The 57,671-nt window shown below is 48.3% G+C and carries 57 protein-coding genes (2 of these 57 cut by a window edge); 20 read left to right on the top strand and 37 right to left on the bottom strand.

Going from position 1 to position 57,671, the window contains the following annotated elements; translation table 11 throughout:
* From GEV47_RS00520 to GEV47_RS00510, 3 genes are all read left to right on the top strand, one after another.
* Positions 1–79: the end of a putative toxin-antitoxin system toxin component, PIN family gene (locus GEV47_RS00520; RefSeq protein ID WP_153232777.1), read on the top strand. Its footprint begins 371 nt before the window's first position; the window shows 79 of its 450 coding nt (coding positions 372–450); its start codon lies off the left edge, out of view; the stop codon is at positions 77–79.
* A 105-nt stretch (positions 80–184) separates the two neighbouring features.
* Positions 185–1,339, top strand: coding sequence for a pyridoxal phosphate-dependent aminotransferase (locus GEV47_RS00515; protein ID WP_153232776.1), 1,155 nt, complete (start codon positions 185–187; stop codon positions 1,337–1,339).
* Between the two features lie 35 nt (positions 1,340–1,374).
* Entirely contained in the window at positions 1,375–2,067 is a 693-nt protein-coding gene (locus tag GEV47_RS00510; RefSeq protein ID WP_153232775.1) for a glutathione binding-like protein, read from the top strand.
* A 182-nt stretch (positions 2,068–2,249) separates the two neighbouring features.
* Here GEV47_RS00510 and greB read toward each other — a convergent pair whose 3' ends face one another.
* A complete protein-coding gene (gene greB / locus GEV47_RS00505; protein ID WP_153232774.1) occupies positions 2,250–2,807 on the bottom strand; it encodes a transcription elongation factor GreB in 558 nt (185 codons plus the stop codon).
* Positions 2,808–2,931: 124 nt separating this feature from the next.
* Between greB and GEV47_RS00500 the strand changes: the two genes are divergently transcribed.
* Positions 2,932–3,840, top strand: coding sequence for a methylglyoxal synthase (locus GEV47_RS00500; RefSeq protein WP_153232773.1), 909 nt, complete (start codon positions 2,932–2,934; stop codon positions 3,838–3,840).
* 30 nt (positions 3,841–3,870) lie between these two features.
* Here GEV47_RS00500 and GEV47_RS00495 read toward each other — a convergent pair whose 3' ends face one another.
* The 9 genes from GEV47_RS00495 to ygfZ all read right to left on the bottom strand — a co-directional run bounded on the left by GEV47_RS00495 (position 3,871) and on the right by ygfZ (position 10,994).
* On the bottom strand, positions 3,871–4,776 hold the full coding sequence (locus tag GEV47_RS00495; RefSeq protein WP_153232772.1) for a 23S rRNA (adenine(2030)-N(6))-methyltransferase RlmJ: 906 nt from the start codon (positions 4,774–4,776) through the stop codon (positions 3,871–3,873).
* Positions 4,777–4,885: 109 nt separating this feature from the next.
* Entirely contained in the window at positions 4,886–5,425 is a 540-nt protein-coding gene (locus tag GEV47_RS00490) for a hypothetical protein (protein ID WP_194270540.1), read from the bottom strand.
* A gap of 81 nt (positions 5,426–5,506) precedes the next feature.
* The gene (locus GEV47_RS00485; RefSeq protein WP_153232771.1) at positions 5,507–5,764 is read right to left on the bottom strand and encodes a GlsB/YeaQ/YmgE family stress response membrane protein; all 258 of its coding nucleotides are present in this window, start codon (positions 5,762–5,764) and stop codon (positions 5,507–5,509) included.
* Between the two features lie 182 nt (positions 5,765–5,946).
* Positions 5,947–7,692 (bottom strand): ClcB-like voltage-gated chloride channel protein, encoded by a 1,746-nt coding sequence (locus tag GEV47_RS00480; RefSeq protein ID WP_153232770.1) that lies wholly within the window; start codon positions 7,690–7,692, stop codon positions 5,947–5,949.
* 7 nt (positions 7,693–7,699) lie between these two features.
* Entirely contained in the window at positions 7,700–8,260 is a 561-nt protein-coding gene (locus tag GEV47_RS00475; protein WP_153232769.1) for a GNAT family N-acetyltransferase, read from the bottom strand.
* 46 nt (positions 8,261–8,306) lie between these two features.
* On the bottom strand, positions 8,307–8,867 hold the full coding sequence (locus GEV47_RS00470; RefSeq protein WP_194270538.1) for a GNAT family N-acetyltransferase: 561 nt from the start codon (positions 8,865–8,867) through the stop codon (positions 8,307–8,309).
* 34 nt (positions 8,868–8,901) lie between these two features.
* The gene (locus GEV47_RS00465) at positions 8,902–9,627 is read right to left on the bottom strand and encodes an NRDE family protein (RefSeq protein ID WP_153232767.1); all 726 of its coding nucleotides are present in this window, start codon (positions 9,625–9,627) and stop codon (positions 8,902–8,904) included.
* A complete protein-coding gene (locus GEV47_RS00460; RefSeq protein ID WP_153232766.1) occupies positions 9,618–9,968 on the bottom strand; it encodes a DUF4936 family protein in 351 nt (116 codons plus the stop codon). Before GEV47_RS00460 ends, GEV47_RS00465 begins: the two co-directional genes overlap by 10 nt.
* Before the next feature lie 12 nt (positions 9,969–9,980).
* Positions 9,981–10,994 carry a CAF17-like 4Fe-4S cluster assembly/insertion protein YgfZ gene (gene ygfZ, locus GEV47_RS00455; protein ID WP_153232765.1) on the bottom strand — a complete coding sequence of 338 codons (1,014 nt, stop codon included), beginning with the start codon at positions 10,992–10,994 and terminating at the stop codon, positions 9,981–9,983.
* Positions 10,995–11,095: 101 nt separating this feature from the next.
* On the opposite strand from ygfZ, the gene mltG reads away from it, so the two are divergent.
* From mltG to GEV47_RS00430, 5 genes are read left to right on the top strand one after another with little or no spacing between them, the layout of a single operon-like run.
* Positions 11,096–12,085, top strand: coding sequence for an endolytic transglycosylase MltG (gene mltG / locus GEV47_RS00450; protein WP_407646196.1), 990 nt, complete (start codon positions 11,096–11,098; stop codon positions 12,083–12,085).
* A 36-nt stretch (positions 12,086–12,121) separates the two neighbouring features.
* A complete protein-coding gene (tmk, locus tag GEV47_RS00445) occupies positions 12,122–12,730 on the top strand; it encodes a dTMP kinase (RefSeq protein WP_153232764.1) in 609 nt (202 codons plus the stop codon).
* A 24-nt stretch (positions 12,731–12,754) separates the two neighbouring features.
* Positions 12,755–13,798: a DNA polymerase III subunit delta' gene (locus GEV47_RS00440; protein ID WP_153232763.1), complete on the top strand. Its 1,044-nt coding sequence runs from the start codon at positions 12,755–12,757 to the stop codon at positions 13,796–13,798.
* Between the two features lie 52 nt (positions 13,799–13,850).
* Complete coding sequence (locus tag GEV47_RS00435; RefSeq protein ID WP_153232762.1) at positions 13,851–14,228, top strand: PilZ domain-containing protein; 378 nt, start codon at positions 13,851–13,853, stop codon at positions 14,226–14,228.
* A 31-nt stretch (positions 14,229–14,259) separates the two neighbouring features.
* The gene (locus tag GEV47_RS00430) at positions 14,260–14,778 is read left to right on the top strand and encodes a GNAT family N-acetyltransferase (protein ID WP_153232761.1); all 519 of its coding nucleotides are present in this window, start codon (positions 14,260–14,262) and stop codon (positions 14,776–14,778) included.
* Positions 14,779–14,868: 90 nt separating this feature from the next.
* Here GEV47_RS00430 and GEV47_RS00425 read toward each other — a convergent pair whose 3' ends face one another.
* From GEV47_RS00425 to phaC, 6 genes are all read right to left on the bottom strand, one after another.
* Positions 14,869–16,032, bottom strand: coding sequence for a cystathionine beta-lyase (locus tag GEV47_RS00425; protein WP_153232760.1), 1,164 nt, complete (start codon positions 16,030–16,032; stop codon positions 14,869–14,871).
* 40 nt (positions 16,033–16,072) lie between these two features.
* Positions 16,073–16,546 carry a hypothetical protein gene (locus GEV47_RS00420; RefSeq protein ID WP_153232759.1) on the bottom strand — a complete coding sequence of 158 codons (474 nt, stop codon included), beginning with the start codon at positions 16,544–16,546 and terminating at the stop codon, positions 16,073–16,075.
* Positions 16,547–16,724: 178 nt separating this feature from the next.
* Positions 16,725–18,110, bottom strand: coding sequence for a 30S ribosomal protein S12 methylthiotransferase RimO (gene rimO / locus GEV47_RS00415; protein ID WP_153232758.1), 1,386 nt, complete (start codon positions 18,108–18,110; stop codon positions 16,725–16,727).
* 183 nt (positions 18,111–18,293) lie between these two features.
* Positions 18,294–18,854: a polyhydroxyalkanoate synthesis repressor PhaR gene (gene phaR, locus GEV47_RS00410; protein WP_153232757.1), complete on the bottom strand. Its 561-nt coding sequence runs from the start codon at positions 18,852–18,854 to the stop codon at positions 18,294–18,296.
* Between the two features lie 223 nt (positions 18,855–19,077).
* Positions 19,078–19,818 (bottom strand): 3-ketoacyl-ACP reductase, encoded by a 741-nt coding sequence (locus tag GEV47_RS00405; protein ID WP_153232756.1) that lies wholly within the window; start codon positions 19,816–19,818, stop codon positions 19,078–19,080.
* A gap of 159 nt (positions 19,819–19,977) precedes the next feature.
* Positions 19,978–21,765 carry a class I poly(R)-hydroxyalkanoic acid synthase gene (gene phaC, locus GEV47_RS00400; protein ID WP_153232755.1) on the bottom strand — a complete coding sequence of 596 codons (1,788 nt, stop codon included), beginning with the start codon at positions 21,763–21,765 and terminating at the stop codon, positions 19,978–19,980.
* A gap of 63 nt (positions 21,766–21,828) precedes the next feature.
* On the opposite strand from phaC, the gene GEV47_RS00395 reads away from it, so the two are divergent.
* Positions 21,829–22,104 (top strand): hypothetical protein, encoded by a 276-nt coding sequence (locus GEV47_RS00395; RefSeq protein ID WP_153232754.1) that lies wholly within the window; start codon positions 21,829–21,831, stop codon positions 22,102–22,104.
* Positions 22,105–22,163: 59 nt separating this feature from the next.
* Here the strand turns inward: GEV47_RS00395 and pgeF are convergent, their stop codons facing one another.
* Both pgeF and GEV47_RS00385 read right to left on the bottom strand, forming a co-directional pair.
* Entirely contained in the window at positions 22,164–22,949 is a 786-nt protein-coding gene (gene pgeF, locus GEV47_RS00390; RefSeq protein WP_153232753.1) for a peptidoglycan editing factor PgeF, read from the bottom strand.
* A 33-nt stretch (positions 22,950–22,982) separates the two neighbouring features.
* Positions 22,983–24,050: an RluA family pseudouridine synthase gene (locus tag GEV47_RS00385; protein ID WP_153232752.1), complete on the bottom strand. Its 1,068-nt coding sequence runs from the start codon at positions 24,048–24,050 to the stop codon at positions 22,983–22,985.
* A gap of 52 nt (positions 24,051–24,102) precedes the next feature.
* Between GEV47_RS00385 and GEV47_RS00380 the strand changes: the two genes are divergently transcribed.
* Positions 24,103–24,903 (top strand): outer membrane protein assembly factor BamD, encoded by an 801-nt coding sequence (locus GEV47_RS00380; RefSeq protein ID WP_153232751.1) that lies wholly within the window; start codon positions 24,103–24,105, stop codon positions 24,901–24,903.
* A gap of 87 nt (positions 24,904–24,990) precedes the next feature.
* Here GEV47_RS00380 and GEV47_RS00375 read toward each other — a convergent pair whose 3' ends face one another.
* The 4 genes from GEV47_RS00375 to aspT all read right to left on the bottom strand — a co-directional run bounded on the left by GEV47_RS00375 (position 24,991) and on the right by aspT (position 30,615).
* Positions 24,991–25,869 carry a UDP-2,3-diacylglucosamine diphosphatase gene (locus tag GEV47_RS00375; protein ID WP_153232750.1) on the bottom strand — a complete coding sequence of 293 codons (879 nt, stop codon included), beginning with the start codon at positions 25,867–25,869 and terminating at the stop codon, positions 24,991–24,993.
* Positions 25,866–26,633 (bottom strand): GNAT family N-acetyltransferase, encoded by a 768-nt coding sequence (locus GEV47_RS00370; protein WP_153232749.1) that lies wholly within the window; start codon positions 26,631–26,633, stop codon positions 25,866–25,868. Before GEV47_RS00370 ends, GEV47_RS00375 begins: the two co-directional genes overlap by 4 nt.
* A gap of 428 nt (positions 26,634–27,061) precedes the next feature.
* The gene (locus tag GEV47_RS00365) at positions 27,062–28,738 is read right to left on the bottom strand and encodes a bifunctional aspartate transaminase/aspartate 4-decarboxylase (protein ID WP_153232748.1); all 1,677 of its coding nucleotides are present in this window, start codon (positions 28,736–28,738) and stop codon (positions 27,062–27,064) included.
* A 179-nt stretch (positions 28,739–28,917) separates the two neighbouring features.
* On the bottom strand, positions 28,918–30,615 hold the full coding sequence (aspT, locus tag GEV47_RS00360) for an aspartate-alanine antiporter (RefSeq protein WP_153232747.1): 1,698 nt from the start codon (positions 30,613–30,615) through the stop codon (positions 28,918–28,920).
* A 358-nt stretch (positions 30,616–30,973) separates the two neighbouring features.
* On the opposite strand from aspT, the gene dinB reads away from it, so the two are divergent.
* The 4 genes from dinB (at position 30,974) to gcvT (ending at position 36,823) form a co-directional block, all read left to right on the top strand.
* Positions 30,974–32,128, top strand: a complete 1,155-nt coding sequence (gene dinB / locus GEV47_RS00355) for a DNA polymerase IV (protein ID WP_153233713.1) — start codon at positions 30,974–30,976, stop codon at positions 32,126–32,128.
* A 127-nt stretch (positions 32,129–32,255) separates the two neighbouring features.
* On the top strand, positions 32,256–32,636 hold the full coding sequence (gene gcvH / locus GEV47_RS00350; protein WP_153232746.1) for a glycine cleavage system protein GcvH: 381 nt from the start codon (positions 32,256–32,258) through the stop codon (positions 32,634–32,636).
* 86 nt (positions 32,637–32,722) lie between these two features.
* Complete coding sequence (gene gcvP / locus GEV47_RS00345) at positions 32,723–35,611, top strand: aminomethyl-transferring glycine dehydrogenase (RefSeq protein ID WP_407646195.1); 2,889 nt, start codon at positions 32,723–32,725, stop codon at positions 35,609–35,611.
* 84 nt (positions 35,612–35,695) lie between these two features.
* Complete coding sequence (gene gcvT, locus GEV47_RS00340) at positions 35,696–36,823, top strand: glycine cleavage system aminomethyltransferase GcvT (RefSeq protein WP_153232745.1); 1,128 nt, start codon at positions 35,696–35,698, stop codon at positions 36,821–36,823.
* 35 nt (positions 36,824–36,858) lie between these two features.
* Here gcvT and GEV47_RS00335 read toward each other — a convergent pair whose 3' ends face one another.
* Complete coding sequence (locus GEV47_RS00335; RefSeq protein ID WP_153232744.1) at positions 36,859–38,463, bottom strand: GMC family oxidoreductase; 1,605 nt, start codon at positions 38,461–38,463, stop codon at positions 36,859–36,861.
* Between the two features lie 213 nt (positions 38,464–38,676).
* Here GEV47_RS00335 and trpS point away from each other — a divergent pair, with 213 nt between their 5' ends.
* The gene (gene trpS / locus GEV47_RS00330; protein WP_153232743.1) at positions 38,677–39,672 is read left to right on the top strand and encodes a tryptophan--tRNA ligase; all 996 of its coding nucleotides are present in this window, start codon (positions 38,677–38,679) and stop codon (positions 39,670–39,672) included.
* Positions 39,673–40,026: 354 nt separating this feature from the next.
* Here the strand turns inward: trpS and GEV47_RS00325 are convergent, their stop codons facing one another.
* From GEV47_RS00325 to GEV47_RS00300, 6 genes are all read right to left on the bottom strand, one after another.
* Positions 40,027–42,231: an OsmC domain/YcaO domain-containing protein gene (locus GEV47_RS00325; RefSeq protein WP_153232742.1), complete on the bottom strand. Its 2,205-nt coding sequence runs from the start codon at positions 42,229–42,231 to the stop codon at positions 40,027–40,029.
* A gap of 181 nt (positions 42,232–42,412) precedes the next feature.
* Positions 42,413–43,003, bottom strand: coding sequence for a nicotinamide riboside transporter PnuC (gene pnuC, locus GEV47_RS00320; RefSeq protein ID WP_153232741.1), 591 nt, complete (start codon positions 43,001–43,003; stop codon positions 42,413–42,415).
* Positions 43,004–43,434: 431 nt separating this feature from the next.
* Positions 43,435–43,932, bottom strand: a complete 498-nt coding sequence (locus tag GEV47_RS00315; protein ID WP_153232740.1) for an SRPBCC family protein — start codon at positions 43,930–43,932, stop codon at positions 43,435–43,437.
* A complete protein-coding gene (locus tag GEV47_RS00310; RefSeq protein ID WP_153232739.1) occupies positions 43,929–44,267 on the bottom strand; it encodes an ArsR/SmtB family transcription factor in 339 nt (112 codons plus the stop codon). The genes GEV47_RS00315 and GEV47_RS00310 overlap by 4 nt, the downstream gene beginning before the upstream one ends.
* 39 nt (positions 44,268–44,306) lie before the next feature.
* The gene (locus GEV47_RS00305) at positions 44,307–45,521 is read right to left on the bottom strand and encodes a phosphotransferase enzyme family protein (RefSeq protein WP_228124506.1); all 1,215 of its coding nucleotides are present in this window, start codon (positions 45,519–45,521) and stop codon (positions 44,307–44,309) included.
* Between the two features lie 24 nt (positions 45,522–45,545).
* Complete coding sequence (locus tag GEV47_RS00300) at positions 45,546–47,810, bottom strand: TonB-dependent siderophore receptor (RefSeq protein WP_153232738.1); 2,265 nt, start codon at positions 47,808–47,810, stop codon at positions 45,546–45,548.
* A 214-nt stretch (positions 47,811–48,024) separates the two neighbouring features.
* Between GEV47_RS00300 and GEV47_RS00295 the strand changes: the two genes are divergently transcribed.
* Both GEV47_RS00295 and GEV47_RS00290 read left to right on the top strand, forming a co-directional pair.
* Positions 48,025–48,375, top strand: a complete 351-nt coding sequence (locus GEV47_RS00295; RefSeq protein WP_153232737.1) for a hypothetical protein — start codon at positions 48,025–48,027, stop codon at positions 48,373–48,375.
* A 315-nt stretch (positions 48,376–48,690) separates the two neighbouring features.
* A complete protein-coding gene (locus GEV47_RS00290; RefSeq protein ID WP_153232736.1) occupies positions 48,691–50,922 on the top strand; it encodes a TonB-dependent receptor in 2,232 nt (743 codons plus the stop codon).
* Between the two features lie 66 nt (positions 50,923–50,988).
* Here GEV47_RS00290 and GEV47_RS00285 read toward each other — a convergent pair whose 3' ends face one another.
* Both GEV47_RS00285 and GEV47_RS00280 read right to left on the bottom strand, forming a co-directional pair.
* The gene (locus GEV47_RS00285) at positions 50,989–51,375 is read right to left on the bottom strand and encodes a cupredoxin domain-containing protein (protein WP_153232735.1); all 387 of its coding nucleotides are present in this window, start codon (positions 51,373–51,375) and stop codon (positions 50,989–50,991) included.
* 2 nt (positions 51,376–51,377) lie between these two features.
* Entirely contained in the window at positions 51,378–52,307 is a 930-nt protein-coding gene (locus GEV47_RS00280; RefSeq protein WP_228124505.1) for a metallophosphoesterase family protein, read from the bottom strand.
* A 129-nt stretch (positions 52,308–52,436) separates the two neighbouring features.
* On the opposite strand from GEV47_RS00280, the gene GEV47_RS00275 reads away from it, so the two are divergent.
* Both GEV47_RS00275 and GEV47_RS00270 read left to right on the top strand, forming a co-directional pair.
* Positions 52,437–53,096: a sigma-70 family RNA polymerase sigma factor gene (locus tag GEV47_RS00275; RefSeq protein WP_228124504.1), complete on the top strand. Its 660-nt coding sequence runs from the start codon at positions 52,437–52,439 to the stop codon at positions 53,094–53,096.
* The gene (locus GEV47_RS00270; RefSeq protein ID WP_194270537.1) at positions 53,096–53,914 is read left to right on the top strand and encodes an anti-sigma factor family protein; all 819 of its coding nucleotides are present in this window, start codon (positions 53,096–53,098) and stop codon (positions 53,912–53,914) included. The genes GEV47_RS00275 and GEV47_RS00270 overlap by 1 nt, the downstream gene beginning before the upstream one ends.
* Before the next feature lie 127 nt (positions 53,915–54,041).
* Here the strand turns inward: GEV47_RS00270 and GEV47_RS00265 are convergent, their stop codons facing one another.
* From GEV47_RS00265 to metE, 6 genes are all read right to left on the bottom strand, one after another.
* Positions 54,042–54,347: a putative quinol monooxygenase gene (locus tag GEV47_RS00265; RefSeq protein ID WP_153233708.1), complete on the bottom strand. Its 306-nt coding sequence runs from the start codon at positions 54,345–54,347 to the stop codon at positions 54,042–54,044.
* 122 nt (positions 54,348–54,469) lie between these two features.
* The gene (locus GEV47_RS00260; RefSeq protein WP_153232733.1) at positions 54,470–55,783 is read right to left on the bottom strand and encodes an MFS transporter; all 1,314 of its coding nucleotides are present in this window, start codon (positions 55,781–55,783) and stop codon (positions 54,470–54,472) included.
* Positions 55,784–55,788: 5 nt separating this feature from the next.
* Positions 55,789–56,118 (bottom strand): hypothetical protein, encoded by a 330-nt coding sequence (locus tag GEV47_RS00255; protein WP_153233707.1) that lies wholly within the window; start codon positions 56,116–56,118, stop codon positions 55,789–55,791.
* A gap of 11 nt (positions 56,119–56,129) precedes the next feature.
* A complete protein-coding gene (locus GEV47_RS00250) occupies positions 56,130–56,693 on the bottom strand; it encodes an isochorismatase family protein (RefSeq protein ID WP_153232732.1) in 564 nt (187 codons plus the stop codon).
* Between the two features lie 52 nt (positions 56,694–56,745).
* Positions 56,746–57,204 carry a MarR family winged helix-turn-helix transcriptional regulator gene (locus GEV47_RS00245; protein WP_153232731.1) on the bottom strand — a complete coding sequence of 153 codons (459 nt, stop codon included), beginning with the start codon at positions 57,202–57,204 and terminating at the stop codon, positions 56,746–56,748.
* 187 nt (positions 57,205–57,391) lie between these two features.
* On the bottom strand, positions 57,392–57,671 hold the 3' portion of the coding sequence (metE, locus tag GEV47_RS00240; protein WP_153232730.1) for a 5-methyltetrahydropteroyltriglutamate--homocysteine S-methyltransferase. 2,009 nt of this gene lie beyond the right edge of the window; only the last 280 of its 2,289 coding nucleotides appear in the window; its start codon lies beyond the right edge, outside the window; it ends in the stop codon at positions 57,392–57,394.

Below are 57,671 nucleotides of genomic sequence, written 5' to 3'. Positions count from 1 at the left end.
CGCGCGTAAGACGGCAAAACTGGGACTGTTTTCCATCATTGCGCCACAAGCCTGGCAAGCACCTTCCTTGCCTGAATAAGCAATAGCAGAAAATTCCAAGCGCGCTGTGCAGTTTCAAACAAACCGCTAGAATACATTTTCACGCATTTTTAACGCAGTATTTTTCGATCGCCTCGTCATCACTATGTCACTAAGTTTTTCATCAAAATTGCCGAAAATTGGCACTACTATTTTCACCACTATGTCGCTCTTGGCCGAAGAAAAGAAAGCGGTTAATTTAGGGCAAGGCTTCCCCGACTTTGATTGTGACCCGGCTTTAATTAATGCGGTGAGCGATGCCATGAAAAATGGCATGAACCAATATCCGCCCATGAGCGGCGCATTACCTCTGCGTTTGGCGCTCTCAAACAAAATTGAAAAGCTGCACGGTCGCCATTACAACCCTGCCAGCGAAATTACAATCACCGCTGGCGCGACGCAAGCACTGCTGGCAGTGATTATGAGTGTAGTCCATGCTGGCGATGAAGTGATCGTGATTGAACCAGCATTTGACAGTTATGTTCCTGCGATAGAACTAGCCGGCGGCAAACCGGTATTTGTGCAGATGACTTTGGGTGCCGACGGTTACAGCGCTCCATGGGATCAAGTCGCAGCGGCGGTCACTCCACGTACGCGCCTGATTATGATTAATACGCCGCATAATCCGACAGGTAGCGTTCTCAGTAGCGCAGACATTAACAGTTTGGCGGATATTGTCCGCAATACCGACATATTGATTTTGTCGGATGAAGTCTACGAACACATGGTGTACGACGGACTAACGCACGAATCGATTTGTCGTCACCCGGAACTGGCAGCGCGTGCTTTCATGGTATCCAGTTTCGGCAAAACTTATCACGTCACTGGATGGAAAATTGGCTTTGTCGCAGCGCCAGCGGCACTGATGGCGGAGTTTCGCAAAGTACATCAGTTCAGCGTATTTTCGGTCAATACGCCGGCTCAGCATGGCATTGCCAGTTACATGCAAAATCCGGCGCCCTATCTGGAATTGCCAGCTTTTTATCAACGTAAACGTGATCTCTTCCGTGATGGCTTAAAGAGTTCGCGCTTCAAATTACTACCATCGAGCGGCACTTATTTTCAGTGTGTCGATTACTCTGCCATTTCATCAAGCAACGAAGCTGAATTCGCTACGTGGTTGACGAGTGAAATTGGCGTTGCCGCGATTCCGGTTTCTGCCTTTTATGCGACCCCACGCGAATCAAGTATCGTGCGTTTTTGCTTCGCAAAACAAGACACTACTTTGCAACAGGCCTTACAGCGTTTAAGTAAAGTCTAAAAATAAAGTCTAAAAAACCTACCAAGGAAATAATCATGATTGATGTTTATAGCTGGGCTACACCAAACGGTCACAAAGTACATATCATGTTGGAAGAATGCGGTTTTGCATATCAAGCGCACCCCATCAATATTGGTGCTGGCGATCAATTTACATCTGAATTTCTCGCCATTTCTCCCAACAACAAAATCCCGGCTATCGTTGATCACCACGGCCCTGATGGCAAACCGATTTCACTGTTTGAATCCGGTGCGATTCTGCTTTATCTGGCGAGTAAAGCCGGAAAATTTTTAGGCACTACCGATAGAGAAAAATTCACCACGATGCAGTGGCTGATGTTTCAAATGGGCGGCGTAGGACCAATGCTGGGGCAAGCGCATCACTTCCGAATCTATGCGCCAGAAAAAATAGCTTACGCAGTTGATCGCTATACCAATGAGGCCAATCGTCTGTATGGCGTGATTGATAAACAGCTGTCACAGCATGCATATCTGGCCGGCGATGAATACACCATTGCAGATATCGCCACTTTCCCATGGTTGCGCTCGTGGGCAAATCAAGGGATTAACTTAGCGGATTTCCCGCATCTGGCTAAATGGTTTGACACCATCAGCCAACGCCCGGCAGTTAAGCGTGGCGTGGAAGTGCTTGCCGGACTGCGGAAACCAATGAATACGGAAAAAGAACGCGATATTTTATTTGGCAATCAGCAGTACAAGCGACACTAACCACCGTCATTCCCGTGAAAGTGGGAATCCAATTTGCGAAATGCAAAACACCGTTTGCATTACGTCGAACAATAGGCGATGCACTTTATTGGGAGGATTGATACCCAGGCTGGTTGAGCGAAATAACATGGATTCCCGCATAAGCGGGAATGACGGTGGTGCGTGCAATACTGGTGAATCAATCAATTGGCTTCTGGATAACTGACGCTCAATATTTCCAATTCGTCCAGCCCTGCCGGCGTCATCAAGGTCACCAAATCCCCTTCTCGCGCTTTAGTCAGTGCCCGCGCCACCGGTGAAATCCAGCTTATTTTGCCGTTTAAAGGGTCCAGTTCATCAATCCCGACGATGGTGACCGTATGCTCTTCCCCAGATTGCGTTTGATAAATCACCGTTGCGCCGAAAAATACTTGATCGTTACCATGATGAACACTAGGGTCAACGATCTCCGCCAAGTCCAGGCGTTTAGTTAAAAAGCGTATGCGCCGGTCAATTTCGCGTAAACGTCGCTTGCCATAGATGTAATCACCGTTCTCGGAGCGATCGCCATTGGATGCCGCCCAAGATACGATGCGTACTACTTCCGGGCGGGCGTTATCGATCAAGTCGAGCAACTCCGCTTTCATGCGGGCATGACCAGCTGGTGTCATGTAATTTTTAGTGCCAGCAGGAATAGGCGGCAATCCAAATTCCAGATCGTCGTCATCACCGTCAGATTTTTTAACAAAGGCTTTATTCATAAACAATATTGTAGTGCGTTTGTGAAAAGCCGGTTACAGCGGTATGCATATAAAATAAATCCGTAAGGAAACCAATGTCGAGTAACATACAAACAACATTCAGCCCTATCAAATACCACACACTATGACCTTTCATACGCGCCGCTATCGTATCGGATTAGTATCCAACAGACATCATCAGGATGGGCCACAATCCGCATTGGTAAGATTATTACGCTGCAGTGCTGAAACCATAGAAAAGCATTTGCAGCCAGAACTGATCGTCGTCGGACGCACGCTTGATGCGATGGAGCAGTTGAATTTACTCCCTGATTACCCGCACATTGAGCGCTTTCCATACGGGCATCAAGGTGGCTTGATGCGATTGGTCGCACGGGTTGTTGACACCGACCCTGCTCAGACCTTGGATGCCGTCATTTATTTGATTGATCCTACCGACCCATCTTCAACCTTTCCGGAGGCGGTGGCACTCAAGCGGCAATGCATCATTCATGGCAAGCCGTTTTTATCTACTGTAGCTGCCGCACGAGAATGGTTGGAATTAGAGGCTATTGCTACCGGAGCGCCAAGTAATCCAGAACTGGATTCGACTTTTGATCTTGCGCAAGAAGGGATCGCTCTTATCGCCCATGATGCATGCAAAGAACGGATGCTAACGATCGCCAAACACCACTTTAATTTACTAGACCAATTTGCATTTCGTTGCGCTACCGGCACGACAGGTAGTTTACTCAATCAGTTGGCACAACAAATCAAAGGGGAAGAAGCCGGCCGGAATTGGGTTAAACCATTTTTAAGCGGACCTATGGGCGGCGATGCGCAGATTGCTGAATTGATTCTAGACAAGCAACAATGTCGTCGCGTGTTATTTCTTGAAGATCCGCATGTAGCGCGTCAGCATGAAGCCGATATTCAATTACTGGAACGCGCCGCACGCACCGTGACAGATTACGCTATGTGCATCAGCGATGCACAATGCACTGAACGATGGCTGACCTTAATGGAAAAACGTGTGGCGATGCGTACGGCTTAATCACATTAACCCACACGCAACCCTGTTCGACTAAACCCGTCGCGTACCTGTATTGACTGCCATCGTAGTCCCTGTTTCCAGAGTAAAGCCGGCACCAGCATCAGTTCCCATGGTTTTCACCAGGTACGGCATCACTTCTTTCAGCAAGGGCTCCAACGTCCACGGCGGGTTAATGACAAACATACCGCTGCTGTGCAAGCCAAAACCGTCTGGTGATGGGGTTTTCACAGTTAAAGTGACATTCAGCCAGCCATTGCCTTTGATGCGTTTCAATTTATCCGGCAATTGGCGTGATTCCATGCGATTAAGTACTGGATACCACACCGCATACGTACCGGTTGAGAAACGCAATAAAGCGTCTTCCAGCGTTTTTTTGACGTGCTGATAATCTTCTTTGACCTCATATGGCGGGTCGATCAGCACCAGTCCACGTCGTGACGGTGGCGGCAATAAGGCTTTCAGACCGGCAAAACCATTACCTTGAGTGATCATGACGCGCTTGCCGCGCGTGTTGCTACGCTCACGTTGCTCATCCAGTTTGCGGAAGTTTTCCGTCAAAATCCGACCGTCGCTTGGATGTAACTCAAACAAGCGCAATCTATCCTGTTCACGCATGGTGACATCAGCACAATAGGGTGAACCTGGATAAAAACGTAATTTCCCATCGGGATTCAATTTGCGTACCACATTGACATACTCTGCCACTGCAGGCGGTAAATCCTTACGATCCCACAAGCGGCTAATACCGCTTTCATATTCGGCGTTTTTCGCTGCATAACCGCCATCAAGTGCGTATAGCCCAGCACCGGCATGCGTATCAATCACCATATAAGGCGTATCTTTTTGGTTGAGATACTCCAACAATTGGATGGTCACGAAGTGTTTTAACACATCGGCGTGATTACCTGCGTGAAAGGCGTGGCGGTAGCTCAGCATAAAATATCAATCTAGGTAAGTGTTTTACTCGGCTGGAAAAGACACACAGCAAGTAATATAGGAAAGGAAGGCCGGCATTTTACCAATTCCACCAGCATGATGGCAGATTTCATTCCACGACGGCGATTGCTTGCACTTTTAACATCTCTTCTGCTACTTGCACACAAGCCTCAATATGCTTGCTCCCAACGGCGCGAAAGGCAGAGTAACCTATTGCGGCAGACACCATTTGACCAGCAATAGGAACTAAGCGGGTGGCATTCTTGCTAACGAGTTTGACGCCGCTGCGCGTAAGAATTTTGAGCAGTAATTCGCGCGTCACAACGCGGCCAATCAGGTTGCTGCCGACGCCAACAATAGCGCTATAGGTCGCCACTTTCAGTTTAGGATGCAGTCGCTCAATTTGTGCGGGCGTCAGACCGAATTCGGCGTTAATTTCTTCGATCAGTCGGGATAGCAGATGAATATCGACAGCGATGTCCACCCCAAAAATAGGCAACGCTGATGCCCCCGCCGACCATAAAGCACGTCGCGCGACCAAACGCTGGCAACGTTGGCGCACTAGATGCAGAGCGCTATCAGAAACCGGAATTAAGACATCTTTACTAATCGTCGCCTGAACGCGTTTGCTATCCCGTTTCCCGATCAATTATCTGCTCTCAATTGGTTGTTTTAGATTCGCACATAGTTGGGTGCATGAGCGTGACGCATGCACCCGGCATGACGAGCATTAGTCACTTTTTACTTTGCCCTTAACAAATCCGTAAATCAGCAACAGGACAAATGCACCAATGATGGAGCCGATAAATCCTGCGCCCTGTCCTGGATGATACCAATGCAACGCCTCACCCACATAGCCGGCAAGTAATGAGCCGCCAATACCTAGCAATGTAGTAACAATAAATCCCATGCTTTCACGCGAGGGATGCAGAAATTTAGCAATAACACCAACTATGAAACCAACAATGATCGTCCAGATAAGACCCATAATTGCTCCTGATAGTTAATTGTCAACGAGATAGATGTCTTCTGCACATTTGCAGGCTATTGACACCCAGTTGCTCAATATAAAACAAACTATATTGACTTGGAGAAAAATTATTTAAAAAATCCGGAATTAACTGGGTGAGGATTATTAACACCGTACGGCCAACTGAACATCATCAAATTTCACATTTTAGGATTGTCTAATCGAAAATAAGCATCTAATAGCGAGCTCTTATACACGGCTCCCAATAGCACAGGATCCTTCTCACTGCGTACGATAGGCAAACGTTCACCTTGATGATCAAGAAATAATTCCAAGGCTTTACCTAAAGACATATCTGGTGTAATCACATGCAGGTATTCACGTCTTAAAAAATCACTCGCTTGATGACTTGCCGTCTCATTTTTATTCAGTAGGGTTGAGGTGATATCTTGCAAAGCGACCACGCCGCAGTAGCGCTGATCGCTGTCGACGATGTAAATATATTTGACTGGGTATTTCAGAAATAAACGGCTGATTTCTTCAAATGATGCGGTCATCGGCAAGATAGTATCTGCGGGCCGGATTAATTCACTCATATGAATGCCGCGCAAACGCACCCTCTCCTGTTCATCACGATGCCGTTTTAGCGTGATGTCATACATTGAAGGGCCATTTAAACTGCGTGCAATAAAGTAAGCAAGCACGCAGGACAGCATCAACGGCAACATGACTTGATAGCTCAGCGTCATCTCAAAAATCATCAATATTGCCATCAGCGGTGCGCTAGTGGCGGCCGCCAAAAATGCGCCCATACCGACGATGGCATACGCAAACGGTGCCGATGTCGCTCCCGGCCATAACGTATGCACCACGACGCCAAACAAAAATCCTATCGATGCGCCAACAAACAAAGCCGGCGTGAATATCCCGCCAACTGCGCCTGATCCGGTGGTGATCGCTGTTGCAATTACCTTCGCCGCCAAAATCATCAATACACTCCACCACACCCATGGCGTATGCAGCAGCGAATTGACGATGCTATAACCGTTCCCCCACACTTCTGGTATCCAGACAGAAATCGTCCCGGTCAATAAACCACCCAAGCCTAAGCGCCAGGGCAAAGGCAGTGCGGTTTTTTTGAATTGTTTTTTAGTGAAGTTAAGAAACCCTAAAAACAGCGGCGCACCGAAGCCAACCAAAATGCCTAACAACGCAAACAGTAATACTTCGCCGCCACTAATATCGGGAAATGCCGGCATTTCATAAGATGGTTTATATCCCGGCAGGCTACGCATGGTGATATTGGCCACCACTGATGCCACAACTATTGGCCCGAAGCTCTCCATTACCAGCGAGCCCAGCACAATTTCGGTGACAAAAAATGCGCCGGCAATCGGTGCGTTATAGGCCGAAGTAATCCCCGCCGCTGCACCACAAGCGACCAGCAAGCGTAGTCGCCCTGGTTCAAAATGGGTGAATCGACCAAACACAGATGCAGCCAAAGCCGACAATTGCACCATCGAGCCTTCGCGCCCTATCGAGCCGCCAGAACTGATCGTCATCAGCGAAGACAAGCTACGCAGTAAACTGTGACGTACTGGAACCCTGCCATCACCAATGGCGACCGCTTCCATATAATCGGAAGCAGCGGCAGCCGGAACTTTTTTCGACAGCAGTAATATCGCTCCCGCCACCACGCCACCGCAAGTAGGTAGCAACACACGCCAATACCACGGCAAGCTCTTCGCAATGGCGACAAAGCTACCGCTTTTACCAGTAAACAATAACTGCAACAGCGTAATGCATTCACGGAAAGCGATCGTCGCCAACGCGCCCAACAAGCCAACTAATGCGGCCCATAACAGCATGGAATTGTTTTCAGATATCAGGAATAAGCGCTGAAGGCGAATGCGATATGAAAGAAGAGTGTGAAGTATATTCGGCATCAGTATATTAATTATTATTTTCTACAGCTTGAGGTGTTACTTGATCGTGCTCCCATTCACGACGCAGGAGAGAATAGATATACGTATCGACGTGCTTGCCGTTTACAAAATTGGATTCTCTCGAAATTCCTTCTTTCTGATAACCACACTTTATTGCGACCTTTTCGGATGCAATATTTTTTGTATTCATGCGCAGTTCTAGCCGATTAATCATGCGCGATTTAAACAAATATGCAGACAAGAGCCTCACCGACTCACTGACAATTCCTTGTCCTCTCTGCTCAAGAGCATAGAGAGCGTATGCAATTTCACGCGCATTAAAATGCGGAACCGATTTGAAATGCCATAGACAGCCAATAATGTTATCTTTTTTATCGACGATTAGCAGCGTTTCTTTCGCTTCCGTCGACATCTGATCTGCATCAAAATTCTTTTCGATCAGACCGGGAGAAGTGATTGAAGATGGCAAATACGGCCCCCGTATCTCGAGGTTATTCATAAGAGGGATGAGTTTCACCAGATCACTCTTATGTACGTGCCGAATGTTGATTGTCGCTCCCTCAATCATGGATACTGTTCCTTCAAATTAGTGAAGTATGTTACTCATCAGTAAATTAATTATTATTTTCTGAAGCTTGATGCTTTTCTTGAGCGCACTCCCATTCGTTGCGCAGGAGCGAATAGATAAACATATCCACGTTTTTACCATTCACAAAATTGGCTGCTCTCGAAATCCCTTCCTTCTGATAACCACACTTTATTGCGACCTTTTCTGACGCAATATTGTTTGTGTCCATACGGATTTCAAGTCGATTAATCATGCGCGACTTAAACAAATAAGCTGACAACAATCTCACAGCCTCGCTGACTATTCCTTGGCCTCTTTGCTCAAGAGCATAAAGAGTGTAGCCAATTTCACGCGCATTAAAATAAGGAACCGATTTGAAATGCCATAGAGAGCCGATGATGTTATCTTTTTTATCGACGATTAGCAGTGTTTCTTTAACGTCGGTCGACATCTGATCTGCATCAAAATTCTTTTCGATCAAATCCGGCGAAGTGATTGAAGACGGCAAATATTGACCACGCATTTGAAGATTGTTCATAAGAGGGATAAGCTTAATCAAATCGCTTTTACGTACGTGTCGAATACTGATTGCAGAACCTTCAATCATGAATGTCATTCCTTTAATTTAGCCAAATTTCTGCTTATCGAATCACATGTTCTTTCAACAGCGTCTCGCCTTGGGCAGAAATTTTCACCAAAGTCGAAGAACGCGTGCCGTAGTCGGGCGATTCAATAAAGACGGATGACAATACACGCTCACGTTCTATGCCCACGCCAGTAGAAGGCAGGCGGCAATCACCAGCGCGCGTGGTATCGCAGAGCATCTCGAAATAAGTATCGTCCGGCGCGCCTTGACACAACAAACTGGAAAATTGCGCTTTGGTGCGTACCACTTTCGGCCAGCAAGTATCGAGCGAAGCATTCGACAAGCCATAGACGCCAGGCGCTAAAGGCTGGCCATTTCTACTATCCGCATCACCGCGATTCGAATACCAGATCAATTGTTCGCCATCGTGTATCAGCAAATTGAAACCATTGTAGCTGTCCGCTTTAGGCTGAATTTGCGCGATATAGTCAGCTGCTGTCAGATCGCTGCTGAGAAAATTGGACACCAACTCACCGCGACTAGGTGCATCATCGCGTCGCTCTGCCGGCGAACGAACGTTGGTGAGGGCGGCAAAACGGCCATTTTTTGTAATCCCCAGCCACGTGCCACCGCTTTGCAAATCTCGCCCAGCATAGATGTCTGGTTGATCTTCCCACCACGCGGCACTTTTACTTGGGCGAGCATAAAATTCATCTCGGTTTGCTGCCGCGATGAGAGGCATGCCAGGAATAATTTGCCAGGAAAAAACGATTAGGCACATGCATGCTCTCCCACCATTACGCCAGATTTTGCTACTGTAAAAAAAGTTTCCACATGACGTACGCCTTCTATCCACGTGGCGATACCAGCTTGCTTAAGATGCTGCGCAATCACTTGTTCAAAATCTTCCGGAACGGCTAAATAGATTTCCATCCAAGTGTGGAATTTAGCTGACGGATCAGCAGCAGCGCCAGCCGACTCTTCTGGTCGCCGTTTAAGCAAACTGACGATCTTGTGCTCTGCCGATAAGGTCGCTTGCATCGCCGAGGCTGCGGCGCAGAACGGTGTTACGTGTTCTGCTGCAACGCGGTAATAAATGTAGATATCCAGTTTCATACTCATACAGCGCTAATGTTAGTTTGCATCCGGCATTGCGTAAGGTAACGGCAAAACAGTCAGTGGTGCACCGTCAGCCGAGCCAAGATGCACAGAGCCATTTTCTAAAGCCGCTAGTTTAATCTCTAATATGCAGATAAAAGTATCTGAAGTGCTGCTCTCTGCATTAATAATCATGCCACAGGGCTGCGCCGGATCCGCACTGGAAAAAACTGCCATCCCGGCCGCCACTTCTGCGGAAACGATCTTGGCTATTACGGCACGGCGCTTAAGTTTCCCTAGATACTGGCTGCGCGCGACAATTTCCTGGCCCGGATAACAGCCCTTTTTAAAATTGACCCCACCGATCACTTCGAAATTAATCATCTGCGGCACAAACTGTTCTTGTGTTGCTAACGTAATTTGAGGGATACCTGCTTCAATCTCACCTAAACGCCATACCCGGCTATCCACCGGTGTGAGTTTTTCCACCAAACCTGGCCATGCGGTGATCGCCATTTCGGTTGTGGTATGCCATTGATAGCGAGCAATACCTTGCGCGTCGTCCAATCGCATCAGGCAACCATGCTCGTTTTCGATGTTGGCATACGGCGCATCAGGCAAATTCGGAAACCACTTTGCGAGCGCCGCACCGACGGCATTACCACCGAGAGCAAGGACTATCTGGCTGTCCGACACATCTGCCATCTTGACCTTCGATCGCATGATGAACATTTGCATGCGTTTCTGCACTGCAGCTTGTATCTCTTTGGGTAATTGCAGGAAAAAACCTTGCTGGTTTTTCCACATCAAAAAGCTCGCCAATAACCGCCCTTTGGGCGTGCAATAACCAGCTCGTCGCACCTGGTTTGAAGTCAGGTGCTCAACGTCATTGGTTAATTGATTATGCAAAAAACTGGCAGCATCATCACCACACACAGCGATGATGCCAAGATCATTCAAAGGAGTAACGAAGTTATCGGAGAGTTCAGCGCTAAAATTCGCGGCCTGTTGCTTCAAAAATTCTTGCCAAGTACTTGTTATTTCAGTCATAAATGTGAGCCATTTCTATTTCAGCGATTATCATATGGCCTTGATTATAGAGTTGTCGCAAAAATGGCGTTGGTTTTGTCTCAAATTACCCTTCGGAGTGTCTGAACTTGTTTAAAAAATTATTCTTCAGTGTGGTAGTACTGGGCATGTTGGCAGCCGCAGGTATGGCCTATTGGAGCAAACAGCCGATTACAACATCTGGAAATGCCATTCCCTTCACCATCAAATCGGGCAGTCACCTTGATAGCGCCGTGCAACAAATTGCCAGCGCCAACATTCCCGTTAATCCAGAATTGTTGGATATACTCGTACGCTTGACGGGTAAAAGTGACAAACTTAAAGCCGGAAGCTATTCGTTAAAACCCGGAACGACGCCATTAAGATTAATTACACAGATGGTTCGCGGCGAATTTGCACAAGAGTCCTTGACGGTGATTGAAGGCTGGACTTTCAAGCAGATGCGCGCAGCGATTGCGGCTAGTACTGCGCTTAAGCATGATACGGTTAACCTTTCCGATACTGAGTTGCTGGCCAAAATCACGCCTGATTTCACCATGCCTGAAGGCCTGTTTGCGCCTGACACCTATTTATTTGCCCCTGGTGCCAGTGATATGCAAGTGTATAAACAAGCTTATTCTCTGCTGCAGAAGCGTTTGAATGAAGCCTGGGAAACCCGCGATGTGGCGTCTCTCCCTTACAAGACGCCCTATGAAGCGCTAATCATGGCCTCTATCGTTGAAAAGGAAACCGGCCGCAAAGCAGAGCGCACAAATATCGCAGGCGTATTCATCAACCGCCTGCGACTAGGCATGCTGTTGCAAACGGACCCAACGGTGATTTATGGCATGGGCGACAAATATGACGGCAAAATTTATAAGCGTGATCTCACCACCGATACCCCCTACAATACCTATACACGTGCCGGATTGCCGCCGACACCGATTGCATTACCAGGGGAAGAATCGTTACACGCTGCAATGAATCCGGCCAAAACAGATGCTCTGTATTTTGTAGCGAAAGGCGATGGCAGCAGTCATTTTTCTAACAATCTCAGTGAACACAATCAGGCTGTAAACAGATATCAACGCTGAAGACTTACGTAAAACAAAACACTCAATTTTTAACTTATGACATCTGCGAAATTTATTACCTTTGAAGGCATAGACGGCGCTGGAAAATCCACTCACATTGCCTTCGTCGCTGAGTTATTGCGTCAACGTGGCGACAAGGTAGTGACGACACGTGAACCTGGTGGCACACCGCTGGGCGAGACTTTGCGTGAATTAGTACTGCATCAACCCATGCATCTGGAAACCGAAACCTTGCTGATGTTTGCATCCCGCCGGGAACATCTGGCGCAAGTAATTGAGCCAGCATTGGCGCGTGGCGACACCGTTATTTCTGATCGCTTCACCGATGCCACATTTGCTTATCAGGGCGGAGGACGAAAACTCGCTTTAGAAAAATTGGAAACGCTTGAGCAGTGGGTACATCCGCAACGTCAACCTGACCTGACACTGCTATTTGATGTCCCGTTAGAAGTTGCACGCGCGCGTTTGGATGCTAGCCGTACTCTGGATAAGTTTGAGCAAGAAAAGGCCACATTCTTTGCCGATACGCGTGCCGAATATTTACGCAGGGCCGCACAGTTCCCAGAGCGGTTTCGTATCATTGACTCGACGCGCACCATCAGTGAAATTCAAGCATCGCTAACAGAACTGATTACCGCTCTATAGGAAGCGCATTTTTTACGCATTTCAATGACTACTAACTCAATATTTCCTTGGCAAACACAAGCTTGGCAGCAGCTGCAGCAGATGCGTGCGCGCTTACCACATGCTATTTTATTTCACGGTTCTGAAGGCATAGGGAAAACTGCCTTTGCTGAGCAATTTGCACAGTCTTTATTTTGCGAAAATCAACAAATCGATGGTCATGCCTGTGGTGTTTGTGCATCGTGCGGCTGGTTTGTGCAATACAACCATCCAGATTATCGTCGCGTACGGCCTGAAATTCTGGAAGATGAAGACGCTGCGGAAGGTGATGGCGCAGAAGATGGCGGCGAAAAGAAAGCAGCAAAAGCGACTAAAGCGCCTTCCAAAGAAATCAAAATCGACCAAATTCGTGCTTTAGCCGGCTTCATGAATGTATCCACCCATCGGCAGGGTCAGCGCGTAGTATTGCTCTACCCTGCAGAAGCCTTGAACACAGCTGCAGCCAACGCTTTGCTTAAAACGCTGGAAGAACCGCCAGAAAACACCGTATTTTTATTGATTTCGAATAGTCTGGATCAATTGTTGCCGACCATACTATCGCGTTGCCGCAAGTTCGCCATGCCAGTACCTGCGCAAGAAGATGCGCTCAACTGGTTACAACAACAAGGTGTAGCTAATGCCGACATGTGGCTGGCAGAGCAAGGCGGCGCACCGTTGACTGCGCAAGCACAATCACAGAGCGAAGGTCGGGAATTAATTGATACTTTGCTGGCCTATTTAAGCCAACCTGATCTTGCCGCCGCGTTAAAATGTGCGGAACAGTTGCAAAAAACACCGGTAACAGAATTGGTCAGTTGGCAGCAGCGTTGGCTTTACGATGTGTTTTCGCAAAAAATGACTGACACCGTGCGTTATTATCCGCGTTATCAACAAGCAATACGCACATTGGCCAAACGCACCCACACGCAAGCATTAATGCAGTTATTAAAGGCGACAAATGAACGCCGGGCGATTGCCGATCATCCTTTGTCGGCACGGCTCTTTATCGAAGAAATGTTGCTGGATTACGCTAGAATTTTTACAAAATAAAATCAATAACCAAAAGTAGATTTGCATAAGCCCTAAAATCTAAGGACCCAATATGGCAGACAGCAACACCATCAGTAGCGAGGTCAAAGTTGCACGGCCTTCAGTCTTATCGTTAGCGATTAAAGAAAAAGTATCTTTGTATACGTCCTATATGCCGTATTTAGCCAATGGCGGCGTGTTCGTTCCGACTAGCAAACCATATCGTATCGGCGACGAAATCTATTTGATTTTGAGCTTGATCGACGACACTGCAAAATACCCAATCGCTGGCAAAGTTGCCTGGGTCACACCGACCGGCGCAAACAATAATAAAGTGCAAGGTATCGGCATACACTTCCCCAATGATGAAAGCGGTATTCGTCTGCGCACTCGGATTGAGGAAATTTTAGGCTCGGCACTCGGATCAACTCGCCCTACTCATACGTTTTAATTTTCAACCACTCATTTTCGTATTCTTATCTATGGATTATCAGCACCGACTAGCACGTCAATCCGATCTGGCCGCCATTGTTGCGATCTATAACAGCACTATCGCCTCGCGTGATGTAACCGCAGATACAGAGCCTGTCTCCGTCGAATCACGTCAAGCCTGGTTTGACGCACATAATCCGACTACGCGACCGTTATGGGTGGTGGATGCGCCACAAGATGCAATAACCGGCTCCACTCCCATCTTGGGCTGGCTATCTTATTCCGATTTTTATGGTCGCCCCGCTTACGCTGGTACCGCGGAAATTTCCATCTATATTCATGAAGTTGCACGTGGCAAAGGTGTTGGCCGCTATCTGATGCAGCAAGCTATAGCCTACGCGCCAAACGTTGGGGTACATACTTTGCTGGGATTTATTTTCGGCCACAACGCACCTAGCTTGCAATTATTCAATACTTTCGGATTTGAACAATGGGCAAAAATGCCGGGTGTGGCTACCTTAGATGGTATTGAGAGAGATTTGATTATTCTTGGTAAGCGCGTGGCTTAACCTGCATGCAGGCAGGAGAGCCGCTACGCTTTCCTACCTGCTGTTGATGCTTACTTAACGTGCCGAATTTATAGCTTATTTATAGCCTGCTTATAGCTTATTCAACGCCTGTTCAATATCCGCAATCAAATCCTGCGTGTCTTCCAAGCCAATATTGAATCGCACTAACGTTCCCTGCTCCTGCCAATTTTGACGCATCGCTTTGATGCGATACGGCACGGCGAGACTGTTAGCCCCACCCCAGCTAAAGCCGATTTTGAACAATTTCAGGCTATCGACAAAACGGTCAGTTTGCTCTTCACTGTAGCGCGCATCGAACAATACTGAGAACAAGCCTGCGGCACCGGTAAAATCGCGCTTCCAGATTTCGTGGCCGGGACAATCAGCAAAAGCCGGGTGTAATACTTTACTAATTTCACTACGTCCTTTTAACCACATTGCCACTTCACGTCCAGCCGCATCGTGCGCTTCAAAGCGTAGCTTCATCGATGGCAAACTACGTAAAACAAGATAAGCGTCGTCCGGGCTGACATTGAAGCCAATACTGGAGTACGAGTTTTCTATCTGTTGCGCCAGTTTAGGATCGCGTGTAATCACCGCTCCCATAAGCACATCGGAACCACCTGACTGATATTTGGTCAGCGCTTGCATCACAATATCTGCCCCATGATCAAAAGCACGAAATGCCAAACCGGCAGACCACGTGTTATCAATCGCTACAAGCACGCCTTTTGCATGCGCTGCAGCGCAAATGGCCGGAATATCAGGAACTTCCATTGAGACTGAACCTGGCGCCTCGGCCCAGATCAGCTTGGTATTGGCTTGAATTAAATCGGCAATACCGCTGCCTATCAATGGCGGGTAATAACGCGTGGTGATATTGAAGTTGGCAGATAGCCAGTCGCTTAAACCGCGATTGTCGCCATAGACATTATCCGGCAACAGCATGTCGTCGCCGGCCTTCAAAAAAGCGAAATCGACCAGCGCCAGCGCTCCCAATCCACTTTGAGCAAGGCGGCAATATTCGCCCCCTTCAATTGACGCCAGGCGCGCTTCTAAAGTAAAAGTGGTTGGCGTCCCGTGCAAGCCATAGCGGTACGCATTTTTGTCCAGCCATTCCTTCGAGCGCAACGCAGCGACATTATCGAACAATACCGTCGATGCATGATGAATCGGTACTGAAAAAGCATTAAATCCTTGCGGTGCCTGATATTCGTTGTGTATCAATTCGGTTTGCGAAAATGGCTTTGTCATACGTATGTCCCTCTTTGAATATTGTCGTTCAATTCTATTTTTAAGGCTTATGCGAAATACCCACTTGCAATTTTAAAATAAAATGCTTAGTCGTATTTTCGTCCGATGCCGGTGACCAATTCCCACTATAAACACCATTGGCAACGGTGCCTATCCAATAACCGGAAATGCCCTGATCATCTTCCGACTCTTCCATCGAAATTTGTTGACCTTCACACTCTCCGACTAACAGCACTTTCTTAGGATGAGCAGTTGCCGGATTTAATGTCGCGTATGACCCTTCAATACCGTCCTCAGCATTCGGCTTGAGTTGCAAATGCATTTCGATTTGCTTTTCATCCAAGGTCCCTTGAAGCGTCAAAGGCTGGGCAAACAAATGTGTGGCGGGGCAAGTTAAGGCGTCGGCAGCATTAGTTGCTTCAGCAGTATCGGCTATTCCATCTGCTGGTGCCGCCATCACTGCGCCTGAAGTAAAAAACAGCAAAAGCAGCGAAAATGTGATTCGAAACAACATTAACAATACCTTCAAACAGAGATTATTAGATTTGGGTTATTTCTTAAGTAAGTTCAATCTATCATTTTGAAAATGACCTCGTCATTCCCAGTAACGCGGGAATCCCCATTACGAAATTTGGATCGCCGCGTTCGCGAAGATGACGGCGGTAGTTTTCAAAGCGATTATTTGGTATTACTTAAGCTGCAGCCCATAAATCATGTGCATCTGCAGCGGTAATCGTGACATCAACAAACTCACCAACCACCAGCTTCTTATGCGGTTCAAATGGCGGTTTAACATAAACAACGCCATCAATTTCCGGCGCATCTGCACTAGTACGACCAACGCCACCATTGCGATCAACCTGGTCGATTAATACGCGCATAGTTTTGCCGACTTTGGCTTGCAAACGCTTTTTGGAGATTTCTTCTTGCAATAGCATCACCCGGCCACGACGTTCTTCGCGCAGCTCTTCTGGCACCGGATTCGCGATATCGTTCGCGGTTGCGCCAGCCACCGGAGAATAGGCAAAACAACCGAGACGGTCGATTTCCGCTTCTTTCAAGAAATCCAACAGATATTCAAATTCAGCTTCCGTCTCACCCGGGAAGCCTGCGATGAAAGTGGAGCGAATCGTGAGATCCGGGCACATCGCACGCCAAGCCTGAATACGCTCAATATTTTTTTCACCGTTGGCGGGACGTTTCATCCGCTTTAGTACGTCAGGGTGTGCATGTTGCAGCGGCACATCCAGATAAGGCAGAATTTTGCCCTCTGCCATTAATGGAATAATGTGATCGACGTGCGGATAAGGATAAACATAGTGCAGACGTACCCAGGCGCCATAATGCGCAGCCAACTCACCTAAGGCAGTTACTAACTGCGTCATATGCGTTTTGACTGGCTTGCCGTTCCAGAAGCCCATGCGGAATTTGACATCAACACCATAGGCACTTGTATCTTGCGAAATCACTAGCAATTCTTTAACGCCGGCTTTAAACAGGTTTTCAGCTTCCAGCATGATGTCGGCAATTGGACGTGAAACCAGATCTCCGCGCATGGATGGAATAATACAAAAACTGCAACGGTGGTTACAGCCTTCAGAAATTTTCAAATAGGCGAAATGCTTAGGCGTCAATTTCACGCCTTGCGCAGGTACTAAATCCAGAAATGGATCGTGTGGCTTAGGTAAATATTTATGCACAGCGAACATGACCTCGCCGACCGCATGCGGCCCGGTCACTTCTAGCACTTTAGGATGGATTTTTTGAATCAGATCGTCTCCGTCCGCATCTTTCTTTGCGCCCAGACATCCTGTGACAATGACTTTGCCGTTTTCGCTGAGTGCCTCACCGATGGCATCAAGTGATTCCTGCACTGCGGCGTCAATGAAGCCGCACGTATTGACAATCACCAGATCGGCACCGTCGTAGGATTTTGCGGTTTCATAGCCTTCAGCACGCAGTTGCGTGAGGATTTGCTCTGAATCGACCAGCGCTTTTGGACAGCCGAGCGAAACGAAGCCAACTTTAGGCGCCGATGGAGTTGAAATAGGGGTAAAAACTGGAGTGGTGTTAGACATGGCAAGAAAGGGACAAGACGAATCCGCTATTGTACCCTTTCCGCTGAATTGAACCGCGAGCTAATCTCACCTCTCAAGCTGCTGCGATGAGAAACATCATTATAAAAAGACAATGGCTTACACAATTTTTATTGCGCAAGCCATTGAATATTGAATTTTTCCCAACAAAAATTGTCAAATAATTTACTTTTCTTTGTGTGGTGGCGCTGACGCAAAAGGAAAAGTGCCAAACATATTTTTGCTTTGGCTTTGCATTTGCTCCTGCATTTGCACAAACAGGGATTTACTTTGCTCTATGTAATTGTTCATCATGCCTTGCATCATTGGCCCCTGAACATTCATAAATTGCGTCCACATCTCAGGGCTAAATGGCTTACCTTCATACATGCCTTTAGAGTTTTCCGTCAGCTTGTTTTGAATATCAATGAAAGTTTGAATGTTCTTTTCAAGGTAAGAGCCCATCATTCCTTGCATGGCGTGACCGTAATAGCGAATGATTTGCGCAAGTGCAGGACTGGAGAACATCGGCGTGCCGTTCGACTCTTCTTCCAGAATAATTTGCAACAAAATGCTGCGCGTGAGATTTTCTTCAGTTTTGGCATCGACTACAGCAAACTCTTCGTTATCGAGCACCAATTGTTTGACATCTGTCAAAGTGATGTAAGAACTAGTCTGAGTGTCATAAAGACGGCGGTTCGGGTATTTCTTAATCAGGCGCTCAGCATTTTTTTTTGTAGTAGTCATGTCAATTTCCAGTTCATTCTGCTATGGCGCATATTGAGAATGCATGATAATCATGCATTCTGACTTTACTTGGGCGTAGGTAAAAATGCGCCGGTCTCACGGAGCACTGACGGGCACTATACACAACATTACATGGTGCTGGTAGTGCCCGAATTTAATGTTTTACAAAAAATATTGTAAACCAAGCCACGGGGATAAAAGTTGCTTTTTTCGCCCCTTCTATTTACCCCATATGCAAGCCGCCGTTCAGCGAGAAATCCGAACCAGTTGCATAACCACCTTCCTCGGAAGCAATCCAGGCAATGATGGAGGCGATTTCCTCTGGCTCTGCCAATCGCTTAAGTGGAATCCCTGCGACAATTTTTTCCAGTACTTCAGGCCGGATTGCGCGCACCATGTCAGTTCCCACATAACCCGGTGAAACGGTATTGACAGTGACACCTTTGGTGGCAACTTCTTGTGCCAATGCCATGGTAAAGCCGTGAATTCCCGCTTTCGCAGTCGAATAATTGGTTTGTCCAAACTGCCCCTTTTGACCATTCACCGAAGAAATATTGATGATGCGCCCAAAGCCACGATCTACCATTCCTTCAATAACTTGCTTGGTAACATTGAACAAGGAGTTCAGGTTGGTATTAATGACAGCATCCCAATCGTCTTTAGACATTTTGCGAAATTGACCATCGCGGGTAATACCAGCGTTATTGACCAAGACATCAACTTGGCCAATGTCCGCTTTGACTTTATCAAAAGCCGCTACGGTTGATTCCCAGCTCGACACATTGCCTTCTGACGCGTGAATATCAAATCCTTGTGCACGCATTTCGGCTAACCATCTGTCTTTGCGGGTTGAATTTGGACCGCATCCTGCTACGACGGTATAACCATCTCGGCAAAGCCGAGTGCAAATTGGTGTCCCAATCCCGCCCATTCCACCAGTTACATATGCAATTCGCTTGGACATGTTTGTCTCCTATTTATTCGATTAACAAAAACGATACGAATGCATCGCTAATACTCTCCATACTCCTCGTTAAGATCTGGTCTTTCAGAGGTACTACAATCCATAAACTCGCAATATTCTTTACGTTCGTGCTACAGATTGCCACGATTTTTCTTGTTTTTATTCGGCTCTGGCTTTTACATAACGCCCGGGCGCCGGTTCAATCGGTTTAAAGCTGGTACTGCCCAATTTCTTTGGTGCGGTTATTTGTTTGCCGCCATGTTGGGACAAAAATTCCGCCCATTCTGTCCACCAACTACCTGGGTGTTCAATTGCATCAGTAAACCAAGTATCGGCCGATATGCCCGGCTTTGCTTGTTGATTGGTCCAATAATTCCGTTTCTTTTTTGCCGGAGGATTAATGACGCCTGCAATATGACCAGATGCGCCGAGTACAAAACGGTTACGCTCCGGGTGCTTAGGATTAAGTAGCTGCGTTGAAGCATAAGCGGACGTCCAAGGCACAATATGATCTTCTCGCGATGCGTAAATAAAGGTTGGCGCACTGATTTTGCCAAGATCAAGTTTCTCACCCGCGATGGTCAGTTTGCCCGGCTCCTTTAACGCATTATCCAAATACATATTGCGCAAGTAGTAACAAAACATCGGTCCTGGCAAATTGGTAGTATCTGCATTCCAGTACAACAAATCAAAGGCCGTTGGCTCCTCACCTTTGAGATAATTGGATTCAACATAGTTCCATACTAAATCGTTGGGGCGCAGACTGGAAAATGCAGAAGAAAAATCACGTCCCGGCATCAAGCCGCCCTGCCCAATAGCTTTTTCTCGCAGTTTAATTTGCGCATCATCAATATAAACATCAAGGATGCCGGTATCAGTGAAGTCGAGGAATGTCGTCAATAACGTCAGGCTGGAAACCGGTTTTTCTCCGCGCGCAAACAACACCGCAAGTGCCGCTGACAAAATCGTGCCGCCTACACAAAAACCAAGCGCATTGATCTTTTCCTGCCCTGAAATTTTTTGCGCCACATGAATCGCCTGTATCGCGCCATCTTCAATATATTGATCCCAATTCGCTTGCTCAACCGAGGCATCAGCGTTACACCAAGATATCAGGAATACAGTGTGGCCTTGCTCAACAGCGAATCTCACCAGCGAATTTTGTGGCTGCAAGTCTAAAATGTAAAACTTGTTGATACATGGCGGCACAATCAGCAGAGGTCGCTGATGCACCGTTTTAGTCAACGGACTATATTGAATTAACTGGAATAACGGATGCTCAAATACCACCGCGCCCTCGGTGGTTGCGACATCTTTACCGACCTCAAAAGCAGTTTCATCCGTTTGTGAAATTTTGCCTTTTTTCATATCGGCCATCAAATGCGCCATACCGCGAGCCAGGCTTTCACCTTTCGTCTCAATCATTTTTTGTTGCGCGACTGGATTACTGGCGAAAAAATTGGACGGTGACATCGCGTCGATCATTTGTTGCACTGCGAAAGCAATCTTTCTTTTGGTTTTCAGCGGCGCTTCAACTGTATCAACCATCGCCGATAAAAACTGACCGTTCAATAAATAAATGGCTGCATTGAAAGCGTGCAACGACGTGCTTTGCCATGCTTCATGACTAAATCGTTTATCGGTCAGTGCAGGCGTTTTCGAAGCAAGCATGTTTTGCCATAAAACGGCAAACTGCTGGGCGTATTGTTCTTGCAACTGCTCTAGCAACGCTGGATTAAGTGTAATGCCTGGTCCAGTCAAACTTGCGCTGGAAGGTATGCTCTGCATCAGCGCACTAAAGTCGAATGGCTTATTTGCGGAAGGTAATGACCATTGCTGCGCATCTTTGAATTGCGACACCGTATGCGAAATATGCTCAGCAATTTTCTGTGATATCTGCGTCATTTCCACGAGAGTGAAAGCATTGGGGATATTTTGATTATTCATGTGCTGTTACCATAACTTTAGCGTATCGTCTGGGGCTATCTCATCACTTGAATCGCATACTCTATGTATATTATCGCCATCGGCTGGATTTATGTTGTCTTCATGATGTCCATTACGGAGTCGTCCGCAGCTGCCGGTGTCATGACATTTCTTTTCTATGGCGTTCTTCCTTTGGCAATAGTTTTATACCTGATGGGCACACCGCAACGCAAGCGAAATCGACAAAGAGCCGCAGAACAGCGACGTTTGTCTATCCGAGAAGAAATAAAAGGGGAAACGATTGATGATCGCGCTAAGAAAATTCTCAAAAACGTCGACGAGGATAATTTGAAAAACTGATGTTCAGTTTGTATGTGAGCTTCAATCAAAAACTAAATCAATGACTTACTTTGACTGGTTCATTTCAACCAGATTAATGCTGCCATACGCCCTGTCACTTTGTCACGGCGATAAGAATAAAACCGTTTATCGCTGACCGTACAAGCCTCTCCGCCATAAACATGGTGCACATTTACTTCACGTAAAACAATGCGCGCCAAACGATAGATATCGGCAAGATATTTTCCAGCACGCTCAGGGATTGCAACAAAAGCTGACTGAATCTCGTTTTGCACTGTTGCTGACATCTGCAGTGTTATGGCACGCGCCATAAAAGCCTCCAGTACATCTGTGCCCACTTCAAATTGTTGCGGGCCTATTGCGGGTCCGCACCACGCGATGATTTCACCAACCTCATCACCGCTTGCACGCATGCGTGCCACTGTATTTTCCAGCACGCCACTCACCAAGCCACGCCAACCGGCGTGCGCAGCACCAACTACATGACCGCCATTATCATAAAACAATACCGGTAAACAATCTGCAGTCTGCACTGCGCAGACGACACCGCGCTTGGTTGTAATAGCCGCATCAGCCTCAACACCGGCCATCACTTCTGCAGCATCAACCACATTCACTCCATGCACTTGCGACAACCAGATTGGTGATGTCGGCAATAAGCAATCCAACAAAGCGCGATTGCTTTCGACATCGGCCAATTGGTCATCAACATGTGAGCCAAGATTCAGACCGCCACCGCCCATGCCGTCGTCGTACGGTATGTGACTGACACCACCCTGCCGCGTAGTTGAAAAAGCACCGACACGATGCGGTAAAGCGATCCAATTTGGAATAATGACATGCATGGGGTAGTGTTCAATCAAAAAACAGAAACTTAATTATTCAGGCAACGTTTCAGGCACGACAATCCCGGCCCGCGCTAATAATTCCTCAAAATCATCAGGCAACGGTGCATACCAGGCGCAATCTTCTCCACTATCAGGATGAATCAAGCCTAAACGCGTTGCATGTAAAGCCTGACGTGGAAATACCGGCATCAAATGCTGTTTGCCATATAAAGTGTCGCCAACCAACGCAAAACCGAGTGATAGCATATGCACCCTAATTTGATGCGTACGTCCGGTTTCTAATTGACAACGCATCAAACTCACCAGACGCCCATCGATTGCTCCGGTTGCCAGGCGCTCGTAATGCGTTACCGCCGTTTTCGCGCTCAAACTGTCAGACACTGCCATTTTGATGCGATCACGGGGATGGCGTGCCATTGCTTTATCAATGGTGCCGTTCAATTGTGGCGTGCCCCATACCAATGCCAAATAATGGCGCTTGACCGTACGCGCTTGCAATTGACGTACCAAATCCGTTTGTGACTCAAGATTTTTTGCGACTACCATCAAACCGCTAGTATCTTTGTCCAAGCGATGGACAATCCCGGCTCGCGGCACGCCGCCCAGTTGCGACCAACGAAATAGCAAGCCATTTAACAACGTCCCGGACCAGTTCCCTGCGGCCGGATGAACGACTAATCCAGCCGGTTTATTGATCACAATAATGTCATCGTCTTCGTAAACGACATCCAAAGCCATTTCCTCTGGCTCGTAGGCATGCTCATCCGGTGCTGGCTGCGGCAAAACGATGACATTCTCATCGCCATACGCAATCATTTTTGTTGTGGCAATTTTGCCATCAACACTAACGTGGCCGGCTTCCATCCATTGCTGAATGCGGCTACGAGAATACTGCGGAATTAAAGTAGATATCACTTTATCAAGCCGGGTTCCACAGACCTCTGGCGTTAAATTCAATACTATCTCGTTAATTTCATCAACACTAATGCCGGCTTCTTCGATATCATCGCTGTCGGCTATGAAATCGTCCGCCTGAGCGGTTACTTGCGGGTTTTCAACCATATTTGGTTTTGTAAATGACGTCACTGCATGTCCCATCGGCTATAATCCATCAATTGTTTACACGGCTTTTCACATTTTCGCGAACACCATGCAAAAAAACTTATCCAAACTAGCTGCAATTGCAATCGCATTATCAGTATCGGCCTGTGGCCTACTACCAGACAAAACCGATGAAACCGCAAACTGGTCCGCGCCCAAATTATACTCGGAGGCCAAGGACGAAATGAATAGTGGCGGTTACGACAAGGCAATTCAGTATTTTGAAAAGCTGGAAACGCGCTTCCCGTTCGGTACCTACGCTCAACAAGCACAGATGGATATCGCTTATGCCCATTACCGCCAGGGTGAACAACCTGAGGCTTTGGCTGCGATTGATCGCTTCATTAAAATGCACCCGAATCACCCTAACGTTGATTACATGTACTACCTGCGTGGTCTGGTCAACTTTAACGATCGCGTCAGTATTTTCGACTTTTTGGCTCAGGAAGATCCTACCGAACGCGATCCGAAAGCAGCGCGCGACGCTTTTGACGCATTCAAACAAGTGGTTGTACGCTTCCCGAATAGCCAATATGCCCCGGATTCTCGCGATCGGATGAAATATCTGGTGCAAGCAATGGCGCAATACGATGTTCACGTTGCCAGTTACTATTTGCGTCGTGGCGCTTATGTCGCTGCGGCAAGTCGTGCGCAAAATTCGGTTCAACAGTACCCGGATGCGCCAGCGGTAGAAGAAGCGCTGTACATCATGATGAAATCCTATGATGCGCTGGGCGAGAATCAACTTCGTGATGATGCCAAACGCGTACTCGACAAAAACTATCCGAACAGCGTCTACTATCACGGCGGTCCTGTCAAAGCAGAAAAGTCCTGGTGGAAGTTTTGGTAATTTAGCAAATATTGCTTATAAAAAAACCTCGCATTGCGAGGTTTTTTTTATTTCCTGCGTTTATTCGCTCGCTCTACATTGCTAGATTCAGGTTGGTGCTTCGCACAACTCACCTTCTTCCGCCGCAATTTCGTTATTCTGAATCACATTTTTATATCCAAAAATCTCTTGCCAAGTCACCAATCGCAATGCGCCGCTGGTATCTTCAACCAAAGCAGAGAGACTTTCCACCCAATCACCATCATTGCAATACGTGATGCCGTTGATGTCACGAATTTCCGGCTTATGAATATGGCCGCAAATAACGCCATCCAGTCCTTTTTTCTGCGCTTCTGCCGCTAATGCATCTTCAAATGAAGAAATATAATTCACCGCATTTTTGACTTTACCTTTCAAATATTGCGATAGCGACCAATACGGCAGACCAGCACGAGCGCGCCAACTATTGAACCATTGATTGAATTTTAAAATCACGGTGTACAAGTTATCACCAACGTAGGCCAGCCATTTCGCACAAGCAATTACGCCATCAAAACGATCACCGTGTATGACTAAAAATCGTTTTCCTTGCGCCGTGGTGTGTACGAGTTCATCGCGAATTTTAATACCGCCAAAATCAAGGTCAATAAATTGTCTGACCGCTTCGTCGTGATTGCCAGGAACAAAAATTACTTCAGTTCCCTTACGTGCTTTTTTCAACACCGTTTGCACAACATTGTTGTGCGTTTGGTCCCAATACCAGCGGCGTTTTAATTGCCATCCATCGATGATGTCACCGACCAGATACAAGGTATCGGATTCTGTGCCGCGTAAAAATTCCAACAAGCGCGCCGCCTGACAACCGGTCGTCCCTAAATGCACATCAGATATCCAGATCGTACGAAATCGTATTGGTTCTTTTTTCATGTCTCGCAATGTTCCGTTACCAAGAATGCCGCTATTCAGAAACTGGTCACTGGGCTTCATATCGGTTTCTCCTCTTTAAGATAATGACGCGCATAACGACTATCGAGTTTCGTTAAAGGCAACAACAAGAAAAAGTCCGCTGAGTGAAAATCAGGATCCCAGGCTGGCTCTCCGCAGACCCATGCACCGCTGCGTAAATACCCTTTTAACAACGGCGGCATGATAGGCGCATGACCAGCTTCTCGCTCATAGACAGGGAATGGCGTAATTGGTGAAACGCGATATTCTGCCGGGGCGAAATTTTCTGGGGTCAGCGCGTGATATAGCGCAGCTGCGTTGTGTCCACCATCGGCCAGACTCACACTGGCACAGCCCATCAGGTAGTCACAACGTTCACGGCGCATATACGCCGCTAAACCGGCCCACAACAACATGATCACGCCGCCACTTCGGTAATCGGGATGGATGCAGGCACGTCCTGCTTCGGCGATACGGCTGCGCAGATGATCTAAACGACTGAGATCGAATTCTTGTTCAGAGTAATAGCTTCCCATACGGCGCGCGGCATCCGGGCTCATTACACGATAAGTGCCGACGACGCGCAAAGTTTTGGTATCGCGCACAATTAAATGATCGCAATACCTATCAAAATCATCACTATCTAAACCATCGGGATTGGCTAATGCAGACAAACTAAGTGCTTCAATAAACACTTTATAACGGAGGCGTTGCACCTCACGTATTTCTTCCGGCGTACTGGCAAGGCTTACCGTTAACTTGGAAAAACTCGGGTTAGCATCACTAGGTATCGTCAGTAATCTCATGCGTCGTCCTTTTCATGTTTAGGGCTTACGCAAAATTGTCCAAACAACGAACAACATAAATAACATTTCGATAAGCATGAGAGGCGAGAACAAGGCGTGACGCGCAGATAGTGCTGTTGCACAGCAACGCTAAGCAACGCAGTTATCGTTTCTCATGCATATCGGAATAGCGCTGTTGAGGCGATTTTGCGTAAGTCCGAATGACGACGACAGACTAACTTTGGATTACTTCAAGAAAATGACAAATTTATTTCAATTCAATGACTTAACAACAAATATTTTTTATAGTGGGGCTTACGCAACACTGCCTCAGTGGGGCGCCGTATGCAGACAGTACGGCGCCCCACTGAGGCAGTGTTAACCAACTTTACAGGGACTCCAGACCCTGATTTTCCATCAATCAAAAAAATAAACGAGAACGCTTCCTTCTATTTTTTCACTTTTTTCGTCGCCTTAACGGCCTTACTTTTTACGGCACTGCTACTACTTTGCTTGACCGCTTTAGTTGCTGTTTTCGACTTACCTTTTTGCGCCAAAAATACCGCATAAAACTCGGTCGCCATCTTGCGAATGGCGCGCCCGATATTCGCATAATCATATTCATTAAGGTTTGCCAGCGACACGCGCCCTGATGGATGCGTGGTCCCAAAACCCTTGCCCGGCAACAGAATCACGCCAGTTTCCGCCGCAAGTCGGAATAAGGCTTCATTCGGCTTTAGCGTCTTCAACAACCATTGCGAAAACTCTTTACCGTGCATTTGCGCCGACAATGATTCCATGTCGAGCAAATGGTAGTAACTCACAGAGTTAGGATCGTGCGGCAACGGCAAATCAAGCTCCCTGTACAACGCTTCTTTGCGACGTGACACGATGCGCTTCATTGAGGCTTTATAACTGCCCGGTTCATCCATCAGCGAAAACAGCGAAAACATCGTCATTTGCGCCTGTATAGGTGTCGCTAGCCCAGCCGTATGATTCAGTGCCACCGTGCGGCTATCAGCTACTAAACGGTCGATAAATTTGAGTTTGCGTGGCTCGGTTGTGATCGAGCTGTAACGCTTATCCAGTTCCTTCAGCACCGCTTGTGGCAACTTGGCGATTTTCTCATCCAGAATATTATGTTCGTGCGTGGCTACCACGCCCATACGCCACCCCGTTGCACCGAAATATTTTGAGAACGAATACACCAGAATAGTGTTATGCGGGCACTTGGCGAATAATGAAACGAAGTTGTCCGCAAACGTACCGTAGACATCATCTGTCAAAATAATCAGGTCTGGCCGTTTTTTAACGATTTCGACAATGTAGTCCAGCGTTTCATCATCGATTTTGACTGAAGGTGGATTGCTTGGATTAACCAGGAAGAAAGCCTTCACTTTCGGGTCTAACAATTTATCCAGTTCCGGTTTGGTGAATTGCCAGTTATTTTCTTCCGGCGCATCAATCATCAACTCTACTAATTGATAGTCGTTCAGTTCCGGAATTTCAATATACGGCGTGAAAATTGGCATACCCAGCGCAATCGTATCTCCCGCCTGAATCAGATGATTTTCTTTCAAGCTGTTGAAAAGGTAGGTCATCGCTGCTGTACCGCCTTCTACTGCATACATATCGAAGCGGCCTTCGAACGGATGCTTACCTACCATTTCGCGGTGAATATAATGCCCTACAATTTTTTCACTCAACTTCAGCATGCGATCAGGCACAGGGTAATTGCAACCAAGGATGGCTTCGCACATTTCATAAATGAAGTCACCGGCAGACAATCCTAACTGATCGCGCACATACGATACCGCCGCCGCAATAAAACGAACGCCTTCCGCCTGAGCGTGTTGCTTAACGAAAATTTCAAAGCGTGCTTCTATGCCTTCACGTTGCGGAAATCCACCAACGTCATTCATATAAATAAATGAACGCTCCGCTTCCGTCATTGCAAACAGGCCAAACTGAAAAAATCCGTGGCGTGGTGTGGTTGCCAGGAAATTAGGGTTACCGCGTCCAGCATTAAGCATAGAACGACTGCTCTGCTGCGCAGTCTGGATCAATGCATCTTTTAATTCAAAAGGGCTTAACTTCGCAAGTTTTTCCGGGTTACTGAAATCCATTTGCACTACTCCTTATCAAGAGGGAAGAGAAACTCACCATAGCGAAACTGAATACAAACCATCACTTAGATTAGAAAGGTGTAGCGCCTTCCGACAATCGATCACTAACGATCGCTAAAGATCACAAAATTGACGCCAATGCCCGGACGGCGCCACGCTTTTCCGAGCATTGCGACACATCACACCAAAGCCACAATTAATGGTCCAAGCAAGGTCAGAAACACATTTGCCAATGCATAGGTAATCGCAAATGGCACCGTCGGAATCGTATTTTCGGCCTTATCCAGCACTTCACCGAAAGCAGGATTTGCACTACGCGAACCACTGAGCGCACCGGCAAAAACAGCCGTATTGTCGTACTTCAGAACATAGCGCCCAATCAGCATCGTCAAAATTAACGGCAATATCGTAACGACTACACCGACACCAAACACCATCATGCCCTGCGACTTCACGGTTTGTACTGCCTGCAAACCTGACGTCAATCCCACTACCGCCACAAAGCCAGCCAAGCCAAGGTCGCGAAGTAACTGCCCTGCTGCGCTTGGCAATGCACCAAAAGACTGATGCTTTGCACGGAACCAGCCAAACAACAAGCCAGATAACAACGCCCCACCGCCGCTGCCCAGGGTCAAGGGAATCGAACCGATTTTAGCCGTCAACATGCCAATCAACAAACCGACAACCAAGCCAGATCCCAGATACACAAAATCTGTTTTAGTATCCTGAACAATCACATAACCGGCTTGTGCTGCAACACGTTTAACATCCTGCTCTGCGCCATAAATAGAAATTACGTCACCAAGTTCCACCACTGTGTCAGGCTGCATCGCCAACACTTTTCCCATCCGACTAATTTGCAGCACATAAATTCCATGGCGAACATCGTTTGCAGTTTGCTGGCGAATCTCGTTGACGGTTTTATGTGCATAAATATTATTAGTCAGCACAATTTCTTGACGATGCATGGTCATTTGCATGCCATCTACACCAAACACCTCTTTCCCTAATTGTGGGGCAACGCTCACCATTGCAGCACGACGGCCAACGACTAAAACGATGTCATCGTTTTCCAGTGTCAGTTGCGGAGTCGCCTCAATGATTTGTCCATTACGTTTGACACGCTCTATCGTAATGGGAGCTGTGGGGTTGAGGTTTTCAATATCGGCGATCGTTCGCGCGTTGCCGATTTTACTTTCAGATATTTGATAAATACGTCCGACCAGATCAGGTGCGGCCGCGTGTTGGTTAGGCCCTAAAACCTGTTCACCTTCATGCATCGCAGTTTCAGCTTTCACGGCATCTTCTTTGATGCTGCGCCCCATCAGTTTAGGCAATATGTTGACGCAGACAATAATCGCACCGAAAGATCCAAATACATAGGTAACGGCATAACCTACTGCGACATTTCCCTGCAGCCGCGCAGTCTCAACGGCACCCAATCCGAGTTTTCCGATGGCATCGCTGGCGGTGCCAATAATTGCCGACTGCGTCAAACCACCTGCCGCCACGCCTGCAGCTAAACCTTTGTCCAAGCCGAATAACTTAGCCATCACAACCACTGTCGCCAAACCGGTGACTGCCAACACTGCCGCCAGAATAATTTCCCGTATCGATTGTTTACCCAGAGAGCTAAAAAACTGCGGTCCGCTTTCGTAACCCACTGCGTAAATGAACAAGGCAAACAGCACCGCTTTAACGCCAGGATCTACATGCACACCAACCTGACTAATGACAACGGCAGCCAGCAAAGAGCCTGCGACACCCCCCAGCTGAAATTTGCCAAACTTAATCTTCCCAATGTAATACCCGATTGCAAGCGATAAAAACAAAGCCATTTCTGGCGATGCCTTGAACAGTTCATGTAGCCATTCCATGGTCACAACCTTTCTGTTGTAGAAAATTGATAAGCCAAATCAACAATGTAAAATTCTTAAATAACAATATCATGACACTTGTCTGGTTGATACATAAAGATACATAAACCCTACTAAGCCTCTGGTTAATGCTAAATAGCTTTTTCTCAAAATCGCGTGTGTCAGCCAGTTGCCGGAATAAAATACTTCGACACGGTAAAATAATCGATAACGTATTTTTTTCCATTTCTTACTGCTTTTACCGCACCTTGAACTATCAACAAAGAAAATTGTTCCAACGTGATGTCGACTGCGTTTATGGCATAGACAAGACGTGCGCCTATTCATCATTGCACAGGCACTTCACCGAAATTAAATGATGACATCCAACAGTCGGCGCATTGCGCACTTGGACATGGATGCTTTTTATGCATCTGTAGAGCTGTTGCGCTATCCAGAGTTGCGTGGTTTGCCCGTTGTCATTGGCGGTGGCTCCGCCAACCAGCCAGTAACTGAAAGCGATGGCACTCGACGCTTTTTCAAAATCAAAGATTATGCTGGTCGGGGCGTGGTCACCACCTCCACTTATGCGGCGCGCGCGCTGGGTGTTTTTTCTGCTATGGGAATTATGAAAGCAGCGCACCTGGCGCCGGAGGCAATACTGCTGCCGACTGATTTTGACGCGTATCGCCATTACTCCAGATTATTTAAGCAAGCCGTAGCAAAAATTGCTCCTCTGATTGAAGACAGAGGCATTGACGAAATTTACATTGATCTGAGCGACGAACCTGGTGAAACCCAAGAATTGGCGATGAAAATCAAAGCGGCTGTCTTTGATGCCACTCAACTTTCTTGTTCCATCGGTATTGCGCCTAACAAGCTGTTAGCGAAAATTTGTTCAGATTTAGAAAAACCCAATGGACTGACGATACTTCAGTATGCGGATATTCCAAGTCGGATATGGCCGCTACCTGCGCGCAAGGTTAACGGCATTGGTCCCAAAGCAGATGCAAAGTTGGCTTCAATTGGCATTTTTACCGTTGGCGATTTAGCAAGCGCAGATCCGGATTTATTGCAAACCAATTTCACGGCGAGCTATGCATCCTGGTTACGTGATATCGCGCAAGGTATAGATGAACGTCCGGTAGCGACCGTATCAGAAACCAAATCGATCAGCAGAGAAACCACTTTCGAACGCGATATGCATGCCCGCCACGATCGCGCAGCGCTGACAGTCATTTTTGATAATTTGTGCCAGCGCGTGGCAGGCGATCTGGTACGCAAAGGCTATGTCGGGCGTACCGTTGGCATCAAATTGCGTTACACGGATTTCAAAATTATGACCCGCGTAATCACCTTACCAACGCCGACTGCAGATGCGTTGACCATACGACGCGCCGCCGGCGAATGCCTGCAACGCATCCCGCTCGAACAAAGATTCAGATTGCTTGGCGTACGCGTTGATAACCTCAGCAAACCGCAAGAAGCAAGTGCATCCGATTATTTGTCTCAAAAAGAATTGTTTTCTGACTAAGTAATTTACAGGCATTAATCAGTGATCATGCTTTGCCAAAATAGGGCTAAAACGGTTAAAGTTACGGCACCCTATTTTGACGACGTCGAAATTTCATAAAAAACAATTTCATTTTGGAGATGAACAAATGAGCAGTATCAAATACACCAAATCGCATGAGTGGTTAAGCTTAGGTGACGATGGAATTGTGACGATGGGAATCAGCAATTTGGCGCAAGATTCGCTGGGCGACATTGTTTTCATAGAACTGCCTGAAGTTGGCAAAACATTTGAGGCTGGCGACACCATTGGCGCAATTGAATCGGTTAAAGCAGCATCTGATTTATACGCGGGAATTGCTGGAGAAGTCGTAGAAGTAAATACAAAACTCGCGGATGATCAAAGCCTGATCAACTCCTCTGCCGAAAAAGATGGTTGGATCATGAAACTAAAGCCAGCTGACAAAAGCGCTTTGGATGGCTTGATGGATGCAGCGGCATACAAAGCTTTCTGCGACGAAGCGAAGTAAGACTGAGGCTCCAGCAAAAACCTGCAATAACATGCACTATGTACACAGCACTTTGTCGCCAGGCGATCCCTGGCGATATTCACTTGATGGATGCGTTCATGACACAAACTAGACCGGCATTTAACGACCTGCAGCAACACAATGACTTCATCGGCCGCCACATCGGCCCCAATCAACAAGAACAACAAGCCATGCTGGATGTACTCGGTTTCGAGTCCATAGATGCTTTGATTCACAAAGTCATCCCGTCTGCCATTTTATCTACACAAGCGCTGGAACTCAATTCAGCACAAAGCGAAGCAGAAACACTCGCTACGCTGCGTCAGATCGCCGCTAAGAATCAGATTTTCAAATCGTATATCGGCATGGGGTATTACAACTGCCATACACCGCCGGTAATCTTGCGTAATTTATTAGAAAACCCAGCTTGGTATACCGCGTATACGCCATATCAACCTGAAATTTCACAAGGGCGTCTGGAAGCTTTATTGAACTTCCAAACCATGGTATCGGATTTGACCGGCATGGAAATCGCCAATGCATCGTTATTGGATGAAGCGACCGCCGCAGCCGAAGCCATGACTTTCTGTCAGCGCTTGTCGAAAAGCACCAGCAACATATTTTTTGTCTCGCAAGATTGCTACCCACAAACTATAGATGTGGTGCGCACCCGCGCTGCGCCAATTGGCGTTGAAGTAGTGGTTGGCGATCATCGTACCGATCTTAAAAATACAGAGTGTTTTGGCGTACTGCTGCAATATCCCGCATTAAACGGCGAAATTCATGACTATGCGCACACAGTACAACAAGCGCATGACAAGCATGCATTGGTAGTGGTTGCCGCTGATTTATTGGCACTGACGCTACTGACGCCGCCGGGTGAGTTTGGCGCAGACGTCGTCATTGGTACTGCGCAACGCTTTGGCGTACCACTGGGCTTTGGTGGGCCGCATGCAGCTTACTTTGCCACCAAAGATGCGTATAAGCGCACCATGCCGGGCCGTATCGTTGGCGTCTCCATCGACAGCCATGGCGAACCTGCTTATCGCCTGGCGATGCAAACGCGGGAACAACATATTCGCCGTGAAAAAGCCACCAGCAATGTCTGTACAGCGCAAGTATTGCTGGCCAATATTGCCAGCATGTATGCGGTTTATCATGGAGCAGAAGGCCTCACCACCATCGCCCAACGCATTCACAGATTGAGCACTACCTTAGCCGATGGTTTGCATCAGTTGGGTTATGAAATCACGACGTCGCATTACTTCGACACCATCACCATACGCACTGGCAGCGCCACGAAAAGCATACATGCCGCCGCTGAAAAACACGCAATAAATCTACAGCATATCGATGTCAATAATGTCGCTATCGCGCTTGATGAAACCACGACTGCGGAAGATATAACATCACTGTGGCAGGTATTTGCTGGCACTGAGAAAACCGTGCCGAATTTCACCAACACCGAGAAAGCAAGTGTAGATCGGCTACCTGCTAATCTGGTGCGTACCAGTGCATTTTTAACCCATCCTATCTTCAATAGCCATCACTCGGAAACCCATATGTTGCGTTATCTGCGACGTTTGGCCGATAAAGATCTGGCGTTGGATCGCAGCATGATACCACTCGGTTCGTGCACCATGAAACTCAATGCCACCACCGAAATGATGCCGGTTACATGGCCTGAGTTTGGTGCGATTCATCCTTTTGCTCCGCTCAGTCAGGCGCAAGGTTATTTGCAATTGATCTCCGAACTGGAACGCATGCTGTGTATTTGCACTGGCTATGATGCGGTTTCATTGCAACCTAACGCGGGCTCGCAAGGCGAATATGCCGGCTTGCTGGCGATACGCGCCTATCACCATAGTCGCGGCCAGGAAAAGCGCAATATCTGCTTGATCCCAAGTTCGGCGCACGGCACCAATCCCGCCACCGCGCATATGGCTGGCATGCAGGTAGTTGTCGTTAAATGCGATGACCAGGGTAACGTCGATGTCGCTGATTTACGTGCTAAAGCCGATCAGCATGCGCAAGATTTGGCTGCATTGATGATCACCTATCCGTCCACCCATGGCGTGTTTGAACATGCCATCAGCGAAATCTGCGAAATCGTCCATGCTCACGGCGGTCAAGTGTATATCGATGGTGCCAACATGAACGCGATGGTCGGTCTTTGCGCTCCTGGCAAATTTGGTGGCGACGTTTCCCATCTGAATCTGCACAAAACCTTTTGTATCCCGCACGGCGGCGGCGGACCTGGTGTTGGACCGATTGGCGTTAAAGCCCATCTGGCGCCGTTCTTGCCGGGTCATGGCAAATTGGAAACCGGTATCGCGCCAGTGTGCGCAGCGCCTTGGGGCAGCGCCAGTATCTTGCCAATCAGTTGGGCATACATCACATTGATGGGTAAAACAGGCTTAAAACAAGCCAGCGAAGTAGCGATCTTGAACGCCAATTACATCGTCCACAGATTGGAACCGCATTACCCAATTCTGTACGCCGATACGGACAATGGCCACAACATCGTCGCACATGAAGGCATTATTGATTTGCGTCCGATCAAAGATAAAACTGGCATCACGGTAGAAGATGTGGCGAAACGCTTAATTGATTTCGGCTTCCATGCACCAACCATGTCTTTCCCGGTTGCCGGCACGTTGATGATCGAGCCAACCGAAAGCGAATCGAAAGATGAACTCGATCGTTTCTGCGATGCCATGATCGCTATTCGTGAAGAAATTCGCGCTGTTGAAAATGGTCAGATCAGCGCCGAAGATAGCCCATTGCGCCACGCGCCTCACACGGCGTTAGAACTGGCTGGCGATTGGCCACATGTGTATACGCGTGAGCAAGCCGCTTATCCGGTACGTGCATTGCGTCAGAACAAATACTGGTCGCCGGTTGGCAGGGTCGATAACGTCTATGGCGATCGCAATCTTGTTTGTGCGTGTCCGCCGATGTCGGATTACGAGTAATTGCTCCTCGCCTCTTTCCCGAAATCGGGAGAGAGGCGCAAGACATTTACGGACATCAAACAAATATGAAAATGAGGCCAGGCAATGACTACAGAACAACCGCTATTACGCACCCCACTCTACAACTTACATCTGGAACTAGGCGCGAAAATGGTGCCATTCGCTGGCTATGACATGCCGGTGCAATACCCTATGGGTATTCTCAAAGAACATCTGCACACCCGCGCCCAAGCTGGTTTGTTTGATGTTTCGCATATGGGGCAAGTACGCCTGACTGGAAAAAATGGCAAAAATGCCGCAGCAGAATTAGAAACTCTCGTACCTGTCGACATAGTTGATTTGCCTCTACATCAACAGCGCTATGCTTTATTCACCAATCCACAAGGCGGCATCCTGGACGACTTAATGGTAGCCAACAACGGCGACCATTTATTCATCGTCGTCAACGCTGCTTGCAAACAAGCCGACATCGCCCATCTGCATCAGCATCTTGCTGACTCATGCATCATCGAAGAGCTCAGTGATCGTGCGTTGTTGGCGTTGCAAGGGCCAGCAGCCGCCAGCGTCATGGCGAGATTAGTGCCGGAAACATCGACAATGATATTCATGCAAACGGCGACTGTCACTTTAGCTGGCGCTGAATGCTATATCAGTCGCTCCGGCTATACCGGCGAAGACGGATTCGAAATTTCAGTTCCCAACGCACAAGCAGAGGCATTGGCGCGCTTACTACTGGCGCAACCGGAAGTGGCGCCGATAGGTTTAGGTGCGCGCGATTCACTGAGGCTGGAAGCTGGTTTATGCCTGTATGGCCACGACATGGATGAGCACACCACACCCATCGAAGCTAGCCTGACATGGGCCATCTCCAAAGCGCGTCGTGCTGACGGCGTGCGTGCCGGTGGCTTTCCGGGTGCAGAGATTATCCTTAAACAATTAGCCACAGGCACAACACGCAAACGCGTTGGTTTACGCCCGGAAGGACGCCCCGTACGTGAGGGAGCGCAAATCCATGGTGCCGAAGGCAAGTTGGTCGGCGCAGTCAGTAGCGGCGGCTTTGGGGCAAGTGCCAATGGCCCGGTTGCAATGGGCTATGTCGCTACTGAATACGCGCAACTGGGAACAAAACTAGATGCCATGGTGAGCAACAAAGCGGTTGTTATTGAAGTCGTTAAATTGCCGTTTGTGCAGCAGCGTTATTATCGCGGCTAAAGAGCAGTTTATTTATGGGCTGATGCGCAAATGATTTAAAAATGCTCACCTTTTTGAATCATTTGCGCAGCCTTTTCAGCAATCATGATGGATGGCGCATTGGTGTTGCCGCCGATGAGCGTCGGCATAATGGATGCATCGACTACACGTAAACCCTGCAAGCCATATACCTGAAGAGTCGGGTCAACCACGGCCATATCGTCAATGCCCATTTTGCAGGTGCCTACTGGATGATACACAGTGTCAACACGTGCACGCAGCAAGTCTCGAATGTCATCGTCATTGTTGATCGGCTTCGTGACGGGAGAATTCGCTATGAACTGCGCTAAGGCGGGAGCCTTCATCAACCGTTCAGTCATTTTGTAGCCTGCCACCATACCATCCATATCGTCTGGATGCTCAAGAAATTTTGGATCGATAAGCGGCGGCGTTTCGGCCTTCCCATCGCTCAGGCAAACACGACCGATGCTCTTCGGGCGCAACAGGCAGACATGGCACGATAGGCCGTGACCTGCATGTAGAGTGCGCGCATGGTTGTCTATCCGTGCAATCACGAAGTGCAACTGGATATCAGGCGCATGCAATTCTGGCCTGGTTTTTAAGAATCCACCGGCTTCGGCAAAATTAGACGTAATCATGCCTCGCCGCTCTCGCCGAAAACGCATGATTTCTTTCACTAAACGTATCCCACCCTTGATCGAAATTCCGAATAGATTGGCGTCGTTGGACTTATAACCTAAAACGAGATCTGGATGATCCTGCAGATTCCTCCCGACACCTGGCAAGTGATGCAATACCGGAATGCCATGTTTTTGTAATTCAGCTGCATCGCCTACTCCGGAAAGCATCAGCACTTGTGGCGACTGGAACGCACCGGCGCAAAGTATTACCTCCCGCCGGGCCTGAATAGTGCGCAATTGCCCACCTTGCCGGATCTCGACACCAACTGCGCGCTTGCCTTCAAAAAGAACACGCTGAGTAAAAGCGTTGCTTTCCACCATAAGATTGGGACGCTTTCCCAAATGTGGTGCCACATAGGCTCGATACGAGCTCCAGCGCTCGCCGTTATGCTGGGTAACCTGATAGAGACCGATACCTTCCTGCGTGATGCCATTAAAATCATGATTGATGGGATAGCCTACTTGCTCGGCTGCCCGCAAATAGTGTTGCTGAAACGGATTATCAGTACGCGAATTACTGACATGGAGCGGCCCATCCTGACCATGCAAATCGTCAGAAAATTCGCTGTTGTTCTCTGCTTTTTTGAAATACGGCAGCACGTCCTTGAAAGACCAGCCGTGATTGCCCAATGCAGCCCAATGATCGTAGTCGCTGCGATCGCCTCGAATATAGACCATGGCATTGATGGCTGACGAGCCACCGAGAATCTTCCCGCGCGGTTGATAACCCTTGCGTCCATCAAGTCCCGGTTGGGGTACGGTTTCAAATGCCCAATTGTTCAACTTCGTTGGCACCATCAATGCCCCGGCGACCGGCGTATTGACTATCCAGCTGTCGCCTTGTCCGCCTCCCGCTTCCAGCAAGGCAACTGAAATGTTCGGGTCTTCACTCAAACGACCAGCCAAAACGCATCCGCTTGAACCACCACCAACGATCACGTAATCGTAAACTTGCTGCATACTGTCTCCATCTATTTTATATTTTTGAACACGTACACCCTACTGACGAGCATACATCATTAAAATACTGGATTCCCAGCTAGAAATGATTTAGAGGTGGTCGTCAACAACGATAACCAGGAGCTTGGGTACGCATCGTCGACCTGATATTCAGATATTCATTTCAATATTTAGCTAAGTAGATTCACCGAATTTCATTTATAAGAGCGCAACATGAAAACAGTACTTACCGGCGACCGCCCTACCGGCCCACTTCATTTAGGGCATTACGTCGGCAGCTTGCAAAACCGCGTTAAATTACAAAAAGATCATCGGCAATTCATTCTGATTGCTGATGCACAAGCGCTGACCGATAACTTTGATAACACCGAAAAAATCAGAACCAATATCCTCGAGGTCGCACTCGATTATCTGGCGGTCGGTATCGACCCGAAGCAATCCACGATCTTTGTGCAATCCCAGGTTCCAGAATTGACAGAGCTCAGTTTTTATTTCATGAATCTGGTCACTGTGTCTCGATTGGAGCGCAACCCAACGGTCAAAGAAGAAATCAAACAACGCAATTTTGAACGCGATATTCCGGTTGGCTTTTTCACCTACCCCATTAGTCAAGCCGCTGACATCGCGGCGTTTAAGGCACATCTGGTGCCGGTCGGTGAAGACCAATTGCCGATGATAGAACAAACCAACGAGATCGTGCGACGCGTCAATCGCATCGCTGATCGCGCCGTATTGATGGAAGCGGAAGCGATGGTTTCCACGGTAGGACGCTTGCCGGGAATTGATGGCAAAGCGAAGATGAGCAAATCACTTGGCAACACGATTAATCTTGGCGCATCCGCAGACGAAATTTCACGCGCAGTCAAGAAAATGTATACCGATCCATTGCATCTTGCCGTCAATGATCCGGGCCGTGTCGAAGGGAATGTGGTCTTTTCTTATTTGGACGTGTTCCATCCGGATACTGCTTTAGTCGCTGAACTGAAAGCCCATTATCAACGTGGTGGTCTGGCTGATAGTTTGGTGAAAAAGCATCTGGAAGAAGTGTTGCAAGATTTCTTACGGCCGATTCGAGAGCACCGTGCATTGCTCGCACAAGATTTGAACTATGTGCGAGACATGTTGAGAATTGGGACACAAACAGCACGGGCAGTGGCCGCAACAACAGTCGATGAAGTCAAAGATGTATTTGGTTTAGGCCGCTTCTAAAATGATGGCTGGCGGAAAAGTAGTGACGCCCATCATTTACCGCCTTAAGCCGCATCGCCTATGGGGATCAGAAGCATTCATTGTGCCGAATGCTTACGGGTCGAGAACTGTGGCGTTTCAACCTGTGGATGCGTTTCTTGGATGACAAGGATTTACTTTTAGTTGAAACGCTTGCATACAAGGATAGAATTCGATCACGGGCATTGACTATCGGTCACTTGCAGCAGCTCTCGAGATAGAAACACGAAAGCGAATGCTGGCATCAAGACTCAGGCACGCCGGCTTAGATGGTCGCTCTGGTACCGAACATTGATGCATGAACAGTATCAGAGCATCCAGCCATAGCTCTTAGCCCTAACTGACTGCAGGACCCGCATTTGCCCGAGCCTTATGCAATTTTTTGTAGCTGTCGATCAGGCGTTGGTGTCTATCGAGACCTTCCAGTTTCATACTCGTTGGCGCTAATCCGAAGAAGCGTACGCTGCCATCCACTGCCCCCATTACCGCGTCCATCCTATCGTTGCCAAACATCCGGCGGAAATTGACCACGTAATCGTCCAGTTCCAAGTCATCATCCAGCAGCACCTCTAGCATCACATTCAAGGCCTGATAAAACAATCCGCGCTCGACCGTGTTGTCGTTGTACTGCAGGAAGGCTCCTACCAACTCATGCGCCTCCTCAAATTGCTGCAAGGCGAGATGAATCAGCAGCTTCAACTCCAAAACTGTCAGTTGCCCCCAAACCGTATTCTCATCAAATTCAATGCCGATCAAGGTGGCTATGTCGGAGTAGTCATCCAGCTCATTGTTCTCCAAGCGCTCAAGCAGTGCTTCCAGGCGATCATCATCCAGACGATGCAGATTCAAAATATCGGCGCGGAACAACAATGCCTTGTTGGTGTTATCCCAAACCAAATCTTCTATCGGGTAAACTTCCGAATAACCGGGCACCAAAATCCGGCAGGCTACGGCACCTAAATTGTCATACGTCGCAACGTACACCTCTTTACCCATGTCTTCGAGAATGCCGAACAAGGTCGCGGCTTCCTCAACATTGGAGTTTTCGCCCTGACCAGAAAAATCCCATTCAACAAAATTGAAATCCGCTTTGGCGCTGAAAAAGCGCCATGACACAATACCGCTGGAATCGATAAAATGTTCAACAAAGTTATTTGGCTCAGTCACGGCTTCACTTGCAAAAGTGGGCCGCGGTAATTCGTTCAAGCCTTCAAAACTTCGTCCCTGTAACAATTCCGTCAGACTACGCTCCAGCGCCACTTCCAGGCTTGGGTGCGCGCCGAACGAGGCAAACACACCACCTGTCCGGGGGTTCATCAAGGTGACGCACATCACTGGGTATACCCCACCCAACGACGCATCCTTGACCAGCACGGGAAACCCCTGCTCTTCCAATCCTTGAATGCCGGCCAGAATGCCAGGGTATTTCGCCAGCACTTCTTGCGGTACATCAGGTAATGCGATTTCACCTTCCAGAATTTCGCGTTTCACCGCCCGTTCGAAAATTTCTGACAGGCATTGCACCTGCGCTTCGGCTAGCGTGTTACCGGCACTCATGCCATTGCTGACGTAGAGGTTTTCGACCAGATTGGACGGAAAATACACTACCTTGCCGTCCGACTGTCGCACATACGGCAATGAACAAATACCGCGCTGGACATTGCCAGAGTTAGTATCGATCAGATGCGAGCCAAATAAGTCGCCGTCGGGATTGTAGATTGGCAGGCAGTACTCATCCAGAATTTCAGCCGGCAGCGCATCTTTAGGGCCTGGCTTGAACCAGCGCTCGTTCGGGTAATGGACAAACTCCGCGTTGGCGATGTCTTCGCCCCAAAACACGCCAGCGTAGAAATGGTTGTTATTGAGCCGCTCGATATACTCTCCCAACGCCGACGCCAATGCGCTTTCCTTAGTCGCCCCTTTGCCGTTGGTAAAACACATCGGCGAGTGCGCATCGCGGATATGCAGCGACCACACATTGGGGACAAGATTGCGCCACGAAGCGATTTCAATCTTGATGCCCAGGTTCGCCAAGACGCTCGACATATTGACGATGGTTTGCTCCAACGGAAGATCCTTGCCCACAATATAGGTGCTGACATCAGATGCAGGTTTTAACGTCAGCAACGATTGCGCATCGGCATCCAGGTTCTCGACTTCTTCAATCACAAACTCGGGTCCGGCTTGCACCACTTTTTTAACCGTACAGCGCTCGATGGAACGCAAAATTCCCTGGCGGTCTTTGGCAGAGATATCGGCCGGCAACTCAACCTGAATCTTGAAAATCTGCTGGTACCGGTTTTCCGGATCAACAATATTATTCTGCGACAGGCGGATATTTTCGGTAGGAATATTGCGAGTTACGCAATACAACTTCACAAAGTACGCTGCACACAAGGCCGATGAGGCCAGAAAATAATCGAAGGGTCCCGGTGCCGAGCCATCGCCCTTATAACGGATAGGCTGGTCGGCCACTACGGTGAAGTCATCGAACTTGGCTTCAAGACGTAGTTTATCGAGAAAGTTGACCTTGATTTCCATGGGGGAGCTCTAAAAATGATGTGGCCGCTATTATCCGTCGCCAAGCGGTACCGTGCAATGTATCGATGATTTCTTCAAATTCTGCTGCATCAAGTTTGGGGATATTCTGTCAGATCACATCACGATTTGTGCAGCGGATGGATATTGCTATATTAGTTACGTAACAGCGCCCCATCCTGCTTCACTTGTTTTTTTCATACTCTGACAACTCACGTCGCCAGTTCACCAATCCCACAACCGCCAACACAATAAACAAGGCATACAAACCCGCAGTCAACTGCAAATCTTTGTAGATATAAACGCCCACGTAGATAACATCAACAATGATCCAGAGCCACCAATTGGCAATGTATTTGCGCGCCATCCAGAATTGTGCGACCAGACTGAAGCTGGTTAAAGCCGAATCGATCCAGGGAATATGCGCATCGGTATAGCGTGCCATGACATAACCTAACAGCACGCTACCAAGCGCACCTATCAACAATCCGAAACCCCACCCTGCAGCAGACAAGCGTTGTGGCAGGATGTGTAATTTATCCTCTACCGCATTTTCTGCTGCCTTTTTATGCGTCCAATTCCACCATCCGTACAGCTGCATGACAGCGAAAATCAGTTGCAGCAGCAAGTCAGAATACAGTTTGGCATCAAAGAAAATGCGCGCATATAACAATACCGACACTATTCCGATCGGCCAGCACCAGACATTGCGTCTTGCGGTTAACCACACGGCCAGTGCGCTGATGATGACGGCGATGATTTCTAATGCGGACATATTGGAGGGGTTTCTATTTTTATGTTTTTCTTAGGAGCTACGCAAAGCAGAATTAGATTTTAATGCCGTTCATTCGACAAAAAATTTGTTTGCGCTGACTAGCTCTATAAAATATTTTAGCGTCGCCAAAGCTGTTGTTTTTGACGTTGGTTTTGATTTTGACGTACCCCGATGCTGACGTTGCCAAAAGTTCGGCGGCTTATTCGGAAAAAGAGGAAAGACATGTTTGAGCGAAGCGAGTTGGTCTTTCCTCCCGAATAAGCCGCCGCACTTTTGGGAACCCGCCTGCGGCGGGCAACGGCTGTTGTTGGAGCAGTGCTCCAACCCTTCTTTTGCTTACTTTTCTTGGCGAAGCAAGAAAAGTGAGTAGCTGTCGGGCTACCCCCGACATTGCCAGAACCACGGAGTGACGCCCAACTCAAGATAGCTGACTAGCATTTCTTTATATATTCAACAAGCTGATCAAGCGCCTTACTCCAACCATCGTGGAAACCCATTTTTTCGTGCTTGTTGCGACTATCTTCATCGCCGTGAATAACCAGCGCCGTATATTTCGTCCCCTTCCCATGCAGCTCAAGTGATATGACTGCCGTGAACATAAAGGCGGCTGCGTCCGAAGTCGCGTTTGAAGGTCGATAACCTGGCGCCAGAACATTTGTCCAAACTAATCTTTCGTTTTCGACGATTTCAAGATAGCAGCCAACATTTGGGAATTCCTGCCCTTCCGGCGATTGCATCACCGTTCGAAAAGCACCGCCAGGGCGCAGATCAATTTCACAATCGATTGTTTTCCACGGCGCGGGCGTAAACCAATGTTTAATATGTTCCGGCGTTGTCCATGCGGCCCACACCTGTTCTGGCAGGACATCAACATATCGTTCAAGTACAAGATCAAGTTGCGGGTTCGGTTTAAGCGGCAAGTAAGTCATGGCTTTTTCCCTTTCATGTTGATGAGATAACTATCCAATTGATTGAGCCGGCCGTCCCACAGCGTGCGTTGTTCCTGCATCCAGTCTTCAGCCGCATGTAGTGGTTCTGGCACCAATTGATAAATTCGTACACGCCCGGTCTTTTCTGAACGAACCAATCCACATCCCTCTAAAACCGTTAAGTGTTGCGTAAATGACGGCAACGCCATGTCAAATGGTTGGGCCAGTTCGCTGACCGCAGCAGAACCCGCTCCGAGTCGCTCAAGAACGGCGCGGCGTGTCGGATCGGCTAAAGCATAAAAAATGCGATCAAGTTGATAGATTTGCTTAGGCATATACCTAACTATAGAACATGAGAATACTTAGGTCAATGCCTAAACATTTTGCGGCGTCGCGTCGGAAGCCGCCGTGCTTATCGCATAACGTCGCCGTATATGTGCCAATAACTGCTGCCCTGCTTCACTATTGAACCATTCAGCGTGACCCAATAAATAGGTGTCATAGGCAATCGCCGCATTTTCAGCCGAGCCTTGAACACCGTAAAAATAAGCCAACTCTGATAAGGCAAATTCCACATGGGCCAACGGCAATATCGCTGGCAGTGCCGCTGCTTCCGCACTGCTCAATGGGCAGATCGCTTCATAACCATCTAACAGCGCATCCATATGATCCAGATGTATCACGCTATTGATATCCACATCCTGCACTGCTAACCATTCGATGATATTGGTCACAATGGCAATCGCCAAATCATACACAGCGCAGGTTTTATCGCATAAGCCGAAATCGAGCACCGTCGCTACCGCCACGGGCTCTTGCGTTCGCCACAATAAATTTGAGGCATGCCAATCGTTATGCGTCCACAGCGGCGTGAGACTGTTTAGCAACGGTTGCAAGCGGGCGTGAAATGGCATCAACACGCGTGTGACATCTTCACGCCATGCACGTTGCGCCATATAGCTTGCCAAACCAGGGCGCGCATCTATATAGGTTTGCAGGTGGGATAACGGATCATCGCTATTGAAGACGGTGAAACCCGATACCAACAAAGTTGCGGTACGGGCCGGAGCAACATAACCATAGGCTGCGACGTGTAACGCCCCCAACGCACGACCTGCTGCAGTGGCGTGCGCGATGTGCAAAAATGGCGTCCAGGAAAACGCATCGCGATAAATATCGTCACCGTCGGCTAGTCTATGCACCTCATAAGCCCATTCACCATCTGCATACGCGGTAGTACCTGTTTTATCTGTTAGTACGGTACAGACAGCGGGGCCATCGGATGGCAAATGCTGCGCCAGCCAGGCGATAAAGCGGTGCTCCTCAACCAACTGATCAACACTGCGTATTTCACGCAATAGGCGTTTTACAAACAAAGCACCAGCGCTTGTTTCAACTACGCATGCGCTGGAAAATGGACGCGGGCTGTGCCAAACCAAACGCCGGGCACTACCTGCTTGTGGATAGCGTCCTAACAAATTATTGACTTCATCCAGTGTCAACGGAGGCCAGCTGGGCGCGACCGGCTCCGTGCCAAGACCATGGCTCAATAATGTTGCGCCATCCATGGACTGATTATCCGTGCTCATAGTAAGAACTGTGTAGTAGCGAATTTAGAAATCATATTGCATCGATAACCGTGCGGTCCGCGGTGCCCCCAAGTGAATATAACTGTCACCCAAGAACTCTCCCGAATCTTTCCAATATTGCTTATTCAAGAGATTGTCTATGCTCAACCGCAGCACGACATTGTGCCCCGCCAACGTGGTGGTATAACGTGAACCTGCATTAAACAAATAGTAAGCCGGTATATCGACATTACCTTCGCGCGTGGCAGCTTTACTCGCACTATATTCCCAGCCACCCAACAAGCTCAAACCGGCAATCTGCTGTATCGCATAGTCAGCATACACAGTTGCCTTTATGCGTGGCACATTGATGGCTTGATGACCGTCATATGACGCCGTACCAGTATCGTTGGCGATTGCCTGAATGGCACTGATGCTGGCAGTTAAGCGCAATTGACTGCTAGCCTGCCCTGCTGCACTCAACTCAAGACCGCGATTTGTTTGCGTTCCTTCTTGCACATATTCAAACCCACCTGCGCCGTCTGGCTTAGGATATTCATACGGCTTGGTCATCTGAAACAGTGCGCCGGTAATCATTAGCTTGCTGCTGACATCATATTTGATACCCGCTTCGATTTGACGCGACACAGTCGGCGCCAGGAAAATGTTGGCATTGTCTGCCCAGGCTGGCGCCTGACCACCCATGGTCAGACCCTTGCTATAGCTGGTATACAAAGTCATCGCCGCTTGCGGTTTAAATAACAGAGCGACTTGCGGCAGTAATAGCGATTTATCGGTGGTGCGTGTCGCAGCGCCAGTGATATCGAATGCTTGTTCTCTCAGCCAAACCTGACGCGCTCCCGCGACTACTTGCCAGCTGTCGCTCAAACTGATGCGATCGACCGCAAACAATCCTTGCTGACGACTATCCAGGCGCTTATAAAATGCGCCAGGCTGATCAGGTGAAGGCGGAAAAGCAATCGGATTTGGGTTGTAAATATTATCGCTGCCGACATACTCACTGACACCATCAGTCTGCGCAATATAACGGCGAAAACTACTGACACCGACTGTCAGATCATGCACGATCTGTGCGGTACTGAACTTCCCTTGCAACACTGCTTGCACTTGATCATTGATGCGCGTGTCTTTTGGGAAGCGATAATCGTAAATATCATATTCACCGCTAGGGCTGAAATATTGACCGGGGCTGTCACCGTTGATGCAACTGGTAACGTAATAGCAACCATACGGAAACGCTACATTGTCATCTATTACCACTTTACTGCGGCTCGCCATCAGATAAGTATGCCAATCAGCATTCAGATCGACATCCAGACGCAGATTGGTATTGAGCGCATCTATCGTCACCGGCTTGGCCCAGCTTTGACCGCCCAATAGAGTCGATGGCGAAACATTGGTCGGAAGCGTCGTTCCACCCAACAATTGATAGCCCGGCACAGAACGTTGTTGACGATGTTGATCTTCAATATTGAATTCCAACTTTGCAGACGGAGAAATTTTCCAATCTGCTGCCAGCGAACCGAAATTCCGATTGCCGTCGGCGCCGTGCACATAGGTATTAATGCCTTCATGCGCCGCATTGACACGAATCCCAAATTGATTTTGGTCACCAAATATCGTGCCGATATCCGCCGCCAGATAACGCGAGCCACGCGAATCGGTCCCCAATGTGATAGAGCGCACATCGGCAGGACGTTTGCTGACGTAATTAATCAAGCCGCCGGCTGCCCCCATACCCGTTTGCAAACCGGCCAGGCCTTTCAATACTTCGACCCGTTCTTTGTTTTCCAGCGCAACGTTTTGCTCACCCGAAATTGTCATGCCGTCCAACTGATAGCTCGATGCCAGGTCCAACGGGAAGCCACGGATGCTGACATTTTCGTAATAGCCCAATGGTGCGTAATTGTCGTCAATCGACGCGTCATTTTTCGTCACATCCGTCAACAAGCGCGATTGTTGATCATTCATCAAATTACGTGTCATCACAGAAATCGACGCCGGCGTATCCAGCAAAGGCGTATCGCCAAAACTACTCACGGCTGAGGATGTTGCGCCATAGCTGCCGCGGATGGGTGCGCTGCCGGTGACGGTCACTATCGGCAAGGTGCGATGCTGCTCAGGAGTCGCGGCGACATTTCCGTTAGCGCTTGTCACTGTATCGGGCGCAGAACCAGTCATATTGGCATCTTCCGCATATGAACTTGCGGCGGCCGTGCCAGCAACAAATAGTAAGGTTAACAACTGCTGGGTTTTACGTTGAGTTTTATTGTGTTTTTTGTTTTTCATGCGAATTTGGGCGTGACCAAAGCAAATTACTGAGGGCTCGCATTATCCTTGAATATTTCATTATTCACAGGCAAGAAAAACATTGATAAATAATGAACAAAAAAAGCAATAAGAAAAACGACATAATTTTTTCTTTTTATTGCTAATCGTACATAAACACGATTAGACTATGCAACTCAATTGCATTTAGCGTTTCCCACAATCAAGTTTCCGTATGCAGCTAATCATTAACGACACGTACAGCTCAAAGCGAAATCGCAAGATACGCTGGCGTCAGTTCGCGTTCTGGTTAGTGCTGTCCATACTGGTGATTCAGTTGGTCGCCGCCGCTTTTCATAACCATGGCTTAACTGAAAAATCGGATGATTGTGCTGCCTGCTCGTTAGCGGCTAACCTGCCCTCACCTACGCCCACCCCGCCGGTGGTGGCGCCAACTGCCGCATTGGTTTTTGTCTATCCAGTTGCAATTGAGGCGATTTATTTCCTGCTGCTCCCGCCGTCTCACTATCTGACCCCTCTGGCACAAGCGCCGCCGTCATTATCTTCTCCTTTCCAGATTACTTAAATTGCATATTGAAGCGAGCTAAGATCGCGTTAAATAATGCAACATGACTGCTTTATAAATCGCGCGTTAAGTAAATCGACGTAATCAATTTTAAAAGTCACTGTCATTCCCGCGAACGCGGGAATCCATGTTCAACGTAACGTGGATTCCCGCGTTCGCGGGAATGACGGGGATGAGTTATGCATTGCAAGTTGATTACAACGGATAACTTATGTCCTTTCCAATGACTTGGAAATGGCAATGATTTCTATCAGGTTATGTTGCCCTTATTCGATGCTCTGCGCTTGTTTGTTCCGTCTTATTGGAGTTAGAAGAATGAAAACACGCTTGTTACGGCTGAGCGCCTTGATTGCGCTCGCCTACGCGCCCACTATCGTCATTGCAGCCAATGCCGATGCGACAGGGGTTACGACAGAACCGACTATCGGTGTTAACAACACAGATGCGCCAGCAGCCAGTGGTGCGAATAATGTTACGAATAATAATGCGAATAGCGCACCATCCGCCGCAGTACCGGTTACGACCACCGCACCCATCAGTCAAATCACTGTCACCGCTGGTCGTTTAGATCGCGCCAGAAATAGTATTTCGGTTGAAACCGGCAGCAGCATATATCGGATCGGCCCCAAAGAAATTGCCGCTCTGCCGCAAGGTGATGACACGTCATTTAACCAAGTGCTATTACAAGCGCCTGGCGTCGCACAAGATTCGTTTGGACAGTTGCATGTGCGCGGAGATCACGCCAATTTGCAATACCGTTTGAATGGCATCTTGCTTCCGGAAAGTATTTCCGGATTCGGCCAAACCCTGGATACCCGCTTCGTCAACAACATCAGCTTTTTGACAGGCGCATTGCCGGCGCAATACGGCTATCGCACAGCAGGTGTGGTCAATGTGCAAACCAAAACCGGAGAAGATGGCAATGGCGGTGATATCGGCGTGCAATTCGGCAGCAACCATACACAAGAAATCACTGGCGATGTGAGAGGAAGCACGGATAATTTCAGCTATTACATCAACGGCGCATTTGATGCCAACGATCTCGGTATCGAAAATACCACCGGCGCATCAACCGCCATACATGACCGTACTTTGCAAAACAAAGCTTTTGGTTATTTTTCCTACATATTGAATCCAGATACCCGTGTCAGTTTGATTTTGGGCAATTCCGATAATCGCTTTCAGATCCCCAATATTCCCGGACAAACACCTACTTATCAGTTAGCCGGTGCGCCAGCCGATTATCAATCAGCCGATCTGGATGAGCGTCAACGCGAAACTACCCGCTATGGCATTCTTGCCTTGCAAGGTTCGATCAATTCGCAATTAGATTATCAGATTGCCGCCTTCAGCCGCTATACCAAGACCTCATTCGATCCGGATGACATTGGCGATTTAATGTTTACCGGCGTTGCCTCCAAAGTTGTACGTACTGGCTTGGCCAATGGACTGCAAGCTGATGGAAGTTATAAATTAAATGATAGCCACACGATACGCAGCGGTGTTGCCTATACGCGAGAAACTCTCAACAACAGTACGGATGCCCTTACCTTCCCCGCGGATAGTGACGGTAATCAGCTAAGCACCACGCCTTTTGCAATCAATGAAAGCGATCAAAAAACCACTGATCAAATCGGGGTTTACTTACAAGATGAATGGAAATTGACTGACAAGCTCACCATGAACTACGGTGCGCGTGCCGATTGGGTCAATGCGTATGTGAAGGCGAATCAATTTAGTCCACGCATCGGCTTCGTCTATCAAATGACGCCGAGCACCACCTTCCATGCGGGCTATGCCAAATACTTCACGCCACCCGCGAGTGAGTTAATCGCTGCTTCCACCGTCACCAATTTCAATGGCACTACCAATGCGTCGCCCAGTAGTCAGAACGGTGCGGTGCAGGCAGAAAGCTCCGATTATTTTGATGCCGGTGTGAATCAGCAGTTGACGCAACATCTGACCTTGGGCTTGGATGCTTACTATAAAAAAGTAAAAAATTTACTGGATGAAGGTCAGTTTGGCTCTGCTTTGTTATACACCCCGTTCAATTATGCTCAAGGCAAAATCTACGGTCTTGAATTGACCCTGAACTATCACAAAGATAATTTATCAGCCTATTTCAATCTGGCGCGTGCTACCGCAATGGGTAAAGATATCATTTCTAGCCAATATAACTTTGATCAGGCAGAACTGGACTATATCTCCAATCATTGGGTACATCTGGATCACGATCAGCGTCTCTCTGCCTCAGCGGGTATGTCATATTTATGGCGCGGCACGACCTACAGCACTGATGCCTTATTTGGCAGTGGTTTGCGTAGCGGCTTTGCAAATACCGATCATTTACCGGCATATACCGTAGTTAATGTTGGCGCCAGCCATGTGTTCACAGAGTCACCTATCGGCAAAGTGACTGCCCGGTTCAATGTGACAAATCTGTTTGATCGTGTCTATGAAATCCGTGATGGCACTGGCATTGGCGTGGGTGCGCCTCAATATGGGCAACGACGTGGTTTTTATGTAGCGATGTCGAAAGCGTTTTGATGAGGAATTAATACTGTTCTATCGTAGGGACGCGATAAATCGTGTCCCTACAAACGCACTAGCGCATCACGTCACCACAATCACACCGACCATATCCTCATGTCCTGAGCCACAAAACAAGTCGCAATGAAACCCAAACTCACCCACTTTATCCGGCGTAAAACGCACGCGTGATACGGTACCTGGCAAAATATCCGTGCGCACCGCAAAGTCTGGCGCATTGAAACCCATAGGAATGTCTGCCGTCGTTAACTCTAAGGTAACGGATTGCCCCTGCTTCAACAGTAACCTATCCGGCGTATAAGTAAATCGTTTGGCAACCACCTTGATAACGCGCTCTTGGCTTGCTGCCAGTGCGGATACGGCGAAGCCACAGAATCCGACTGCCGTCAGGCCAAGCAACAGCTGCCGACGCTCTTTATTAATAGTGGGAGGCAGGAAATTGATAGCCATGATTAGCTCTTTTGCACTGGCAATTCGGTTATCTGGTATTCCATCGTTTTTCGCACTGTTGCGACTTCGCGAAATCCTAAGCCGCGATATGGCTGAGCGCTGTCCCACGCTATCGGTGTGCGTTTCGGCTGTGATCCCGGCGCAGGCAATGGAAAGATCAGGGATTTGGCCGAGTGATGCGCTATGTGCTCGGTCATATGATGGTTTTCCTGATGGATATGACCATAAAATACCGTCACATTTTTATACGGCATTAGCAACGCCAATGCCTTGGCGCCGTCGCGTGTCGCCCAATCCCATTGCGGGTAGAGATCAAATAAGGGGCGATGCGTAAAGACCACTATCTGCGCATCGGCTGTTTGTTTTTCCAAATCAGCCGCCAGCCATGCCAATTGCTCATCGCCGATGCTGGCACCGGGATCGGATACATTATCGAGAACAATAAAATGCACTCCTTTGTGATCGAAGGTGTAATGCGTTTTACCAAAAAATTCCTGATACGCGGCGCCCCGATCCAATCCGGCATCATGTTCGCCGGGCATAAAATATACTGGTTTTACTTTCAAATCGGCGACGACGGCTTTGAATTCTGTCATTCTCTTACGGCGCTCTTGCGGATCATCGGTGGTGTGGGTCAAATCACCGGTAAAAACAATAAAGTCCGGCATTTTCTCCAAACCATTGACCGCTGCCACAGCTTTTGGCAGCGTGCCACGCGCATCGGGATTAGGCGCGCCCTCAAACCCCCAATGGCTATCGGATAACTGGACAAAAAAGAAATCATCAACCGGACTTGCATTGGCAGCCCAACCACTTAAGCCTGATGCATAAACAACCCCACCTAAGCCAGCTAGCTTGATAAAGCTACGGCGTTTCATCGACAATTGAAATGTAGCCGAAAGTGCATCATTTGGTACGGTACTTTCCATCATGCTCTCCTTAGTCCGATCACATGACCGGTAAATCCTCATACCGATAGCGCGGCAATTTTATTCCTGTAAATTTTGCGGGAATAAAATATCGACTCAGGCGGTATGATAGGAAAACACAGCGAATGTCGAATGCGCAGAATGACCGACCAGACTAAAGAAGAACGCTTCCAAGCCATCGTTTTACCGCATCTCAACTCTGCCTTTAACCTGGCACGCTGGCTCACGGGCAGCCATCAGGATGCGGAGGATGTGGTTCAGGAGGCTTATTTGCGCGCGTATACTTTCTTTGACAGCTTCAACAGTCATCGCAGCAATGCCAGCAACGGTGGCGAGGATGGACGCCCCTGGTTGCTCGCCATCGTGCGCAATACGTTCTACACGTGGTACGAGCAAAAGCAAACACGCAATGCGCACACGGCATTATTTGATGAACAATCTGACGATAGCTACGGTCATCACAACGCTACAGGCGAAGATCCAAACGAATTTGCAAACGTTCATCAGCAAGCAAACAATGATCCGGAAAACCTGCTCTTACAAAAGGATTGCGAACAACAACTGCAGCTAGCGTTGCGCACCTTACCGTTGGAATTTCGGGAAGTGATGATATTGCGAGAATTGGAAGATTTGTCGTACAAACAAATCGCTGCCATCGTCGACATTCCCATTGGCACGGTGATGTCACGCTTAGGGCGCGGCCGCCAACTATTGGCAAAAAAACTGATTGCTAGCGGAGTTTCAGGTGTCACAACGCCAGTATCAGTGGCAGCAAAGCGGCAGGAGTTATGATGAATCATCAACAAGCATTAGAACTCATTCCAGCTTATGTTGATCAGGAATTGAGTGTGAGCGAAACGATAGAGCTAGCGCGACACTTAGACAGTTGCAGTAGTTGTCAGCAAGAGTATGCGCAGCAAAACCAAGTCAGCGATTTCATCAAGAAACAAGCGCCGTATCATCAAGCGTCAGCTAGTCTGGCTCAGCGTATTAATGCAGCGTTACCTGGTGCGCAAAGCGAACCAGCAACTACGCATGCGCAGCCAAATAAAGCTGATCGTTCCGGTTGGCGCGTCTATAAACTTTTCAATTTGAATTTCAATTGGATAAATGCCGGTGCTGTACTAACCACATTGCTGGCGGTGATATGGAGTGCAGGTTTATATTTGAACCTGCCATCCGCACAAGACAGACTCGCCGATGAAGTTGTTGCCAGTCACGTGCGTTCTTTACAAGTGAATCATTTATCCGACGTCATTTCCACTGATAAGCACACCGTCAAACCTTGGTTTAATGGGAAAATCAACTTCTCTCCGACAGTAATTGATTTGGCGCAGCAAGGCTATCCGCTTGCGGGTGGGCGATTGGATTATCTGGATGGGCATCCGGTTGCGGCACTAATCTATCATCGCCAGCTGCATCCGATTAACGTGTATATCTGGCCAGATAATGTGAGAGATGCCGCACCAAAAAGCCTGAGTGAGCGTGGCTATCATCTTATGCACTGGACCAGTAAAGGTATGGTGTATTGGGTCGCATCAGACGTTGCGGCACCAGAATTGGCGAATTTTGTGACGCTGTTGCGTGAACAGATTAGTTCTGCGGAATGAAAAGCGGGTACAAAATAAGTGCGGATATATTCTGCCCCGCTTTCATATATTGATTTAGAGCGGTTACTGCGTTCAAAAGGCATAAATGGCCACTTATCTTCGCACTTATCTTTGCGCTTATCGTCGATTAAGTAGCGAGATTTTTCAACCCTAATACTTCTATTTTTTCGATACTGGGCGGACCAACAAACAACTCATCCGCTTTGGCCATCAATGCCTGTGCGATTGGCCCGTTCAAGTGCGCCTGGCGACCTGCCTCGTCTTCAAACGCATCGAACACGCCGAAAGTAGACGCAGATAGTTGTAATGCAAACCAGATTGGTGTGGTGGCTTCCTGATTTGCCAATGTTAAACCCATATCAAGAAATGCCTCGACATCCGCCTCTTTGCCGGGTTTCGCTTCAAAACGGGCAAACAATGCGTGCTTAATCATCATCTATCTCCTGTAAAAAAGCCCATCGCAAGGTGTGCGATGCTGCTTACTTTACACAAGCTGCATAGATTTTGCTGGTCACCGACTACGTTGTTCAACGCGTACGTTACCGATCTTCCAACTCAGCGAATCTTCTGTTCTGGAGTCAGCCGTTCTGATTGCTGCGAGCGACTCATCGGGTCAACATCGGCTATGCTGAAGTGCATGCGCCCGGCAACCAGGCGCATGCGTAAATGACGGTATTTCATCAAATAATGAATCACGACAATCGCAGCCGCAAAACCAGACGCAGCACCAATCCCAAGTGCCCAACGCGGACCAAACCTGTCAGCTACCCAACCGACAACTGGCGCACCGAGTGGCGTGCCACCCAACGCTACGGCAAGGAAAATTGCCATCACCCTGCCACGCATCTCCGGCTCGGTTGATAGCTGCACCATACTGTTGGCAGTGGTGTTAAAGGTTTGAGCAGATATGCCAATGATGATGAGCACAAATCCAAAGAGCCAGTAGTTCGGCATGAAAGCGGCAAACGTTAAACCGATTCCGAAAATTGCCGCGCCGACGAATAAAAGAGAGATGCGGGGATGCGCTCGTTTAGCTGAGAGCAGCGCACCGGCGACAGATCCGATTGCCATGGTCGATGACAGTAGCCCGTACTGCCCTGCACCGCCATGAAAAATGCTGACGGACATTGTCGAAATAAAAATTGGGAAGTTGAGGCCAAACGTACCGATCAAAAACACCATGAAAATGATGGCTTTTAAATCAGGACGTTTTGCTACATAGCGAAAACCCTCGGCGAAACTGCCCTTGGTTCGGGCGGCTCGGCTGCTCAGATGCAATTCATTAAGGCGAAGGAAATATAGCGAGCTGATGACGGCTGCAAACGAAGCTGCGTTTATCAAAAATACCCACCCCGACCCCACTGCCGCGATCAGCACACCGGCGATTGCCGGACCTATCATTCGCGCCGCGTTAAATGAAGTTGAATTAAGCGCGACGGCATTTGATAAATCGGCTTCAGTCACTAGTTCCGAAACGAATGTCTGACGCACTGGCGCATCGAATGCCGTGACGCACCCAAGCAGAAACGCAAACAGATACACTTGCCACAACTGAACCAGCCCCGTAACAGTAAGAGTACCCAAACCCAAGGCCAATACCCCCATTGCCGCTTGAGTGGCAATCAAGAATTTTCGACGATTGAAATAATCAGCGGCAAAACCGGTTAAAGGTAGCAACAGAAGCTGTGGGCCGAACTGAAGCGCCATGACCACGCCGACAGCGGTAGCATTTTTGTGAGTAAGTTCAGTAAGCACCAGCCAATCCTGAGCGGTACGCTGCATCCAGGTTCCGACATTGGATACAATCGCACCGCCAGCCCACAGGCGATAGTTGTAGTTGCTCAGTGAGCGGAAGGTGCCTTGTACCATATCATTTACGCGTTGTCCGGGGAGTTACCACCATGAAATCGTCCGAACATGCGCGCCGCCATCACGCTCATCAGAAGAACGCCCAATCCCGTAGCAATAACCTGATCTGAGGAACGTAAGTCAAAGTTTCCGACACGGCATATCAGGAGATAGGCAATCACAAAATTGAAAAATCCCCACAACACGTTGACAGTTGACGAAGAAAGCCCCACACCGCTCGGCGTGGCAAATGGGCTTTGAAATGGGCGCCCCATTACGCCACTTACAAAATGGGGCACTGCATTTGTAAGAAAAACACCACCAAAAAAGTAGGCGACGTAGTGAGTCGATTCCATCAATTCCATGGTTATCCGCCCTTTTTTTGGAGAAGCGCCATGATCTCTTGCGTTGTGCCGGTCTCACCTAATCTCGGGAAAATCCGTGTCGTGCTATTGATATGTGCATCTGGATTCATATCGCTCATAGCGTCGAGGGCAAACGTCACGTTGAATCCAAGCTCGTTTGCATAACGCGCGGTTGATTCAACGCCGATGCTGGTAGCGATGCCAGCAATAACCACCTGCGTAACGCCCTGCTTCTTCAAATATTCTTCAAGGTCGGTATTGGTGAACGCTCCCCAAGTCCGCTTCGTCACAGTGTGATCTGTCGGCTGCTGATTGAGTTCTGGAACCAAATCAGCCCAACCGGCGGGAAGATCGCTAAGGCTGCGTGACTGCTCTGCTCGCCCCGGCGCTCCGCCGGCAACGTTGACCAGCACAACCGGCAAACCGTGGCTGCGAAATGCATCGGCCAAAGTACTGGCCTTACTCACAATCTCGGCGGCCGGATGTACGGTGGGATAAGCGACGATGCCGTTCTGCAGATCGATGACGATGAGAGCGGTCTTGGGATCAAGCGTGGTTACTGTCATGATATTTTCCTTGGGATGATTAAGGGTGATTTGTTGTGATGAGACGGTTGGCTTACGAGTCGACCAGACGTTTGAGCAGTTCGACACCAGTCGCAAGTGCCTCTTGCTCCACTGGTGTGAGTTTTGTCCGAATCGAACGAAACAACCAGTCTTCTCCAGCTGCCCGGCTTACTTTGATCATTTCTCGGCAAGCATCAGTAAGAGACCAAATGGTTTGTCGGCCGTCGTGCGGATCCGGTACGCCAATCACGAGCCCAGCTTCTTCCAGAGAAGAAACCGTAGCCCCCATGGACTGTGGGCGCATAGCCTGAGCCCGCGCCAGCGTTGTCACTGTCGCAGGGCCTTCGCGCTCCAGATGTGAGAGTGCTGCCGTCTGTGACAAACTGAGATTGCCTAAATGCGCCTCTTCTCGAAGCCGCCGCTTCAGCTTGCCAATCAGGATACGAAGCTCCCCTGCCACAGCTAATGCATGGCTTATTTCGGGGCTCTCTTGTCGTGCGTTCTTATTCATGCCATTACTTTAGCAGATAAGAAGCCAAACTACAAAGCCTTCCTTCATATATTTCTATATGAAAGAAGAATGTGCTTGATATTTAAGCAAAAAAATTCATGTGCATCTTCATCGACTGCTATCGAGCTACCTCGATATTGCCGGAACCACGGAGTAACGCTCCAACCAAGAGAGCGTCATTAGCAGCTTAAGCGACCTTCAGCTCCGCTCCAACCTCCTCTCGCAAACGCCATGCCGCCGACACCATATTTTCCAATGCAGCATAGGTCTCCGGCCAACCACGCGTCTTCAAACCACAATCAGGATTAACCCACAAACGCTGATCGGGAATCACACCGCGTGCTTTACGCAACAAGCGTTCCATTTCATCGACTTGCGGAATACGTGGTGCGTGAATATCGTAAACACCGGGGCCAATGTCATTCGGATAAGCAAACTCGCCAAACCCGTCTAACAATTCCATGTCC

Origin of the sequence: Glaciimonas soli, assembly GCF_009497155.1 — a bacterium.
GTDB classification, from domain to species: domain Bacteria; phylum Pseudomonadota; class Gammaproteobacteria; order Burkholderiales; family Burkholderiaceae_D; genus Glaciimonas; species Glaciimonas soli.
The sequence above is the reverse complement of the archived record's forward strand: the minus strand, read 5'-3'. Positions and strand labels throughout refer to the sequence as shown.

Excerpts from the sequence above, each read along its gene's own strand:
- GEV47_RS00515 (WP_153232776.1), top strand. The coding sequence starts at position 185 with ATGTCACTAAGTTTTTCATCAAAATTGCCGAAAATTGGCACTACTATT.
- GEV47_RS00510 (WP_153232775.1), top strand. The coding sequence starts at position 1,375 with ATGATTGATGTTTATAGCTGGGCTACACCAAACGGTCACAAAGTACAT.
- greB (WP_153232774.1), bottom strand. The coding sequence starts at position 2,807 with ATGAATAAAGCCTTTGTTAAAAAATCTGACGGTGATGACGACGATCTG.
- GEV47_RS00500 (WP_153232773.1), top strand. The coding sequence starts at position 2,932 with ATGACCTTTCATACGCGCCGCTATCGTATCGGATTAGTATCCAACAGA.
- GEV47_RS00495 (WP_153232772.1), bottom strand. The coding sequence starts at position 4,776 with ATGCTGAGCTACCGCCACGCCTTTCACGCAGGTAATCACGCCGATGTG.
- GEV47_RS00485 (WP_153232771.1), bottom strand. The coding sequence starts at position 5,764 with ATGGGTCTTATCTGGACGATCATTGTTGGTTTCATAGTTGGTGTTATT.
- GEV47_RS00480 (WP_153232770.1), bottom strand. The coding sequence starts at position 7,692 with ATGCCGAATATACTTCACACTCTTCTTTCATATCGCATTCGCCTTCAG.
- GEV47_RS00475 (WP_153232769.1), bottom strand. The coding sequence starts at position 8,260 with ATGATTGAGGGAGCGACAATCAACATTCGGCACGTACATAAGAGTGAT.
- GEV47_RS00470 (WP_194270538.1), bottom strand. The coding sequence starts at position 8,867 with ATGATTGAAGGTTCTGCAATCAGTATTCGACACGTACGTAAAAGCGAT.
- GEV47_RS00465 (WP_153232767.1), bottom strand. The coding sequence starts at position 9,627 with ATGTGCCTAATCGTTTTTTCCTGGCAAATTATTCCTGGCATGCCTCTC.
- GEV47_RS00460 (WP_153232766.1), bottom strand. The coding sequence starts at position 9,968 with ATGAGTATGAAACTGGATATCTACATTTATTACCGCGTTGCAGCAGAA.
- ygfZ (WP_153232765.1), bottom strand. The coding sequence starts at position 10,994 with ATGACTGAAATAACAAGTACTTGGCAAGAATTTTTGAAGCAACAGGCC.
- tmk (WP_153232764.1), top strand. The coding sequence starts at position 12,122 with ATGACATCTGCGAAATTTATTACCTTTGAAGGCATAGACGGCGCTGGA.
- GEV47_RS00440 (WP_153232763.1), top strand. The coding sequence starts at position 12,755 with ATGACTACTAACTCAATATTTCCTTGGCAAACACAAGCTTGGCAGCAG.
- GEV47_RS00435 (WP_153232762.1), top strand. The coding sequence starts at position 13,851 with ATGGCAGACAGCAACACCATCAGTAGCGAGGTCAAAGTTGCACGGCCT.
- GEV47_RS00430 (WP_153232761.1), top strand. The coding sequence starts at position 14,260 with ATGGATTATCAGCACCGACTAGCACGTCAATCCGATCTGGCCGCCATT.
- GEV47_RS00425 (WP_153232760.1), bottom strand. The coding sequence starts at position 16,032 with ATGACAAAGCCATTTTCGCAAACCGAATTGATACACAACGAATATCAG.
- GEV47_RS00420 (WP_153232759.1), bottom strand. The coding sequence starts at position 16,546 with ATGTTGTTTCGAATCACATTTTCGCTGCTTTTGCTGTTTTTTACTTCA.
- rimO (WP_153232758.1), bottom strand. The coding sequence starts at position 18,110 with ATGTCTAACACCACTCCAGTTTTTACCCCTATTTCAACTCCATCGGCG.
- phaR (WP_153232757.1), bottom strand. The coding sequence starts at position 18,854 with ATGACTACTACAAAAAAAAATGCTGAGCGCCTGATTAAGAAATACCCG.
- GEV47_RS00405 (WP_153232756.1), bottom strand. The coding sequence starts at position 19,818 with ATGTCCAAGCGAATTGCATATGTAACTGGTGGAATGGGCGGGATTGGG.
- phaC (WP_153232755.1), bottom strand. The coding sequence starts at position 21,765 with ATGAATAATCAAAATATCCCCAATGCTTTCACTCTCGTGGAAATGACG.
- GEV47_RS00395 (WP_153232754.1), top strand. The coding sequence starts at position 21,829 with ATGTATATTATCGCCATCGGCTGGATTTATGTTGTCTTCATGATGTCC.
- pgeF (WP_153232753.1), bottom strand. The coding sequence starts at position 22,949 with ATGCATGTCATTATTCCAAATTGGATCGCTTTACCGCATCGTGTCGGT.
- GEV47_RS00385 (WP_153232752.1), bottom strand. The coding sequence starts at position 24,050 with ATGGGACATGCAGTGACGTCATTTACAAAACCAAATATGGTTGAAAAC.
- GEV47_RS00380 (WP_153232751.1), top strand. The coding sequence starts at position 24,103 with ATGCAAAAAAACTTATCCAAACTAGCTGCAATTGCAATCGCATTATCA.
- GEV47_RS00375 (WP_153232750.1), bottom strand. The coding sequence starts at position 25,869 with ATGAAGCCCAGTGACCAGTTTCTGAATAGCGGCATTCTTGGTAACGGA.
- GEV47_RS00370 (WP_153232749.1), bottom strand. The coding sequence starts at position 26,633 with ATGAGATTACTGACGATACCTAGTGATGCTAACCCGAGTTTTTCCAAG.
- GEV47_RS00365 (WP_153232748.1), bottom strand. The coding sequence starts at position 28,738 with ATGGATTTCAGTAACCCGGAAAAACTTGCGAAGTTAAGCCCTTTTGAA.
- aspT (WP_153232747.1), bottom strand. The coding sequence starts at position 30,615 with ATGGAATGGCTACATGAACTGTTCAAGGCATCGCCAGAAATGGCTTTG.
- dinB (WP_153233713.1), top strand. The coding sequence starts at position 30,974 with ATGACATCCAACAGTCGGCGCATTGCGCACTTGGACATGGATGCTTTT.
- gcvH (WP_153232746.1), top strand. The coding sequence starts at position 32,256 with ATGAGCAGTATCAAATACACCAAATCGCATGAGTGGTTAAGCTTAGGT.
- gcvP (WP_407646195.1), top strand. The coding sequence starts at position 32,723 with ATGGATGCGTTCATGACACAAACTAGACCGGCATTTAACGACCTGCAG.
- gcvT (WP_153232745.1), top strand. The coding sequence starts at position 35,696 with ATGACTACAGAACAACCGCTATTACGCACCCCACTCTACAACTTACAT.
- GEV47_RS00335 (WP_153232744.1), bottom strand. The coding sequence starts at position 38,463 with ATGCAGCAAGTTTACGATTACGTGATCGTTGGTGGTGGTTCAAGCGGA.
- trpS (WP_153232743.1), top strand. The coding sequence starts at position 38,677 with ATGAAAACAGTACTTACCGGCGACCGCCCTACCGGCCCACTTCATTTA.
- GEV47_RS00325 (WP_153232742.1), bottom strand. The coding sequence starts at position 42,231 with ATGGAAATCAAGGTCAACTTTCTCGATAAACTACGTCTTGAAGCCAAG.
- pnuC (WP_153232741.1), bottom strand. The coding sequence starts at position 43,003 with ATGTCCGCATTAGAAATCATCGCCGTCATCATCAGCGCACTGGCCGTG.
- GEV47_RS00315 (WP_153232740.1), bottom strand. The coding sequence starts at position 43,932 with ATGACTTACTTGCCGCTTAAACCGAACCCGCAACTTGATCTTGTACTT.
- GEV47_RS00310 (WP_153232739.1), bottom strand. The coding sequence starts at position 44,267 with ATGCCTAAGCAAATCTATCAACTTGATCGCATTTTTTATGCTTTAGCC.
- GEV47_RS00305 (WP_228124506.1), bottom strand. The coding sequence starts at position 45,521 with ATGAGCACGGATAATCAGTCCATGGATGGCGCAACATTATTGAGCCAT.
- GEV47_RS00300 (WP_153232738.1), bottom strand. The coding sequence starts at position 47,810 with ATGAAAAACAAAAAACACAATAAAACTCAACGTAAAACCCAGCAGTTG.
- GEV47_RS00295 (WP_153232737.1), top strand. The coding sequence starts at position 48,025 with ATGCAGCTAATCATTAACGACACGTACAGCTCAAAGCGAAATCGCAAG.
- GEV47_RS00290 (WP_153232736.1), top strand. The coding sequence starts at position 48,691 with ATGAAAACACGCTTGTTACGGCTGAGCGCCTTGATTGCGCTCGCCTAC.
- GEV47_RS00285 (WP_153232735.1), bottom strand. The coding sequence starts at position 51,375 with ATGGCTATCAATTTCCTGCCTCCCACTATTAATAAAGAGCGTCGGCAG.
- GEV47_RS00280 (WP_228124505.1), bottom strand. The coding sequence starts at position 52,307 with ATGATGGAAAGTACCGTACCAAATGATGCACTTTCGGCTACATTTCAA.
- GEV47_RS00275 (WP_228124504.1), top strand. The coding sequence starts at position 52,437 with ATGCGCAGAATGACCGACCAGACTAAAGAAGAACGCTTCCAAGCCATC.
- GEV47_RS00270 (WP_194270537.1), top strand. The coding sequence starts at position 53,096 with ATGAATCATCAACAAGCATTAGAACTCATTCCAGCTTATGTTGATCAG.
- GEV47_RS00265 (WP_153233708.1), bottom strand. The coding sequence starts at position 54,347 with ATGATTAAGCACGCATTGTTTGCCCGTTTTGAAGCGAAACCCGGCAAA.
- GEV47_RS00260 (WP_153232733.1), bottom strand. The coding sequence starts at position 55,783 with ATGGTACAAGGCACCTTCCGCTCACTGAGCAACTACAACTATCGCCTG.
- GEV47_RS00255 (WP_153233707.1), bottom strand. The coding sequence starts at position 56,118 with ATGGAATCGACTCACTACGTCGCCTACTTTTTTGGTGGTGTTTTTCTT.
- GEV47_RS00250 (WP_153232732.1), bottom strand. The coding sequence starts at position 56,693 with ATGACAGTAACCACGCTTGATCCCAAGACCGCTCTCATCGTCATCGAT.
- GEV47_RS00245 (WP_153232731.1), bottom strand. The coding sequence starts at position 57,204 with ATGAATAAGAACGCACGACAAGAGAGCCCCGAAATAAGCCATGCATTA.